We start from the raw sequence: 57,671 nt of genomic DNA, 5'->3' as shown, positions 1-57,671 counted from the left end.
GCGCTCCAAGCATTAGCGGCCTTCGTTCGCGCACTCAGCATAACGTCCGTCTTGCCCGTTGTATCGTGCGTAAACTTCGTCTCAACTCCGTCATAAGCCGCGAGCATTTGCGCAACGTAATTCGCAACGACCGAATTAAACTCCCACTCGCGCATGGAACCGTCGGGACACCGTTTGCCGAGCGTATAGTAACCGTGGCCTGCGTCAATTACGATCTTCATCGCGTCCCCTCCCTTCCGTTTACTACCGATTTGATATCGTGAACATCGAGCGCCAAAGTTTCGTACTGACTTGCGAGTGTTTCAAAGCGTGCCGTTAAGTCTTCCGCGAGCGTCATTAAGCGGTCCTCGCGATCTTTTGCTTCGTCTTGGATGCGGACCTCACGATCGCGTGCTTCTGTTTGAATGCGTTCTTCGCGCGCTTTCGCCTCGTCTGACAAGCGCCGAGCTTCGCGTAGTTGATACAAAAAGAGCGCAACAAAAAGGACGGCAAATATACCGTCCTTAAGAGCAGCGTTTATGAGTGCGGTATCCACAGCGCACCTCCTCGTATTATTTTTTTAATAATCAATCTTACCTTTTTACCGAAATGGTGATACAATTCGTATCAGCGATAACAGAACTAGGTAGGAGGACTCACTACTAATGACCGGAGTAGATAATAAGTTGAACACAATTTCAAAAATCGATCTAATAGTATTGACGGCAATACTTGTTAACGTCTTTTTTCTCCGCTACATCAACGTATTCTTTCAAGCATTTTATTTTTTTGATTGCATTCTCTTCTTGTATATTTTTGCAAATATGATACGAACCAAGTTTAGAATAGGAGTGACCTTTTACCTATCTATTGTATTATTTACAATGATAGTTGGGCAAAATTTATTGAAATTTGGTATAGGACAAGTTGCTGCATTCATGAAAGAAAAGAAAAAGAAAGCACAAATACAGCACATACCTCTCAACTACCATGAACGCGCGGCACTTCGAAAAGCTGTAGAATTCAGACAATCGCTCAAAGGTTGATGATGGGAGGAGCAGGACCTTAAATGGTACAGCTCCTTTTTTCTTGTGTTTTAAATTGGAATCAAGTTAGTTTTGTACCAGCTACCATCGACATTTACAAGTAACTGCTTATTTGTTGTGTGGATCTTAATCTCTCCAGCTGTCGTGCCGTCCGGCTGTCCCGAAAATACCTCATCAATGTAAAGATGACCTTTGGATGTTCTGAAATCTATAGCGCCGGTTACTCGGGCATCACTTAATGCACGATCGTTACCGTTTGGCATCCAAAACTGATTCGGAGAGACAAAACCGAAAGATGAAATGCCTCCATTGTTGTGGTATGAAAAGTTGCCTGAAATGATATTGTACCGCGTTCCCTCATCAAGTGAACCTGCACCAAATCTGCCCACATCCGTCATTAAGTTCATACTAATAATATTTTCTCTTGAAGACTTATCAAAGACGAGTCCACCGTACAAAGATTTATTCTCTGTTCCAGTCCGATTCAAGATAATACTTTCAAAAATGCAATGTTCAGCTGTATCAAGGTATATTCCGTGCTTGGTGCAGTTGTGTATAGTTATGTTTTTAAATGTTCCATAATCTATACCTACCGTTTCCGCTACTGCTCCGCTGCCGAGTACTTCCGGATAACCTCTTACGCCATGCCCAACACATTCCGCGATTGTGATGTCCTCTAAGTGGTAATATCTTGAGGATTTAACCAAAATAGCTCCATCATTTTTACAGCCGCGGATGTTAAAATCTTTAAACTTACAATCGTACGTATGGCGAGATAATTGCGCAGCATACGAGTAGTTATCGACAAATGTGCAACTTTCCGCCACGAAATCAGTTACCCGATCATTGGCATTACCGTAAACCGCCAGAGCAGCAGAAAAGACTCCAGGAAGCCCCGTATTTCCGCATTCCTCGAAGTAATGTCCGACAAGCCTGGCTCCATTTGTCCTACTTATGTCAACGCCCGAATACAGGCATCTTACGGATCGGCAGTCTGTAAGTTTAAAACCCTTTCCTGTCGTACAGTCGGTCACAAAACCAAAACGACAGTCTGTTGCTTCGCAGTCTTTCATTGTATTGAAATACGAGCTTCGGCCATAATAATCATCCTCATTAAATCCATTACGACAATTTTTAGCGTATGAGCTGTAAATCTTTACATTGCTACAACCGTATGTGAGCCATACGCCTGATACTCCGTTTTTGTGGGAAGTAAAACCATCGCCCCCACAGTTTTCAATCAGCACATTTTCAATAACCCCTTTATTAACTCCGGCATAGATAATCCCGCAACCAGATCCGTCAAGTATCGGGTCTTCCAAAGTATTAACAGGCTGCAGTCCATAACCACTTCCACTTATTTTTAGATCATACAGTTTTGGGTTGTTCGTCATCTTACTTTCTATGACATTGATAAAAGGCAGCAACGTTTTAATTTCAGAGGTATCCCCGTTGCCAATTACAGTGATAGCTCCCTGCTGCAGTGGCTGTGAGATCCTCATCAATCCGTCAGGTATAGCCACCTGTTTTGAGCGCGATGCTGCAAAGTCAAACGCAACTTGCAAAGGAATAGTGTCATCGTGATATACAGTTACGTTGTCCATACTGACTTCCACAGGTCTATCTAGCGTTAAATTCTTTGTTCCACCGCCTGACTCAATTTGTGCCACAAGTAAATTCCGTGTCGGGAGTGGTGGCGGAACTTCACTCAATGTTGTCGGCAAATCAACCAGAGCAGGCTTGCCTGTGTCTACCCATGTTGTGTAGGCCGTAACTGCAAGCAATTTCATACTTCCATTAGCCCTGCCGTATACAGCATACCCTCTTGCATTCTCAACAGCTGGCCAACTGAGCTGGACAAAATTAGAGCTAGATAGCATGCTGCTACCTTGTGTGGTACTAACTACTGGTGAGGCTGCGCTCATTGACCCTTTGAAATCTATAACCGCAACACAGTGACAATGCCGCCATCAATTCGGTGAGCGTCGTCGCGTTCGATAGGGCAGCCGACTTCATACGGACACGGTCGAGCGCTGCGGTTAGGCCGGCGGATGTGAGCGGATAGTAGGCGGCGTCGTCCCAGCGTTCTTTTAATTCCGGAGTCGATGCGTTTTCCTCCGGTTTGTAGCCGGGCGCTTTCGTGGGATCGACGAGTTTGCGTTGCTTGACGATGAATTGCGCGCTGTCTGCGGTTAAGCGGAAATTTTCGTTTAGTTGAATAGCGTTCATATTGCGTCCTCCTTCGCGTCAATAGTGATCGTAAGGCTGCCGTCATCATTTAGAACTACGCGCTGATAATCGTTTATATAGTCGTAGTCGCCGCCCCACGGTACGTAAATATACTCGGAACTGCCGTCGCGATAACGGATACTTAACGCTGTGATATCGCTGTGCTCTGTTAAACGTCCGAATGGGGAAGCAGTATCTCCGCTCCAAAACGTATACGCCGTTCCTACGTTTGCCTGCGGTTCAATTGTTGCGAAAAAATGTTCGCAAACGACCGTTTCACTAACGCTATTACATGCGATTCTACGGATTGAGCGTGTAATATCGGAAATACGGACCTCACGCATATGCTCCGCTACAATTTCAATTGATTCGCAATTTTCGAGGACTAACTCGATAAAAACTACGTCTTTCATATAAACACCTCCGAATATTCTATTTGCTTTGTTTATAAGCTCGTGATTCGCTTCGCTCATTCTCGCCGTCACTATCGTTCCGTTGTATCTATTTATACGCGTTAATAGATATTTAGATATTGATACGCGCACTAGGAATGAGGTACGAATGACGACGTGCAATGTTTTATCTAGTTATTAATGGCTCTTGTTAAAGATGGTTATAGTTAGTGTGCATATAACCATGTTGGCATCTACCATGTTGAAGGTTGCAGACATGGTTACTATCCGCTATCTAACGTATCTGGCTCCGCATCAAATATCGCAAGTTGACTGATCGGAAGTACCGTGTACCGCGTATTCTGCCACGTACCTTTGGGCGCCCTATCTTTTATTGCGTGTATCACCGGACGCCCGTTCCAGCGATATTCCGTTAACCGCCTTACGTACTTGTTCGCAGTCGTGCGGTTGACTCCGAGGTACTTCGCGATCTGATCTTGCGTAGGATAGCAATTACCTTGCGCGTCCATAAACGAAGCGATAACGCAAAGTGTCGCCCAGTTCTGCGCTCCCATATCCGCTATAAGTCCGGCCTTAGCGGCATCGACGTACATTTTAACGAAGATGCGCGTTTCGGTAGCGCCTGACGTTACGGAATATTCCGTTTGGGACTCTACGCTGACGAGACGTTGATGATCGGTCATGCTGCGTCCTCCTTCGCTGGGTTATCATGACACCAGTAAACGTATTCGCGATACTCTTCGGTGATGTCGTTTTGTTCCGCTAATTTGGCGATTAGCGAGTCAAACCGAGATTGATCAAGTTCAAAGCGTTGCCTATTCGCTTCGAACCATTCGAAGATGTTTTTATCGTTCTTGGAGGAGTTTAGGTCTTTCCTCAATGGTATCAAGTTACCGTAGTAAGTTCCTCCGTGACCCGATACAACTGGGATGACGTGGTCTAAAGCGTACTTTAACGATCCGGTGAATACACATCTTCCTCCGAAATCGCTACGAAGCTTAAGTGCATCCTCCGGAGAGAAGTCATCTCGCAAGAAATTAATTCGAGTCCTACGTCTCTGAGCGGCTGCGATTGTGATGTGTCTACTGCATTCTGTACATTTAGCTCGAATACCGAGTCGACTATCGATATTTCCGTGGAAATCACTTAAAGGGAGATCACGCCGGCACACCGAACATTGACTATAAACATGCTCGTAGGCAAACGTTGCCTTTTTAAATCTAAGATATCTTTTGAGAGTTTTATACTTATCTCGGACATACGCCGAGAGTCGATGAACTTCGTCGTATTCGTTCAGGTGCACTTTTTCAAAAAGAAAAGATCTGCGTACGATATCATCTAAAGCGTCCTCGCAATCCCACTCGTCGTACGGCACTAGTCGTATGTCACACGATTCTACTTTGTCGAGTAGTTCATCAAAAGGCACATAAATCTCTAATTTGCACCTTTTAATAGCCCTATCAACATACATATGGTGAATACCCATTTTCGAAGCTACCTTGCTCGGGGAGTATCCTGCATCAAGTAATTCCTGCATTTCCTCTAACCTACTTGCTGGCTTCTTCATTCCGTTACCTCCTTCCGTCTTTGTCTTTTGCGCAAATATTTTTCGGCGCCTATACCGATATATTTACCGTTACTTTTCCGTTCGTACAATTTTACGCAAAAAAAAATAACGCCCACCTCCGTAGAGATGAGCGTTTGTATTCCGTTAATCTATATCGTCTAACCGTTCAAGCGGCGAAAACTTGCGGTGTTGCTTAGCGATATCCGTTCCGAATATGGATACGTAAGTCTGCGCCATTTCTAGCGTAGTATGGCCGAGTATCTTCTGCAGCGTAAACGCGTCCCCACCGTTCATAATGTAAAACTTCGCGAACGTATGACGCATTGTGTGCGGTGAAACGCGAACTCCTCGTATCTGAGCCGCGATCCCGTAACGTTGCATATTCTGCTGCATCGTGCGTTTCTTCATCGGACTATTATCGATATTAACGAACAGCGCGTCATGATCGAGTAAGCCGCGATATTGAACGTACTTTTTAAGTTCTTTTTCCAACGTAGACTGAAACGGAACATAACGCTCTTTCCGCCCTTTACCCATAACTTTTATGACGCGCTCTTTCCACTTAATATCCGATACATTTACGTTTTCAATCTCGGAAATCCGTATGCCCGTTTCCAATAACGTCAGCAAAAATACGTAATCGCGGAATCCCGTAAACGTAGATAAATCCGGCTGCGATAGCAATAACTTGATCTGCTCACGCGTAAACGTCGGAATGATGTGACGCTCCGTTTTAAGCAAGCGGACATTCTCGGCTGGATTCGTCGGCAAGTATCCCTCTTCGTTTAAATGGCGCAGAAACGTACGCCACCCTTTGAGATTCGTATTCACCGTCGAGTCTAAAACTCCGCTATCTTGCTTCGCCAGTATGCACGCTTTAAAATTATCCTCCGTTATATCTATCGGACGTTGTACGCCAACTATGCGTAGGAACTTAACGAGTTCCTTAAGCGAATTAGAGTAATACGTTATCGACGCGCGACTCAAATTCTTCACGCGGCAATCGCGCAGAAACGTCTCAATCGCGACGTCGTAATCTAACGCCTCTAACGGATATTTACTTTCGCCGTCCAACGCAACTTCCGCGCGGATAATATTCGGACGTCTTGTCCGCTTGCCATTCGCCACGACAAAAAAGCCCCCCTCTTGCGTTTATTACGCGTAGAGAAGGCGCTGTATCATTCGTTATATGTACGCACAGGACAAGCTTTTGCGCATCGTACGGAACCGTAAATAAACCCGTATTGTGTGCGTTCGTTATCGATCGTCAGATTCCGCAAACCCGCGTCAGGCTTACGTTTAGGCTTCCGCTTAGGCTTGCGCGCTTCTCGCGTTCACCTGAACCGTGCGCGTCTGCCAATTCCGCCACGACCGCATATTTAATGACTACTCTCATATTATAGCGATTAAAAGCATAATATGCAAGTTATTTAGCATAATTTAATAGATACTTGTGACCGCCGGAATATCTAACATTATGGAAGGAGCAGCGCAGCTATGGTCTGCTCCTTCCTTTCCTATTTTGTACGTATCAGCGATATATCTATTACTTACAGTTCTCGTCTGTCCGTATCGAGCATTCTATAAAATCGCTTCATGCAGCGCATCTACGTAGGCAGCCGCCAGCTTGGACATCATTGCATTCTTATGAGCGATCCAACCCACGTTAATCGTTTCCTTGCAATCCAGCGGAACGGGAATAATATCATTTCCATTTAAGTCTGCACTTAGTACACCCGTTGAGATCGTATACCCATTCAGGCCAATCAGCAGATTAAACAGTGTTGCTCTGTCATTGACACGTATACTCTTCTTGTGTGACAGCGTGCTTAAGATCTCCTCGGAGAAATGAAAGGAATTGTATTCCCCCTGATCAAAGGACAAATAAGGATACTCCTCCAGCTCCTCAATGGTCACTATGGACTGCTTCGCCAGCGGGTTATGGATACTAATGAAGATATGCGGCTTCGCTACAAACAAGCTGTGAAACTGCAAATTGGCGGAATCCAGGAGTCGATTGATAACTTTGGCATTAAACTCATTTAAATACAAGATCCCAATCTCGCTGCGCAGTGTTTTGACATCTTCAATAATCTCATAAGTCTTCGTTTCCCGTAGCGCCAGCTCATATTCATCTAATCCGTGCTCCTTCACCAGCTTCACAAAAGCGTTGACGGCAAAGGCATAGTGCTGGGTAGAGACTGAAAAATGCTGTGGAGACGGCTTGGCGTTCCGATATCTGCTCTCCAGCAGCTCTGCCTGCTCGGTCACCTGTCTGGCGTACCCCATGAATTCGGCACCCTCCATTGACAGCGTAATCCCCTTATTTGTCCGTTCAAATATAGTAATGCCGATCTCTTCCTCCAGCTCTTTGATCGCCTTGGACAAGCTCGGCTGAGATATAAACAGCCGCTTGGCGGCCTCATTCATGGAGCCGCGGTTCGCAACCTCAATCACGTATTTTAACTGCTGCAGTGTCGTCATAACTCTCCTACTTTCGTAAATTAAACTAATCCTCATCGGGAAGACAGAAGAACATAATTCATCGTAAATCGCCATACACATCATTAAATACACAATTGAATCGGAATTTATTTAAGGAGGGCCGGTATATGGCTATTGCTCCCCCTATTTTACAAGCAGGAGACACTGTGGGTCTAGTCACATTAGGCAGCCCGTTAAGCGCTGAAACCATCGATTCACGAATCGAGGTCCTTCAGGGCTCTGGTTTTAATGTAATTATTGGCAACCATGTATATGATCAGGACGGGTTCCTGGCAGGAACAAACGAGGAGCGGGCATCCGACCTTATGAGCATGTTTGAGAACGAAGAGGTCAGATTAATTCTTGCAACACGCGGCGGCACTGGAGTTGCCGGCATTCTTCCTTATCTTGACTATGATGTAATCCGCAATAATCCCAAAATCGTATCCGGCTATAGTGATATTACAATACTGCTGAATGTGCTCTATCAATACGCGGACCTCATTACACTGCAGAGCCTCATGCTTATTGACTTCGCACCACAAACGCCTGCTTATAACTTCGATCAATTTTATAATGCAACCTCTACTTTACAGCTCCAAAGACAGATTACGAACCCTCCCAGCATTCCTCAAATCAGCAGGATTCAAGGCAATGTAACGGGACCTATCGTTGGAGGGAATTTAGCCTCCTTCATGGATACCATTGGAACTCCCTATGAAATTGATGTACGAGACAAAATATTGTTGCTTGAAGAAACGCATGAGCCGACCAATACGATCTATCGTTATCTAAATCATCTCTTGCTGGCGAATAAACTACAGGAGTGTGCGGGCATTGTGATGGGGGAATGCACCGGATGTATTGAGGCCTATGGGGTCTCCTACCAGCAGTTAATAGAAGAAGTTATCGTACCGCTAGGCAAGCCCCTCATGACCAATGTGACAACTGCTCACGGGATATATAAAGCCGCAATTCCCATTGGAGCGACGGTAAATTTAAACACCTATGAGAACACTCTGACAGTCATTGAACCGACGGTCAGTGCTGAACAATAATAATCAGCACAATGCAGAATTTTATTTAACATTTGCCTTATATACAGCGTCAATCATAGTTTCTGTCCAAAAAAAGAGGAGCGAACCATTCGGTTCCCTCCTCTTCGTTATTATATGAGTTCTAGTACCAGTACATTGACAGAGTTTGCCGGCAGGGAAATAACCACAGAGGCTTGCTCTACTTCAACCTCTGTTTGATAAGGCTGTACCTTCTCATCGTCTCTCTTGTTCACGTTAGGAACATGGACGAGAGACGCATCTCCTGTCAGAACCGTTAACTGACCTTTGGATGCTGTATTCAAGCTGTCCAGATCAATCTTGATCGATTTACCCGAAGTGTCCGGGTTAACGAGCTTCACATAGACATGCTTCTCGTCTTTCGTCACCGAATGATAGACCTCTCGGTTATAAGCTTCCAGCTTGTAATCCAGCACTTTGCTCACCTTATGCCCGTCTGTGTAGAAGCAGATGAGGTGTTTGCCATCATTGCCCCCATAATTCACCGTAATGGTATATTCTGTGTCATTTGCAAGCTCTTCGTAGCTTGCCGCACGCAAATTACCTGCTGCAGTACTGGAGGAATAGTCACCAAGCGTGTAGGCTTCAACCCCGTTCTTAAACACTTTGACGCCGGTTGCATTTCCGTTATAGCCAATCGCGTATTCAATGACATTCTTATGCTCTGCTGTAATATCCGTGAGTCCTGCTCCAATGTAAAAACCATCATCCCCAGGCGCCTTCTTCGCCGTAAATTCCACTGTATAATTCGTCCAAGCCTCATTCATGAGGTAGATACCGTTGCGACCGATTGGCTGAGCTTGGAGGACTAGCCCCTCCTCGGAATCAAGCTCATAACCGGCAGAGCCAGGAATGACCTGCCATTCTGGGCTCAGCGGCTTCGTAAAATCTTGATCCAGCAGAACGCTGCCGTCTGTGTTTGAAGTAACGACGACCCGTTTCACGTGAACCTCTGCTTTTCCAGCTGAGATTTCAATTCCACCGTGCGGAATCAGCTTGGTCTCCTCCCCGTTTCGATAGGTAGTGAATGATGTGGCCAGCCCTTTGTTACCGATATATTTGGCGAAGAGCTGCTGCACGTAATAGTTCGGCGTATACCAGACCGTCTCATCATCAAACCAAATGCAGTCCGGTGTCCAGCGATACAGATTGTCTGTCCGTATTTTATTGAACAATGGAGCGGTCGCCGCAAGTCGGACAACATCTGCATTATTCTCGAAGCTGGTCATAATCGCCGCTTCTGCTACCGCACCCGCCAGTGTATTCTTATCTGTGGAGGCATACTCTCCGACAAACACTTTGGACGTCTCAGTCTCGTTCAAGCTGCCATCTTCGTTATAAGCACGGTAGTAGTAATTGTAACGGTCGGCATTTTCCAGCAAATACTCATTGGAACGGTAATAATGCTCATCCGCGATGGTATCCATATAATTCGGCTGCTTGCCATACCAAGTGATGGTCTCTTCAATACTTGTCTTGCCATCGGTAAAGCTTACTTGAGCTGAGCCTTCGAGTCCTCCGCTTAGGAATTTCCACCCCTGCTGGTAAGCATCATCGTCCGCCTGTGCCCCAACGGTAGAGATGATGTGAAGCTCATGATCCGGATAGTACTGCTGCATATGCTCATCAATCGCCGCTTTGAAAATTTCAAAGTTAGCGAAGAATTCTGTTCCCCAGTTCTCGTTCCCTACACCCAGATATCGAAGATCGAACGGCGCTTCATGGCCCATATTCTTACGTAGAGCAGCCCATTCATTCTTCTCATAATCCGTGCTGATCGCAAAATCAATCAAATCTGTAAAATTGCTGATATAGTAGTCTCTCAGCGCTCCTCCGGCTGGATTTGCATAATCTGAACGTGCTTGACACAGTACACCACAGGCCATAACTGGAAGCGGAGTCGAATTCAAATCCTCGGCCAGCTGGAAGTATTCCATATAGCCAAGACCCATCGTCATCATATAGCCCCAAACGTTATAGTTCTCCTTGCGCAACTCTACATCACGCACGGATTCTTTCCAATCATAGACATTCTCCCAAATGTGTGAACCTTCAGAGATACAACCACCTGGGAAACGCAGAAATTTAGGGTGCAGATTAACCAGTGCCTCAACCAGATCCTTACGCAGACGATAGTTCGGGTTCCCTACATAGTTGGAATGTGCAGTAGAAGAGCTTTCTTCCTCTGCAGCACCCCATACATTTGCTGGGAATAACGAGACCATATCGATCGAAATCTCTCCGCTGAAAGTGAGAGATAACTGTCCCAGTGCATTCTTCGTACCTCGAAGTACGATGGGTGATTCCGCTCCGTATTTCTTCCATTCCCCTGCCTCGACGTGAACAACGACTTTGTCACTGAGCTCGTCTCCATCCTGATCCAGCAGCTGAAGCGTAATGCTCCCGGTTTGACCCGCTTTCGTCCAGATGGAGAACAAATATTCCTCGTCTTTTTTAATAGACATGGCGCAGTTATGGTTGAAATCGTTAAACCCTTTATTATAAATTACAGCGCCATCCGCTGCAGTCACATAATAGCTGTTAACATCCTTGTCCTGAATATCAAAATGCTCGTTAAGTCCGCCGCTGTTATGAACCGTGAGCTTATCTGTGTCACCATACCATGCAAAGAGAGCATCACGGTTACGTCCGGTAGAGACACCGCATTCGCCGCATACATGAGAGTAGCTGTCGTATTCAAACGCTTCAAAGGAGCGGTTCTGCACCAGCTCTGCATAGATCCCTCCATCAGCCGCATTGTTGATGTCCTCATAGAACAATCCATACATAACCTCACTAATATCAACGACCTCGTTATTTCCTTCAATCGTCAGCGTATGATTCGGGACAGCTTCAGGCAGCACAGAAACGACATAGCTCTGGGAAGCATCATGCTCGCCAGCGCTAAGTTTAGCGGTAAGTGTAACACCAGCAGGCTGTTGGATGTTCTTGTTTACTTTTCCCTGATTCGTAATCGCTTCCGAATTGCTGGAGCTCCACTCTACTTGGACTTTGCCCCCCATAAGTGAAGATGGAAGCTCTATATCGGCTTTGATAATAGAGTTCGGTGCGCTTAAATATTTGCTCTTGGCCAGCTTGACAATCTGTTCATCGGACAGGGATTCGCACATGACCTCGATGACTTCATCCTTAGTAAGCGCAGCTTGATAAATACGCACATCGGATATAGATCCCTGGAAATCGGCATCCGCACTAAACTGAGATTTGCCAATGAAGTTTCGATTATAGTTCGTACCGTTTGTAAAAGTATCAAACCATGCTCTCAGCTTCGCATAGGTTCCACTGGAGGTCTGGCTGATCGTTCCGTCACCAATCGGTTCTCCGTTAGCATATACGACAGGACCGGCACTGCTGAGTGTACCGCCCTCGGTACCGCGGATTGAAATCGCAACATGCAACCATTTTCCCGCCGGGAAAATCTTCCCTGGATCTGCAACGATCTCGTCTCCCGCATAGCATACGCCTCTTAAGTTACGGGTCAAGAACAGATACGGGTTTCCTTCCCCTCCACCAAAGTCGATGATACGCTCCCACACACTGTTAACTTTGCCGGGATGAATCCAGGCAGCTACCGTAATTCCCGTATGATCACTAACTCCCTTCAGCAGATTGGATGGCAGCTCCATATAAGATGTTCCATTGCTCCCGCCTGCCAAAGTTAGTGAAGACCTGCCGTCTACATTATGTATTTCAGGAAGCTTGCTCCCTTTAAGCACACCGTCGTTACCGTTATTTGTTGCATCCTTGCCTGCATTGCTCTCATCCTCAAACTTGTAATGCGCGATTAGTTGCTCGTTCTTTATCATGCTGCAGCTCTCCTGTCTTGTCATAATAGAAATTAAAAAGCAGTCGTTTAATGCATAAGCAATCAATAAAGTAATGTAAATGCTAACTTATTAATATAATAACTAATCTTTGTATAAAACGAAAGCGTTTTTTTCTCATATGCAAAAAAAGAAGCCCCAAACTAGGGACTTCTTCTGACAATTGGATTTAATCTTGCATTCATCATTCTACTACTTGATTTGAAGCTGCGGATGGTGATTCTTTCTTGATAAACAGCTTGCACAGCTTCCACAGTACATATCCAATAAACGCCCCCGAGGTGTTAAGCAGCAGGTCATCCACATCAAAGGTCCCCATACTAAAAACAATCTGAGCGCATTCGAGCAGCAAGCTAAAGCTGAAGGATAGAAGCATGACGAGGACAAAGCTCAGCTGTTTGATGATCGTTCCAGCCAAAAATCCAAAGGGGATAAAAATCGCGACATTGCCAAACAAATTGATTAAATTATGCGTTGTTGGATGCTCCAAGCTGTCTTTTATCGTATGCAGCCATATCATATTGGATCTATAGCTCATCGATTCACTCAGAGAAGCAGGATTCTCTATGACTCTGGATATCATCTGACCCAATATACTGACATCAACAGCTCCGAACTTAAACAAAATGACCTTGATCACTACATAAGAGTAGAACAGCAGCAAACCTAGTATGAGTACTGGATACAAATGCATTTTTTGTTTCATCATCATTACTCCCTTATTGTACACGTGAATTCCTGATGAATACACAATATACGAATCTTTTTAAGATCAAGGGAATTAATTCTTAAATTTTTCTTAAGAGAATCCATTAGTTCTTCTTCTAGTATGACCATCATATAGTGAAAATAATAGAGTGGTTGATAGAGTTACTATTTTCAAGTGGGAGGTCATTATGTACCGTCTATCACGTATTTCATATGCAGGAATCAGTGGAATCCTTCTGCTCGGTTTCTCATTATTGCTAGTTCTTGTTGTTTCCATGTGGCAAGGAGCACTTCATATTCCATCAAGTCTTCTTCAGCTGAACACCATTTTCATGAGCATACTCATTGAGGCATTACCGTTCGTACTCATTGGGGTGCTGATCGCTGGGGTTATTCAAATCTTTGTGACTGAAGATCATATTCGAAGATGGCTCCCCCGCAGCAAGCCTGCCACGATCCTCATGAGCTGTGTTATCGGAGCCCTCTTTCCCGCCTGTGAATGCGGCATTGTACCGATAGCAAGACGACTTGTTCAAAAAGGGGTCCCGCTCTATGCGGGTGTCGGTTTTATGCTGACGGGTCCACTCATTAATCCGATCGTCATCGCTTCTACGTACATGGCTTTTGGCAACGATCTGCAAATGGCTGGGCTGCGTATGGGCATCGGATTCTTGATTGCATTACTGATTACTTTTGCCGTGAGCATGTCTTTTCAAGGAACTCAATTGAGAAATGCTTCCTCATCCACATCCACAGCTCATCAGCATGCTCACAAGCAGCATACCTCCAATTCCTTCACTGCTCGCTTTAAACATATGCTTCATCATTCCATTGACGAATTTTTTGACATGGGGAAGTTTCTCATTATTGGAGCGTTCATCGCGGCAGCGGTTCAGACCTTCGTCTCTGCCAAATCCCTTGTTGATATAGGTACAGGTATGGCTTCATCTACTCTTGTTATGATGGGACTAGCCTATGTTCTGTCGCTATGCTCTGAAGCAGATGCCTTCATCGGTTCGTCCTTCCGTCATTTATTCGGCACAACACCTATTCTCGGATTTCTGATCTTCGGACCGATGCTGGACCTGAAGAACACCATAATGATGCTTAGCGTATTTCGGACCCGATTTGTTGTCTGCCTTCTTGCTCTTGTCGTGCTGACCATATTTACTACACTCATGCTGCTGCAACCCTATATATAAGGAGGCTTCGTCCCGCTTATGATCATCAAATGGAACGGACAACAGCTCTTTCGAGCTGGCATCCTGCTGCTATTTTCCATCATGCTGTTTCGGCTGCATTTCACCGGAGAAATATTGAAATTCGTTAATCCAAAATATGAGCTGCTCAGTCTTAGCGCTGCTGTCCTATTTGCATGCCTGTTTCTGATTCAGCTCGGAAGAGGCTGGGATAAGGTAAGTCATGAGCATAACCATCATGAGCACGTTCATCACGAGCACGTTCATCATGAGCGCGTTCATCACGAGCATGACCACCATGAGCACGTGCCTTCTATAAAAGAGCAAGGTAATTCAATGCAGCCGCATGCACCTCACCATTGCGCCGATGACCACTGTCATCACGATCATGGAGATGGCAAGCTCAATTATAAGAAACTCATCAGTTATGCCATCATTATCTTCCCGCTGACTGCAGGATTTCTTGTGCCTCCCCAGGTTCTGAATGCTTCCATCGCAGATAAGAAAGGCGGCTTGATGCTGTTAACCGGCTCACAGCAGAATTCGGCAATAACAGATACAACGGAATCGACAGCATCAAATGAAGATTTCGCTCTGCATAACCATCATACAGGGCTTATTGAGCTCCCGGGATATGAAGAGGCTGTCACAGATGAACATGCAGAGGATGAAGCCGTAATGGAGAACACGGTATCAAGGGATGAGTTTAATCAGATCATGGTGGAATTGGAGGACAAACAATCCATCGTGATGGAGGAGCATATTTTTGCTTCTTATTATGAACGTATTGCTAACACGCCGGATAAATATGCAGGCAGACCCATTCAGCTGTCCGGTTTTGTATTTCGGGATGAGGAGCTTTCAGACAACCAGCTCGTAATTTCGAGATTTTTAATTACCCATTGTATCGCAGATGCAGCCCTGATCGGATTTCTGGCTGAATTTCCGCAAGCAGCCCGGCTTGACGAGGATACATGGATTGAAGCGACCGGCGTCATCGATACGACGGTGCATAACGGAACTAGGCTGCCCATGATACGCATCACAGAATGGAAGGAATCCGCAGCCCCCGATCAGCCGTATGTCTATCCGCTGAGTGTAAGGATTTTGTGATTGATTTGGCTGAGTTCAGTTAGCTCGATATGTTTATTTTTATCTTGTTCAGATAGGTGACAAGCTGTTCCACATTTTGCACCGCTTGTGCAAAGCCAATATATCCGTCCGGCCGGACGAGAAATAGGGAACCCAGAGGAATGCCTGCTTTTTTAAAGGCTGAAGGGTCGTTGAACTCATATAATGGAATGGAACGGTCGTCAGCAGACAGGACCAATTCTGGATCTGCTTGACCATACACATGAAGCTGCCACTTCATGGATTGCAAAGGCTTATAATTATCTTCTGACATCTCTACCCATGGCAAACGGTCACCTGCCTGCAGATGGCCGGCTTTGCCTTCACTCAGCAGACTGTCCGGATAATGAATCCGCGTTTGGGACAGGATTTCAAATGCTTTTCTCCGGGCCGGCGGAAGATGGAACAGAACAGGTACAAAATACGGAACAATCACCTCCATCGCTAATTTGGAGTTTATCCCCTTGCCCACCATAATCTGAAAAGCGCGGTCTGTCGTTGCTACAAGGGTCTTTGCAAATCCGATTCTTTCTGTTTCATAGGAATCCAGAATTTGCTCGTCTGCTTCTCCTTGAAGAACAGCGGCGAGCTTCCAGGCCAGGTTCATCGCATCCCCAATCCCTGTATTCATTCCTTGTCCCCCTGCCGGGCTATGGACATGTCCTGCATCACCTGCAATAAAAATACGTCCTTTTCGGAAATGCTCGCTGACTCTGTGATGTACCTTGAAGGTAGAGAACCAGTTCACCTCTTGAATCTCTGCTTCCGTATTTGATGACGCATAGGGAGCAATGACATTAAAATCATCCGGGAGACCCTGCTCCAGTACCGCTTTCGGTATAATACCGATTAACCTGACATATCCGGTTGTGCGCACCGGTGCCGTAAGGCAGAATCCGTCATGGTTAAAGCTTATATGCAGACCCTGGATCGGGACAGCGCTCTTCACATCCGCCACATAAAACATTTGTTCATAGGTTCCGCCGGCAAAGGAAAGCTCCAGTCCTTTACGGACTGCACTATGAGCACCGTCACAGCCACATATGTATTGAAAGATGGCCTCCTCGCACTCCCCTTGCTTCTCAAGAACCGCATGGACCACATCTCCCTCTTCTCTGAAAGATATTAGTTCCGTATTCCACTCCACACGGTCTCCTCGCTCCTTCAGCGCGCTTTCCAGAATGGCCTCATGCTCATCCTGAGGAAGGCTGAGTACATAAGGATAGGGACTGATCCCAAGGCCAATATCCCCCATTTTCATGCTCGCTTTAAGCTCCCCGTCTTTACGAATCTGTAGTTCCTGGATGGGAATACCCCGCTGAGCCAATTCCTCCGCTAAACCAAGCTGCTGGTAATATTCCAGTGTTCGCGCATGAACGACAATCGCTCTAGAGGCTTCTCCCGTTCCACTGTTTTTGTCAACAATTCGAAACGGGATTCCCTGCTTCTGCAAGGCCAAGGCCATCACTAAACCTGTTGGACCGGCGCCGACGATCAACACTTGAGGATTCATATGTCTTATTCCTCCTGCACTTTATCCTGAATTGAGGGGAAAATGATTAATTGACAATGTCACACACATTATAATGATGAGTTTGCTTTATTTTAACCCTATGCCATCACTGCTAAGCAATATATATGTCCTTAATATTCCATTATGTACTGTCTGCGGCCAGGACTGATAGATTCGCGAATTTGCATAAGAGCAAAATAAAAACGCGCGCGTAGAAAACTAAAGGTACTCATTAGAGTGTCGAGTATTAAAACATAAAAAAACCCTTACTCCACGTAAGGGTTTAGTCAGATATATGGACTCTCAGGGACTCGAACCCTGGACCAATTGATTAAGAGTCAACTGCTCTACCAACTGAGCTAAGAGTCCGTAAGCTCATGCCGCTAAGGCAGTTGTTACATTCATGAATGTTAACAACTCAGTAAAATCTATTATAACAGATAATAAATAATAATCAAGCATTTTTTATAAAATTCATTCCGAAGTTTGCGGGAATCCTAATTTTTCTTAAAAACCAATTCTCCACGATTTGAAAATGCTTCTAGTGTATCCGCGTTTAAGTATGGCTCTTCTAGCATTTGGTACCATAAAGTGATCCCATCGCCAAATCGTATTATTTTTGCAGGCTCACCATTAACCAGAATTCGGGTTATTTCTTCTTGATTTATTGAGCCAAAAACAATTCTGAATGGCTTATCGTTGGTATATTCCCAAACATAAGATATCGGCAAATCTGGTTCCATTAATGTCGCGCTGCCGGAACTCCCTATAAGCTGCCATTCCCCAGAATTATACTCCACATAACTCGAATCTATACCGTTATCATTTACATAAAAAGCGACCACTCCATCCCCTTTTACTTCATAATGTAACAGCCCTTCAACATTAATGTCTGCATCCCTAAGCACTGTATCAAGTTCTTCTTGGAGACTGATATGATCTGTATCGTCAGAACAACCAGAAAGAATCACCAGCATTAAACTAATAAGCAATAGAAATTGCGTTTTCATTGTGATGTCATTCTCCTCTTTGGAAGGTACCATCAGATATAATGAAAAAAACCGCTAAATATAGCGGCTTTCTACGAGTATGGAGCCTAGGGGGATCGAACCCCTGACCTCATCGCTGCCAGTGTGGCGAGCACGGCTCCCCATGTATCCTGCGATGTCCGAGAATCCTTAATTCACAAGGGTTTTCGGGCATCGCGTTATTTAATGATATCGCATGTTTCCCAATGTAAATTGCTGTTTCGTGACCACAGATGTGACCAACCCTCTATTTTTTCCAGAGGCGGTAGCAATCGTTGTAATCTTCACCCTTGCTTGGTTTAATACGTTTTACTTTTGCAACACCTGAATCATAACCACGTTGATAAGCAAGTTCAGCCATGTCTTTTTCGGACAAATCATCATCAGGCATATCTAAAACATCACGAGCGTCATTCTCAGCACGCTCATTATACTCATAAGCAAATGTATCAGCTTTATCCTCATTCTTGTAGGCTTTCAGTATCTCACCACCTACTTTTACAGCGAAGAACTCATAGGGAATTCTGGAGTATTCCTTATCGTCTGTCTTTCGATCTTTTTCTGCCTCAATTTCTTTTATTGAATATTGAGGATCATTATCATACTCAAGACACATACACTTATCTGCATTTTCATGCTTCTTGAATATCTCTTGTTCTTTGCCCTGATCGTCACAGATAGCATATAGCATTGGCATTGAATCATCCCCTAACGTTTAGTACTACCTACCAATCTTGTTCTTGAAATCAGTGTAGCTGTTCGCCCAGTGAAAGTCCACATCGTTAGAGACTGCTTTGAAGTGCAGCTCTCCACATGTTATTTTCCGCTTCTCCACTGTTGTCAGGTCTTTATCTTCTTTGTCGATCTTCGTTTCAATGATGAAGTACAGCTTGGCGGTGTTGTTAACTCCACGATACAGTACGGCCCAGTCAGGTGAATATTCACCATATGGAGTATCGATCACGAACCCACCCTTCTTGATCTTCGTAAACAGTAAGACATTCGGATCAGCATCCAACTGCTCGGCAAACGTCTTCTCGCCCTTGCTATCCAGTTTGTAATACTTATACATGGCTCTACGGTTACTTGGATTCGTCTTGTAGATGTAGTTGGCCGCGTCATCAAGCATCGTTTGATCAATCGAGTCGGCTTCAAAGATCGTCTTATCGCTAAATACATAACCATCAATAGTCTGATATTCCGTTATTCCGAGCGCCTTATATTCTTTGAGCTTTGATTTAATCCGTTGGGTTGCAATGTCCAAAATATCCTGGTTGCTCAGAAGAATCTTCCTGTCTAGCTTAGATAGTATTTTATAGATAGCCAGACGGGGCAGGAGAGTATGATACATAATGTAATTGATAATCTCGAAGTCACTCTTCTTCTGCCATTGTATACTCAAATCCTGATGCTCATACTGTTGAATGGCTTCTGCAAGCATAAACTTCTGCTGATCATTAAAGGTCGCTTTGCCTGTTTCAACTTCATATTCATTTCGTATCTTCTTATACCGTAACAGATCATTCAGTTCGCTAACACACGAATCAATGAAAGCCTGATGATCGATCTTAACTTGATACATGGTACGCTTGCTCATACGCGCACTCAACTCTTTGAGCAGCTGTACAAAGGAATCCTCAGACATGAAGCTATGCTGACCATTATCTACAGGCGCTTCGTCACCATTCTTTACGGGTATCTTTTTCGTCCCTTTTGCGATCATCTGTTCAACGAACTTCTCTTTGATCATTTCGCTATGCTCTCTTAAGGTTTCATCCTTAAAATCAATGGTTCGAATGTCTTTAGCGTTCTTCGTGAGTTGGTTCTTCTCATTGATGAACTTATTCTGTAGAAGTTCGTTCTTGAATGTTTCCACCAATTCAGCAGTAACTTTCTCAGCTGGAATCCCCGCTTGCTTCAAAGCCTTATGGATAATGTCTGCAGTCACTTCATCCTTGTTGAAGCCCGCCTGATCGTTGAAATCGTTCTGTAGGGCTGCGGCAAAGTGATCATAGTGGTCATTGGCAATAATGGTTAGTTCGTTGATTTCTGCGTTCGTGCAGCGGTTCCCGTTGGTGTCTACAGGCAGTCTGAGCCCTCGGCCAATCTCCTGCTTTTTTGCAATCTCGGAACCGCCACGTTTAAGCGTACAAAGTGTGAATACATTGGGGTTATCCCAGCCCTCACGCAGAGCGGAATGTGAAAAGATGAATGCCAACGGTTCATCAAACGAAATGAGCTCGTCCTTCTTCTCCAGGATTAGCTCAATACCGCGATCCACATCTTCTTGCGACTTCTGCTTTAGCTTTTGTTCATCCAATATGGTTTCCCAGTTCTCTACTTCAACAGCCTGCTTGTTCTTATCTACAGCAAAGTATCCTTCACGCACCTTCAAGATATCTCTATAATGCTTAAATAGAGCAGGAAACTCAGCAAACAACTGATTCCAGGTGGAGTCCTCTATAATTGCAGCATATTCTTCATCAAATATACGCAGGTATTCCCCGCGTCCGTCCGAGGCTGTGCTATCTCTGAACTTATGAACAGCATCAATAAAGAACAGAGTCAGTATCTTAATGTTATAGCCCTGTCTTAGAATCTTAAGCTGCTTATCAAGGTGTGAGCGGATGGCAAGACGAATCTGAATTCGAATAATGTCGCTCTCACTAATGCCAGAATTGTTATCACCGATGCCAATCTCAATAATGTTATCGCCTGTACCGATCTTAAGTTTCTTCAACTGATGCGGGTCTTCTTGAACAATCATGTTCCGATACTGCTCCAGAGAACCAGAAAGCTCATGTAGGTTCGCGCCGCGGCGTACATTGAAAGTCTTCGTGCGTATCGGTCCGCCTTGCTCAACATGGAATATCTCGATCTTGGCATGAAGGTCCTTTGTGAACTCTACGTACCGCACGTATGGATAATCCTTGGAAATCGTGCCGTGTACCGTCTTTACTTCAATCTTCTTAACCAGATTGTTCTGATAGGCATCATAAGAATCGAGCTTATAAACCTGATTGTATAGCCGCTTATGTGTTGCCGAATACCGTAAAATAAACAAAGGACTCAACATCTCGATAGCTTCCAAAGAAGCACTCTTCTTTTTTGCCGCCCCTTCGATTTTTTGCGGTTCATCAATGATAACGATGGGGTTAATATGCTTGATATCATCCCATAATACTTGACCGTATTCATCCTTATCACGCAACTTATTGGTTTCCTTATTGAAAGCTTGAATATTCATGACAACAATGCTTAATTCTCTGGTTTCAACAAATTTTGTACTAATTTCTTTGGGATTGGAACTATACACAAATGCATGGTTCTTCAAGTCCAGTCCGTCGTACAGTGCCATGAAATGCTCTCGTAGCATTTCGATGCTTTTCTCAACGCCTTTACGAATTGCGATTGTCGGAACAACAATCATGAACTTAGTGAATCCATAGCACTTATTAAGCTCAAGAATCGTTCTCAGATAGACATATGTTTTTCCTGTACCAGTCTCCATCTCAATTGTGAAGTTGTTATTCTCCAGCTGGTTGTCGGGAAACAACATGTTCCGAAGCTGAACTTCACGTAGATTATTAAGCAATCTCGTACCAGTAACGATCTGGGGGTTCCTAACAGGATCGCCCTCCGTGAGTTGTCTGACACGAGTAATATTTCGATAGATTGCACTTTCTTCTTGTCGATTAACGCCATTGAAAAGGCTCACGACTGATTCTATAGCTTCCTTCTGATAGCCAAGTCCGTCTTCAAATTGAAAGGCAATACGCTTAGTCACTTTTGATTCACCTCCACTTAAATGAATTCGACTCGATACGCTCGTTTTTCAAGTCCGCTATTCTTCCGCATTTGCGCTTCCAAGCGGCTCATTGTGTTCTCCTTAAGAGAGATGTCATCTCCAAAAGCACTGTCTCTGAAGATTATTTTGGTCGGCATCGGTTCTATGGCCGCAATCATATTGATCATTTCCTCGGAGATCGTCTCTTCCAGACATACAACTACTGTATCGGCAAAGATGTATGTTCTACTTCCGATATCTGAAAGATGCTCAACATTTGTGGAGAGCTGGATGTCTCGATGACGCAGCAGGATTTCGTAAACAACATCAAGGTCTGTGAAACCAGGGTTAAAATCCAGCTTGTCCTTATCTGTCATTGTCATATCATAATCGAGAATGTCCGACTTGATCGCTTCACTGAACCAACGAATGTTTGTATTGGATAATTTGAATACTCGAAAGCCAGTATCCAATTCAGCATTTTGGAACTCATCTCTGAGAGCGGTTCCTGCTCTTCTAATCCTTTCTTTTCCAACGTCACAGATCGTCCTATATCCATTAACAAAGGCTTCAGAACTGACATCAAACTTTTCATCTAATTGGACCATAATGTATTTGCGATTTCCACCGTCTTCAGCATTTACCCTCATTACAGCTTCTGCCGTGGTAGCTGAGCCAGAAAAGAAATCTAACACAATACTATCTTTATCCGTACCAATTTGGACAATTTGTTTAATTAGAGCCGTTGGTTTCGGGAAATCAAAAAACTTAGATAGTCCCAACTTACCTAATTCTACTGTACCCTTTTCAGTAATAAAATCTGTCTCTTGCCAGATGGACTTCGGTTTATATGTGCTCTTTCTATATTTTTCATAAATGTTATAACCACCATCATTCTTCCGTTTTGCCACTACGTTACTGGATAGGGTGTCGCTGTTAATATTACTTTCTAACAACGCCTTACCCCAACGCCAACAACTGTCTCCCCCCGTTGAGTTAATAGGGAGCACCTCTATACTATAGTCATTGTCTCGAACTAATGAGATGGGAGAGAAGCCATCTTTATCAACAACTCTACCATTCACGTATATCGGGTAGTGAAGATTCGGCCTATTAAATTTACCAAACTTAGGGTTTCGATTTCTTAACTCCCTTGTATTAAATCTTCCGATGTTATCCTCTTGGTTCAAGTCATCAGTCTCACCAGATTTCTCAAGTTCATTAATCTCTACATCTGGATTCTTAGTGTATATCAGCAAGTACTCATGTGTTTTTGATATTTGTTTGTATGTTTGCCCACGCTTGTTTGATTGCACAATAACTTGAGCAAAGAAGTTTTCCTCACCAAATACACTGTCACAAACTTTCCTAAGGTTTACCACTTCGTTGTCATCAATGCTAATAAAAATAACTCCATCTTCCGACAATAAATCCTTAGCAATTCTAAGTCGCGGGTATATCATACTTAACCAGTTAGAGTGATATTTACCATTACTCCGTTGATTTGCAATTAGCCTGTTATAATCCTCATCAACATCACCTTCAGCCTTCTCATTCTCTTTAGAACTAATTGAGAAGTCATCTTTGTAAACAAAGTCATTTCCCGTATTGTATGGGGGGTCAATGTAAATCATTTTGATCTTGTTATAGTAGCTATTTCGCAATAACTTTAATACTTCAAGGTTGTCGCCTTCTATATAGGTATTTTCAGTTAATTCAGGGTCCTTACTGTCTTCAAGTATATACTTAAGGGTTTTACCAACAATATCACTATTGGCGATGCGCATTGAATCAGCTTTACCAGCCCAGTTGATCTCGTAGCGTTCTTCCGAATCAATGTACTGCCCTAAATGCGACAGCAAAGAGGCGAAATCTACAACTCCGTCTTTCACAGAAGAAGGGAATAGCTCCGCTAATTGCTCACTGAACATCTCTTCGAACTTTGCTTTGTTCATCTTGATCGGATCGAATATCTCTTTGGATACTTTAGTATATTCCACTTTTGATTCCTCCTATTATTGGGTTATGAATTTGGATAACTGATTAAATATGTTCTTTAACTCGCTATTGTATTTTGATTGGTCGGAGATTGTCGTGGCTGCCTTCTTATCCTTTTGGAGCTGAATGATGCGCTTATAGCAATCGAAGATAAGATGAGCATCGGAAACATTATACCAAGCTTTCGAAGCAAGCATTTCCTTACTCCTAGACCACACCAGTAAATGCGATATAATGTATGCCTTCGTCATTAGTCCAATATAAAGGGTCATCTTGTTTGCTTTGTTCCTTATCTTCTCGAAGGCTGCATAATCATTCATAAGTGTTACCATATCATCTGTTAGCTGCGATGAGCTAATCGCTGTTAAATATGAATCCTCAATAACAACCTGAGAACGGTCCTGGAGGTTGAGTCTCTTATGTGCAATGGAATACGTCTGCATACCTTTTACGTCGTAACATCTAATCACACATAGCGGCTTTACCAGCTTCTGTATGATATCGCATATGAATGAGGCATCCTTCAGTTTGTTCAATTGAACCTCAAAAAATAGTAATGCTTGGCAATCATATTGATCGTTGATCAGAGATGGGATTGACTCACCAGCAATCTGATATGCCAGCTTAATACTCTCCACGCTTTCCTTGAATCGCTTCTTTTCCTTAGGCAACAAGTCTGAAGTCATAAAGGTGCTGACTTGAATACTCTTGTCTATCGCATACTCGCTGGGTAAGCCTAGCATTATATCACCTCTATTCAACAACCAGGAACGAAATTAATTCGAAATCATCAATGCTTGAATTCGCAAACTCGTTGTTATAACCGCTGAAGTCGAATATGGATATCTGTGCGTTTTTATCCTCTTGGCCCTGGATCGCTTTAATTGCCTTATTCAGCAGGGAGGAGTACTTCGACATATTCTCAGCATTGCGAGTCTCTTTGTTGAATTTGTTAAATAACTCTGCGTTAGGAATGCTCTTGTCGTAGGCAAGTCTTCTGAATTCTTTCAGTGCCTCCCTGGCATTGGCATTACCAAAGTGGACTTCGCCCGCTTCTGTCATATACATGATGTAATAGGGATACAGTGAGCTTTCGTTATTGGGCTTGGACGTATCCGATTGATGCTTAAAGCAAAAGAGCGTACCCTTCGTACCGCCATCCCCCAAGGAATAGATCCCTTTCGGTACTTGTTTGATCTCAGGATGCTCTTTGATATATCCTGCTAACTCATACAAGTAATCATTCATGTTCAAGTCGGTCAAGGAGATATTGTCATTCAGATCATCCATATCGACTACTTCTTCTTGCAGCCGTTCGAGCTGTTTCTTTCTGAACATGAAATCATTCATCTCAGGAGATAACAGGTCCTCATCTCCAGTAGATGTAAGATTGACCCCCAGCATCTTGCCCTTAACCCGCTGTTCAAGTTGCAAGTAATCATTCAACTCTACAGCAGGGAAGAAATTGATCATTGCGATCTGCTGATTCTTACTGCCGATCCGATCCACCCGTCCGAAACGTTGAATAAGAACGACAGGATTCCACTGGATATCAAAGTTAATTACACAATCGCAATCCTGCAAGTTTTGGCCTTCGGAAATGCAGTCCGTACCAATAAGTACATCGATTTGTTGTTCTTGCGGCAACTCTTGCCCCATTTTTGAACGAGGCGAGAAATGGCTAAGGACTTGGTTGAATTCCGCCAACCCTTTGACCGTCGATCTTGGATTGCCTGAACCCGTGACGCAAGCTACATTGACGCCATGTTTAGAACATTCCTTCGCGATAGAGTCATATAAGTAGTTGGCTGTATCAGCAAAGGCTGAGAAGATTAGTATCTTGCGATTACCTGGATTAAACGGCGTCGTTATGATCTTATTGGATATGATCGTCTCAAGCTCTTTCAACTTCGCATCCCTGCGGTTATTCAAGACGGTCATTACATCATCATATAGCCGATCCAAGATGCTTTTGTCGTAAAACAAATCCTCCAAGAAATCGGTAGTGAGGAGATGTTCCACTTTAATTTCGTACTTGTAATCAAGCGTGGTGCCATCGTCCAGAACTTCCTCTCCTTCAAGTGAAACGTCTCCAGACTCATGACGAGAGATCACATCGATATAGCCATCAATTCGGGCAATCAATCGTCTGATCGTTTCGCCGAATGAAAAGACCGAGCTCTCAAGTCGCTTAAACAAGTTGAACCGATGAAGCTTGGCCGTAATAAGCTCACGGCTTTCATGATAAAAGAGCACTCGATCACCGCGTACCGTCTGATACTTTTCACGATAATATGCCTTATGCTCCGAACGAATATAGCTCATTGGTGAATATACCGCAAGCTTAAGAGACTCCAACACTTCATTCGTTTGACCGAAGTTCAGTAATTCTTTACATTCATCAATCGGCGGTGTATGCGTATCAGGCTTCCGCTTCTGCGGGAACTTTCCAACCTTATCGCTGCCGTAGTATCCCGTAATGTGTTTTCTGCTGCGGGATATCGTCAGCATTTCAAGCAGCTTGAAGAAATCAGCAGGGAGTCTGTCGATAAGTGCATTCTTGGAACGGTTGTCAGATTCGAGCCAATCATTTAGTTCCTTTTGCGTCCTTCTGAGCAAGGACGAAACACTCGCGATACCTTGCTCCTCAAATGCATGATCCTTATCTGTTGTAATAATGCTCAACTGGTTCTTGAGATCGGTTAGTGAATTGTTAACTGGCGTCGCGGACAGGAGCAATACCTTTGTATTTGAACCCTTCTTGATGACCTCGTTCATCAAACGCTGATACCGTGTCTCATGCTCTTCATTTTCAACACGATTGCGGAAGTTATGAGATTCATCAATGACAACCAGATCAAATTTGCTCCAATCAACGCGAGACAAGTCCATCCCGCTTCTGGACATACCCTTCGTTCTTGATAAATCGGTATGGAAGAGAATCTTATAGTTGAACCTATCATCAATGAATTGATTGTCGCGGTAAGGACTCTTGAACGAATTCCAGTTATCATAAAGCTTTGCTGGTGTAAGGACCAGGACATTGTCTTGTCGGAGTTCGAAGTACTTGATCACCGCTAATGCTTCGAATGTCTTACCAAGACCGACACTATCCGCAATGATGCAGCCATTATACTTGTTTATCTTTTGAATTGCAGAGACAACGGCATCCTTCTGAAAGTCGAACAAGCTATCCCATATCTTGGTCTTCTTGAAGCTGATGCTGTCTCGTTCGAAGCGGTCAATACCATTATCGAGTTGCTCTCCAAACAGCTCGTTCAGCGTGAAGTAGTAAAGAAACTCAGGCGAATACTCTTTATATACATAGCTGAGACTCTGCAGGATTTGATCCTTAAAGTCTTCCGTATACTGATTGTTGTTCCAAAGTGCCTCGAACTTTGCCTTATTGTTTAATATTTGAGCATTATCCATTGAATTCGTAATGAATGTATCGAAATTCACTCTTGGCAATGCGCCGCGCACAGCTTTCCTCGATAATTCAAGGGAGGAAGAGCCCTGTATCTGAAACTCTTCATCAATAATAATCAGGTTGCCCGTTACCAGTTGAGGAGTTCTAGTCTTCCGAACATTGACATGTTTCTTGATGAAGTCATACATGGACTTTGCTTTTACGAAATGCTTTAGCTTATTCTTCTCCGTGATCTCATAGGAATTAAAGAATAAGTCCGAGCTGTTGAATGCTATCTCGAATTCTCTAGCTATCTCTCTGGCCGATGGAATGTAGGCTGTATCACGAATGATGAAGTTAATCTGCTTCACGTTATGAAGGTTTTTCGAAAGCTCTGAAAAGACAGAAAGGGTTATCTTATCGTTAATGATATTAACAATACTGTCTTTCCTGTCCTTTAGTACTTCATTGATCCTTGTGATTAGATGTTCATTGGAATTGATGACTTCATTCAATTTTGTTCCACCTCGCAAACCTCTTCTGGTTAAGATTCAATGATTGACTTAAGTTTTTCTACACCTATGTTAATGAGCTTATACTTCTGCTTTCCCGTTCGATTCAATGCGGTATAATTACCGTCATGCTCAACAATATTGAACTTCCAGTGTACACCGATACTAGGCGTATATACCTTGCTTTCTTCTGAAATGGAATTGTCGATAAATTGGTTGAGTTCGGCCCAAAGCAGTATATTTTGATACCGCACCAGTAAATGCCCTGTCTCCTTCGTCCTATCGTACCGATCAAGGTTCACCTTTCTCAGATCGAACCAGCTATAGGAGTTCTGCGAGGAGGGAGATATTACAAAGACTCGGCTTTTTGTATAGATGGTCGTATTTTTATACTGTCTTAATCCTAATTGTCCGACAAGGACATCCCTGTTTACATTACTTGCCGCTGTATTACTTGCCATTTAACTACCCGCTCCTCCGTTAAGCATACTCTAACACATCTGTTATTCTGGACTCTGAAAATAACCAATCTGCAGGAATCTGGTCGATGGTTCCCGCGCCAAAAGCTCTGTCCGTCCATTGCTTGAACTCATACAGGATGGTTTCTCCCCGTCCATTCGCACTCTTCTTTAGGTGATTTGCAATGTCCAAAGGCGTAGCAAGATATACCCTCGGCATTTCGTTTATCGTCACATCTTTAAATTGTACAAGGCAAATGACCGTATGCGGCTTGTGTTTTCTGTACCAGGCATCCGCAGCAGCATGATAGTTCGCATCGGACATATGCGACTGAGTAAGCCCCCAACCTCCATCTTGACTGCCTTTAACAGATATCTTGAGCATCTTGTTACCTTTAGCTACCATTAGGTCATATTCGGGCTGGTTTGCCCCATATTGCACTGAAACGTCATAACCCGCTCTTGCAAACAATGCTGCGGTTATGGCTTCAGCAGCTACGCTTACTTGCCATTGGTTCATACCGAGTACAGTTTCGACCTTACCTATATATAGCGGTATATCATTCGGTATAAAATCATTTCCTGGTACAAATATCGGCCCTATCAATTGACCTGAGGATAAGGGAGTACCCGCCAGCGATTCTACGAATTCCTGCAAAGCCTCTTCATTTTGCTTTGCTTTCTTAGACGCTTTTCCAAATGGAACAAATTCTTGAACAATAAACACAGCTTGATCGGCACCTTGGTTCTTCGCTTCAATCAGTGTTCCAGCAATTGCATGTATGAGTTGATATCGAAGAGCTCCTATATCCTTCAAACCGAATAGAGCAGTTGAAAGATTGTTGATCCTCTCAGGCACCTGAGAACGCGGATTCTTCTTTCTACTCTTGATTACATAGTCAGATACAATCTCACCGAATGATTCATCGACTTTTGCTTCTACTGCACACAGTGTTTTCTTCCCGTTCGCATTTCCTACGACTATCATATCGTGATTGCGGCAGTTACCTTTTAGATTATCAAGCTTTGTTTCATGCTCAGGGGTAGCCCATTCTGGTTGGAAACCGACCGTGCAAGCTTGGGATAATAAGCAATCAGAAATATCAGATGGCATTCTGGCTCCATTGCTGGACATCCATGCTTTAGCAAACTCTTTTGCGCTACGGCCATCTTTCCAGTGCTTCTCTCCTTTTGCTGGTGGAGCATATTTGAGCCATTCATCAAGGGAATGGATGGTTTGTCCAGCTTGATTTTTAATGATCATGAGCAGCACCTCTTATCATACCATCATAGCTATCTATTCTGTCAGCATATTGTCACCGAACAAACATTCTTGCTTGAAGATCACAACAAAGATTGGTCTATTTCAATAGGCATCCCCTTTGATCGCAACTCCGCTACTCTTTCCATATATTTCGGTAACAGCACTGAAAACATAAGCCCCGCAGTTATTAACGAATACATCGGGTATGTTTTGCGAGCCTGTTCAAGCTCTGACTCAAATCCATGTGATGTTTTGTATATAGTAGCTTGATAACCACCAATATTCTCTAGCTTATATATGATCCCTGATTCACCGTAAATGATGTTCTTGCCTGGATGATCGATGATAAGACCAAAATACTTAACAATCACATGTTTCACCGCCAAAACTTCATACTTTCGTCCTATAATTCGACTAATTCGACGCAGGGAGGTTATTACCCTTCTTCCAGTAACAAGAAAAGCGCCGCATGGGCGCTTCTTTCACTTTTCTCCCTTTGCCTTGTAATGCTGGCAGTAATGAAGTAATAGCTTCGAAAAGGGATCATTTTCAAACTGTAATCTACTTATTGCCTTATCAAACGTCTTGTACTGTCCTTCCGCTCTTCTGTATGGAGATTCCACGATAGCTTGAATCCCACCATACTGAAACTTGCTGATTACCCCATTATCTAAGAAATAGTTTGCAAACTTGATAGCAGTCTGTACTTCTCCAGCTTCACCGCACGTACTCATGAATAAAGTAACAAGATCAGAATCAAAGACCTCCAATGGAATGTTCTGAAATAGCTCAAGACGTTGACGCGGTGGAACATGTCCGAAACTGACTTGATATATGCCTGGTATCCCTTTATTTTCGATGATGAAGTTCTCAATTGCTTTTACAATTTGGTCTTGGCTCATTTGTGGCATAGGTTCCCCTCCCAAGGAAAATACGAATCTATCAATTAACTCTATTGGATTTCCAGCTTGAATACTCCCCAAATCATGGTCTGCAGACTTACTGCAAGTCGATCGTATAACCCTGATCCTCCATATAAATCGAAATCGCGAATCTCAAGCCCTTTTCCTTCTGGAAGGAGCTTGATGAATAGCCTTGAATTTAACTTGTTCGAACTAACGACATATTCGGATTGAAGGTGTACGCATCTAGCTAAATGTGCTGCCAAATACTCTCTGTCTAATATAGGCTCCATCTCTGATAAGGCTGACCTGTCAAATCCCTGAAGTACGATGTCGTCAATATCATTAAAGACAAAGTGAGTAACGTAGTCGAAAAATGAGGCGAAAGAGTCTTCGTCAAAACTATCCCATTTTTCCTTGTCCTGTACTGTTATCATTCAACCCAACCACCCTCCAGCTGATAATTAGCCTTAATCTATTTGCGTTCTGTTCGTTCTTCATCGAAAAACATCTTATTGCGTATTGTCCATTCTGTTCCGTTATGTTGCAGCTCATATTGAAAGCTCTTGGTGTAGTCCCACGTCTTCTTCATGCCTTCATGTTTCCAGGTGAATTCCGTACTTCCATCGAGAAACATTCTGCCGTCTGTCACTCCTTCTTTAACAGAAGAAAAATGCACTTTAACCGTCTTAGCGACTTCTGGACCGTACTGATCACCGATGCTTTCCTTAACCAATTGCGTTACCTTGGCTTTAGCCCCGCCATCACTATTGTCTGTTGCATCAGCGCCGCATCCAACGAGCATTAGAAGTGCGAGTATCATCGTCGCGGTCAATCCGATCTTTCTCATGTACGCTCTCCTTTGCGAAGAAATTTCCTTAAGCAGATCGTGAAGTTACAAAAAATTGGCAAGGTAATTATTTATTGTGGAATGTTGTCGAACTTTTGGAATCGGCCACCCCCTCCCTACAGACTGGTAGTCTTTCTTCACTAGAACAGAATACCTACTTTTCCCAATCAGATTATAACATGCATTATATTGGTTAGTTAAGTCGATATAGTGCATTATAATATTTCGACGACGATTCATCATTCCTCTACTGTTTTTGGTAGAGGTGAGAGAATGGCTAGGAAATCTCGGAATGTTCAGAAGATCAAGACCGCTGTGGGGCAGCGGCTACAAGGATTCAGGAATCATCAGGGCAGAACCCAAGAGGACGTTGCACACGAGGCCGATGTCCATCCTTCATACATAACTAAGCTTGAATCGGGCAGGTCTAATTGGACGATTGAAAGCTTGGATAACATTCTGAATGCATTAGATGTTTCGTACGGCGATCTGTTCCATAATATTGATGAAACCAAGAGCAGGATCGATAATACGGTACTAGTTCAGATTGTTAAGTTATTGGAAGGCAGAAGCATCGAAGAACAGCGGAAGGCACTGCAATTATTAAAAGCGTTGTACAGCTAATCGTACAGCGCTATCACAGGGCTCTGTGGCTAATCCCTAATGGGATAAGGCTACAGGGCCTTTTTGCGTTCATCGGTATGACAGAGATAACCAGGGCTGTGAGAGGACGCCCATATTGGAGGAGGTGAAAAGAATGGCAAGTAGCCTGAATGAATTGACCGATCAGCAGTTGTTGAACGTGCGTAAAGCAGCAAGAGAACTAAAGTTGGATGCGGCATTCATCACATTGATCGAAAGCGAGTTGAAGCGCCGCGGCACCAACATTAATCAATGAAGGGAACGATGCAATTGAGCAAACAGCTACTGGTTACAAAGACCGCTGGCAATACGCAGTATCAGCTATACCGTGTCGATATTCTCCATCCTGCTACCTACAATGACTACAGAGGCACAATCATCGAGCAGAACGTAATGATCGGTGCATACGGCATCGTTGCGATCCTATTCATCGGACAAGAGGAAATCTATTATGACAGCGGTCCCCTCTCCGCACAGGGAAATCAGGTGAATTGGTTATTCCACCATCTACACAGACAAGGATTCAATGACCTGGGTCAGATACGGGAGATGATATGGAAAGAACATGAAAGCTGGTGTTGGAATCAGTACGGAAATCCTTTTGGTAAAGTTGCTAATCAAAAGCTTCGGAAACAAATAAGGAAACTGCTTCACTAAGGGCTTCTGCTTGATACCTGGGAACGGGTATTGGTGGGAGCCCTTTTTCGTTTGACAGAGAACCAAATGTAGGCTTAGTGAGATCAGGCCAGAGGGGAGGTAATGCATATGGACGAGTTTAGTAAGAGACTGAGTGAGGCATCGGCTGCATTGATTCTGTTAAGCAAAGAGTTTGAACGATTGGAAACTGATCATTCCGATCTTCTCTGCTTGAACTACCCATTCAGCGTGTGTCTGCTGGAAATCGTACATGGAATGTTGGAATGGCAAGAAACGATCAACGAACTTAAGGAGGCGATCAAGCTTGGAAAAACGGCAAATAGCTGACGAGATGACTACTCTTCTCCGTCAGTTGGTAATGCAAAATCAGTTGGTAATGGCGGCTCGCGTCTTGGGAGTGTACTTCCAGCGTGTATGGAAGGTCGATGAGGAACTAGCTAATCGTTTTGTTCGCGGCTACTTTACTAAGTACTATCCAAAGCAGCTAGAGAAGCATTTGAAGCGTCAAAATCGAGCCAGTTAAGGAAGGTGAACTTCGGTGATAAAGCAGTTAAAGGAGCGCAAAAAGGCTTTACAGAGCGTCAGGAAGCGCCTGAATGACAATGCATCACTCAGGTCCGATGAAGGAAGACAGTATTTCCGTTGCCTGGCTATGCTCGTCACTACGGAAATGCAGATTGAAGAACATCAAAGCATGAAAAAGGACGCCTGCCAGCGCCCTCAGTAAAACCCATTTCGATTCAATCATAACTCAATATCTATACCCATTCAAGGGGAGGTCGCCGCGCCTCTCCTATTTCTATTTCTTGGAGGTAATTCACAGTGAACATGTACTCTATCAAAACAGCCTTAGCTGATGCGCTCTGCGTGAAGGAAGATAGTACCGTCATTCAAGAGCTGTTTACTCGCTTTGTAACGCCATATGAACTACTTGATGCTAATGAGTTGGAACTTACCCGTATCAAAGGTGTTGGCCCCTCGAAGGCTCGTCAAATCGTTTCTACGCTTAAGTTGGCAAGAGCGTTGAACACTCCACGTGAGAATCCACACATTATCCGTTCACCGAAGGATGTATTCGACATCATGCGCTTTACCGTAGGTCACCTAATGCATGAAGAATTCTGGATTCTACCGCTGAACACCAAGAATCATATTATTTGTAAAGAAAGGATCAGTGTCGGAACGCTGAATAGTGCCATTGTGCATTGCCGTGAAGTATATCGTTCTCTAATCCAAAGAGCAGCAGCAAGCTATATCGCAGTTCATAATCACCCCTCGCAAATTACGGACAGCTCCCCCGAAGATGTACAGCTAACGAAGCGTTTGGCTGAAGCTGGAGAATTGCTCGGTATCGAACTACTCGATCACGTTATTGTCTCAACTGACAGTTACTTTTCGATTAAAGAGCACGGGTTGATGTAGTTCATCTATTGGGAGTCGGCCTAATACGCTGGCTCCCTCTTATATATAAAGCCTTCGGCTGTGTTGTTGGGCTCGCTTCGCTCGCCTTTGTGTTCGCACGTTCTCATCATACGCAGTTCTATGCATACAAATCAAATTCAGTGGAGGAATGTTGCTATGACTAACGCAGCAGCAATTGGATACGCACACTCGCAGCAAAGAAGATGGGCATGAACCATGAGGAGCTAAAGCGCCTCGAATCTATTGTGTACAGCTATTTTGACCTCGTTACAGAGGAAGAAGCTGAGGAAGTGTATCATAGGAATTAATTGAGTAATCGCGGAGGAGCCATTCCATAAGTGATTGGCCCTTCTTAAGTTTCGAATTATACCAATGGTGCAATTGTATTTATGACACAAGTGAAAGGATCCAATTCTATGAGCAAAGCTGTATACATTGCGCAACTACCAAAGCATGAACAAGATGAAATTGCTGCAAAGCTGAAGGCACTACTGGTTGCAGAAGGTCTCTCTGAAATAGAGGAATTCCGAGCCGTTAAAGATGCAATGGATAGCAAGATTGCTGATGTTTTCCAGCTATTCGACAGTTATTGATTCAATTGGGAGGGAGCCAGCCACCTGGTTGCTCTTACCTGTTACTTCTCCTTCATGAGTGATCGAACGCTGAACGTGTAGGTAGGATCCGCCAAACGCCGCGCCATTAGGTCCGTTGATAACTCGTTAGTATAGGTAGGGGAATCACTGGTCCGCTTCTTCTTTAGATTCTCATACAGGTTAATCATATGAGCATTTGCGGCCTTTTGACTCTCCGAACAAGTACTCAATTCACTTTCCCTTTTTAGGGAATCTATTAGGTCGTCGTAATTATGCATTGTCATCTTCTCCTTCATTGTCTTCATCAGTTCCAAATCCAAATATAAACTCAGGCCAGTAGCTTGGCTCGTTTTGCTCAATCGAAACAATAGTGCTATTCATGCATCTTGTCCCCCTGTTTATCCAGTTTGTTTTCTCCGAGCCGACAGGTTATAGTATCGTACCCCAAAGATCGGGATCATTATCGGTTATCGCTTTCCAGTGCGCTCGTTGTTCTTCAATAGTCAAATCTAATGGTTCTTCTGGTGCATCCTGATCAATCTTATACTGTAAAACGCCATCAGAGTATAGTTCTTCATATAAGTACGATTCAAATTCCTTGAATCTCTTTTTGGGAATCAGCCGCTGGCCTGTTTCAATAAGGCTTATAGTAGAAGCTTGCAATCGGACAATCTTTCCGAGTTCCTCCTGAGAAAGTCCGTCGTGAATTCTCTTAAGTTTTATTTGTTTATGCAGAGGCAAACTGTCAGGTTCAATTAGAACGCTTTTTCGTGCATTAAAGATACTCATGATATCATTGGGGTCTTCCACATAAGCTTTTCGAAAGCCGAATTCCCCATACTTCGTTAGATCATCAAAATCCATAACATCATTCCTTTGTAGGTTTCGTGCCCCCCTCCTGGTGAAGAGGGGCTATATTAGGAAGGAGAACACGATACAGGAAACAGTTGAGAACCTGTATCGTTCTAACTCGAACGTAAGCTGTTCGCGAGCTTGTTGTCAACTGTTTTGTCAAACAAATTAATAATCCTCATTGCCTTTCTGCGACCTATACACCCGTGAAGCATGCAGAAGTGGGAAATCCCGCATAAACACTGGGGTTTCGGGCACTCATGGACGTATTCTCAAACAGAAGTATGAGGCATTCGCGATGGGGGACGTGCTATAATTAAACATGGGAGATGGTACCTAATGTCAACATTACTTGATCTATTAAATGAGGCTAATGTGCAATTATCACTGTTCTGCGAGAAGTTGGAGATAACCGAGGATCACGCTTTGGAGATCGCCACTACAGCAGACTACGATACTCAAATGGATACATACCTGCAATTTGTTACTGTCTTGAACGATGAATCCCTCCTACCTGAACTTCTGGACTTTTACGCTCCATTCGTTAAAGACAAAGGGGAACTCGTGGCATTCATTACTTCTGTTCTGCGTCTGCGGAGTAACAACGTCCCTCGAAGAATGCTCAACAGCGTCCATAGGCTTTTGACTCTTGCCGATGCTATGGATGAAGTACGTCCAGGTAAGGACTCTCTTAAAGTTTTTCACTTTGTTGTTTGTATCGAATCCCTGTACCATCTTCGAGATGGAGACGTTGATAATAAGACATTAGCCGTAATTGATTTCTTTACCAACTACATTGAGGAGGATGATCGGCTGCTCATATTAGATTGCTTTCACCGCAATCTTGCGGACGAAAAGTTCAATATCCATAAGCGCCCTGGAGAAAATTATGAAGAATACCAAGAACGATTAGACACTTCTGTTGATCGCACATTTAATACGCGAGTAACCATAGATATCTTTGCAAGGGTAGTCAATGAAATAAGGAATTGTTTTGCCCATGAAGGAGACTATTGGAACTTTCATTTTGCAAACGGTGACCATACCATGATGAACTCATTAACAGTAGCCGAGAGCCAGACAGAAGCTAGCTTAAAGAGAAAACGAATTTTCTCTGGATTAAGAAGAATCTATTCAGTCGATCTTACTTATGAGCAGTTTAAGGCAGCTTGTGTACGTGGGTACCTTCAATTCATTAGATCATACATCGAAACATTAAATACATAGATCGCTCGCCGCAAGCACGCCTCCAAACAAGTTGGAGGGCATTGGACAGCTTGTAATGAGCATAAAACCGTCAAGGGTTCAGCTTCGCTCCTTCGGCCCTTGACTGCCAAAGAGTCTGTTAATACATTAACATAAGAAAGGAAAGCTCTTATATGGAGATGAAGCCCGTTGAATGGATTACTACCATATTAGCTTTTGTAGCTATAATCGTTAGTGTATTCTCATGGTGGATTGCCCGCCGCAATACACAGGCTGCTGAAAGGAATGCTCTCGCGGCAGAAAGAAGCGCAGTGGCGGCAATCCAGTCTAATGAACATACCAAAAGGCAGTATGAAGCATTTCAAGTGAAGGAACGACAGCGCAGAGATTCATTCAGACGCTTATACATCAAACGTCTGGTTAAGTCCGCCAGGCAGATTCATTCTGCTGTGTTGGGAAAATACCAGGTGGACTCACCGTTTGCCCGTAATCCCGTTGTTATCGATTGGGAATCCATAAGGAATGTCCCGCAGGAAGTCATATTTACCGACGATATCCTGATCGATATCTTTACTCATAAAGAACGGGAGCAGATTGAACGCGCCTGGTCCAGTCTTAACCACTTGATAGACGAATACGGGATAGAGGACGCAGAACGAACAGGGATTGGTTACGCGGGGCAGGTAATCGGTGACTTCCATCGTCTTATCCAGATGTTTGAAAATGGATGACTAAAAGACTAAAATGCTGCTTACCTTGTCCCGCAAGGGATGCGGAGGAATTGAGCCACGAATATGCAATATCCCTACAATTCCTAAATAACATTGGAGTAATTGCCGCCGCAAGCACTTTAGGAATACTGGAAAACAGGGGCCGAACCCCTCTCAGGCCCGTCGTAGCGCGGCTTTCCCATTATAGTCTTTCAGTATTCCATTGACGTACCATGTGCTATTGCTTATGCTAGCCTCAGGAAGAAAGCTGCTGTGGTGGCTGCTTCTTCGTATCGTAAATAAAACTGCAAATATCGGTGTTCTCCAAAGCAGAGAGTATGTGATCGAACATGTTCAGACCGTGTTCGCATCCGTACTCTCTTATCTTTTCTTGCGTGGTGCGAGTCAGGTCTCGCCACTGAACAAGCCCTTGATTCAACTGCGTTATTTGATCCTTAAGCTTTGACGACATCGCGCACACCTCAGGAATGATGGAGTAGTGAGCGGCCGCGGCGAAATCATCGATGCATAGAGAAGATATCCGTTTCATCGGCTCAAACCGAAACCTCAGCTCTACACGAGCCCATGTATCTGTCCTTATCCCCCATTTGCGATACATCTGCTCCTGCTTATCATACATGTGAAGCTGAACGGGAGAAGAATGAGAGCCAATATAAACTGAGGTCCGATAATGCGTGGTGCCCGCCCTTTTCGCTGGATGAATGGCATGTAGCTGCTGATAAGGGAGGTTAGTATCCAGTGCAATATCGATCCTGCGGGCTTTCCATCGTCTTAACGGAATGAGATCGAAGATATCCTTCAGAAGCTGGCTTTCATTTGAATAACCCTGGAAGATAAGGGATGTCGTGTAGTTCGCAAAAGGCGCTCTCGGGAAGTGGAAGAGGTAAACTCCATTTCGCTTATCCCGCACAACATAATGATACTGCTTGCTTGGAGTGTAACCGTATCGCTGGCAGATAAGCTTGAAGACTAGCTGTCGTTCGAAATCCGTTAGATCAATCTTAAGATGCTTAGAATCGGTATTCATGTGCATGTGTTCATCCGTCCTGTTCCTGTGAGTGCTGAGTAGAAATGACAAGAAACGGGGTCATATTATACTCGCAGTCATAGAACAACCATTTCACGAAAATATTTCAAGTGGCAATTTAACTGGATGAACAAAGAAACCTGATCCCTTTATGGAACCAGGTCATGGCATTGCCGAGCTCAGTTGTCGAGCAGTTGGTTCAACTCCCTCATGATTCGTTCATTAGGATCAATGCCCTCATATTGGTCTATGCGACGTTCCGCTGCCGATAGCATTTGATAGAGCTCTTGTATGTGTTCGCGCATTCCAATGTACTCTTTGTGCTTAATGGAGATCATTTCGATATCCTTTTGGAGAATGTCGTGTAATCGTGGCAAATCGTCCGACAACAACTTGAACCGAGCAAAGCTATTCCGCTTCGAGATGAACTCCCCAGTTTCAGGCTCTCTTACCCGTATTAATATTTCAACATCAACTTCTTTAAGTCGCTTTACATCCGTCTCCCATTGGTACTTAGACAAGTCGCTGTCATCCAGGATGTGCTTCTTACCGTTTTGACAAAAGTATCTGTAAAAATATTCATCTTCATCCTCTTCCTTTCCTATGAACAGCCCCTTAACCCCGCATTCATCAGCGGTTTCCATAGTGATAATCGCTTCGGGAACACCATACGCCTTCGCAAGTATGCTGATGTTTCCTTTGCGGACACTCCCCTTCAGACACTCTTCAATGTTCTTCAAACCTTGATAAGACAGATCATTGTTTATCTTCTTGATCACAGCTGACCGTGAATATTCATCCCCATACATCTCTTCTAGCCAAATGCGAATACGATGTAATTTCTTTCGCGGATCGAGTGTCATAAACCTTTCAAAGTGAACACCGACCAAGCACCCTCCAGGAACTTCATCTAATTCGTCATGAATTCTCTCGAGGATTATCGGTCGCGGAGATTGTTTTGTCCTGACCTTTGAATTAGCATCCGTACTCATTTAAATAACACCACCTTCACTGTAAGTTTAATCCTGATATTAATAATGACACTATTTCTACCCTATTTCAATGATGAAAGCGGTTGATAGTATAAATAAACCTAACATCACAACAACATTATTAAACCAGTTGAAAACTCGAAAATCACAATGTATCATCATCCATGCAAGCCAACAAATGACAGGACGGTGACTAAGATGACAAGCAAAATAAAAGTCAAAGCCACGCTGATTTCAACTGTGTTTTGGTAGCCAGCTCCAACTCGCTTTATTCACTTTAGACAATCAATCCATTCTGAGGAGGAATGAACAATGTCAAATGCAAGCAAAGATGACGATCACAATTCCAGCGACGCCGTGAAGATCCTTGAACAAGCTGCGAAAGCATTGAAATGGGAAGAGGCACCCGTGGAATTCGAGGCACACAAGCAAATAGCCTTTCCAGTTCAAAGCCTGCCAGAAGTTCTGGCTCAAATTGTAGAGCAAGTTTCGGAAGTAACCCAGACAGCAACTGATGCGACAGGCACCGCTGTACTGTCCATGTTGTCTGCGGCTGCTGCGAGAAAATTCATCGTCCGATTGGCAGAGGGCGAAGGATGGAAAGAGAAAAACAACCTTTACGTCATTATTGCCATGCCATCAGGCGAGAGAAAAAGCGCTGTTTTCAGTCATCTAGTCAAGCCGTTGATTAAATTTGAAAAGAAGCTGGATGATCCCGCATTTCGTACGACTCATGGAATCAAGGCACAACAGTTCGTCACTGATGACGTGACCCCGCAAGCTCTCATTCAACGTCTCGATGAAAATGGAGAGAAAATGGCTGTGCTTTCTACAGAAGGGGGATTCTTCGACAATCTCACCCACAAGCACTATGGCAATCAGGCGAAACTGGACGTCTTCCTGAAGGCATTTACAGGAGATCGGATGATCATTGACCGAAAGCATGCTCCTAAAATCGTGCTGAACGATCCTACTTTAACCATCTGCTTGTTTGTACAGCCCACAGTCCTTCAGAACTTGCCTGAAAAGTTTGTTGGATTGGGACTTCTCGGAAGGTTCTTATATGCGGTGCCGCCTTCCAAACGAGGTTACCGTGATATAGCGATCAAGTCCATACCTGATGACTTGTATGAGTCGTATAGCGACCTGATTCATCATCTCATGATGTTTGAGCCAGAGACGCCAATAGTACTCTCTCTCTCGGAGGAAGCAATGAATGTATTTCAGGAATTCCGAAATCACTATGAGCCGAATTTAAGAGAAGGTGAAGAACTCTCCTATGACTTCCTAGGAACCTGGAGTGAGCGATTTCCTGGTCAGATCGTTAGAATCGCTTCCCTACTTCATGTTGCCGAGCAAGCCATGTATGGTGTCTCGTTTGATGAGTCGTTGGATAGACAAATCACGAAGGAAACGATGGAGAGAGCTCTTTCACTTGGAGAGTACTTTCTTGAGCACGCCAAGGCTGCATTTACTTCACTGAAATCAAGCCAGGATCAAGAGGGGGCTAAGTATCTTCTGGATGTTCTGAAGAAGAAGCAAATCAAAGTATACAAACGTCAGCAGCTCTGGTCGATGGTGAAGGGCAAATTCCATACAGCTGAAAGGTTTGACAGTGCCTTGGTGATCCTTGCTGAACGTGGGTATGTCCGCGCCGATATTACGAAGTCGCTGAGAGGAAGAAACGGTATGAATATCGAATGTCACCCTGCCTTGATTGGCTCAGTGAATGAAGTGAAGCCCCCATCTCCAAAGAAAGATAAAGGTTAAAGGAGTGATTTGTCATGGAACAATCTTATCCAACCGTATTGTTAGTTTCTGATATCCAGAAAATGCTTGGTATTGGCCGTCGCCAAGCATACGAGCTGGTGAACTCAGGACAGTTCCCTGTGATCCGCATCGGTAAGTCAATCCGAGTCGCACATGATGTGTTCTTAAAGTGGATGAATAGCCAAAGGTAATTGAACTTTGAAAGGAAGTGACCGAAATGGGTATTGTCCGAATTCGCGATCCGACCAATACATGGTTGTCGAGACAAATTCATTAACGAGTCTAAGGAGGGGCACAATGAGTGTCAAAAAAGACGACAAACGCGGTACCTGGTACTTCGTTGTAGATGCTGGAAAGGACGATAAGGGCAAACGGCAACAAATCAAAAGGCGGGGATTCCGCACCGAATTCGAGGCAAAGCGTGAAATGCGGAAAGTTCAGTCGCAAGTCGATGAGAAGACTTTTGTTAAGCCAACAAAGCTAACCTATTCTGAATTCTTAACAGAGTGGTTGCAAAGCAAATCGCTTAAGCTGCGCCGTATCACTCTTGAAATGTACACGGGGCATGTTCAGAGGCATATCGTACCCCAATTAGGGTTTCATGAAATTGCCAAAATCACGACTGCTCAGGTTGAGAAGTTCTATGTTACGTTATCTGAGGAAAAGGGATTAGGCAGCAGAACGGTACTTGATATTCACAAGATCCTCAAGAGCTCTTTTGAGGCAGCTATGAAAAGAAAGTACGTTACATCTAATCCTGTAAGGGATGCTGAAACACCAAAAGTCATATCTAAGGAGATGAGCGTCTGGTCTATCGAAGAAGTAAGCAAGTTTCTGGAATGTGCTCGTGACGACCGCTATTACTTAGCATTCCATCTTGCTCTGGCAACAGGGATGAGACAAAGTGAAATACTCGGTCTTCGGTGGAAGGATATTGATTTCGACAATGAAGTGTTGCATGTAAGACAAACATTGAGTCACGATGGAAAGGAACTGCTTACACAGACCAAAACCAAAAGTAGTTCCAGAACAATCTCAATCGATACCAGGACGGTGAATGCGCTACTCAAACAGGAGCGACTCGTGGCAAGGGAGAAAAAAGCCGCAAGCATCGCGTATCAAGATAACGATCTCGTCATATGTACAGCTAAGGGAACGCCTGTGTCGCCAAGGAATATGTTACGTACTTTCTACAACATAATTAAGAAGGCCGAAGTTCCAAAGATTCGATTCCACGATCTAAGGCACACCGTAGCCACGCTTATGTTGATGGATGGAGTCAACCCAAGAGTTGTCCAAGAAATCCTCGGACATTCGGATGTGAAGATTACTCTTGGCACTTATCACCATGTCCTTCCAACTGTTCATAAAGATACAGCTAAGCGACATGGAGACAAAATATTCGGCAATTCAACTGCTTCACAATAAAGGTTTTGCTCGTATGATGGAATTCATACGGACAAAGCCTTTTTGATTTCACATAATCGTGCGACCATCTGTGACCAGATTATAGGTATTAACTCTTTTGTGACCACAGTTGTGACCACGGCTGCTCTGACTATAATGACGGATCGATTGGTAATACCCAACTATTGCCTACACTCCGTACCTATGAATGGTGTAAAGCTCCGTATATAACAGAAAAAACCCTTATGTATCAAGGGTTTGAAGGCGATTTGGTGGAGCCTAGGGGGATCGAACCCCTGACCTCATCGCTGCCAGCGATGCGCTCTCCCAGCTGAGCTAAGGCCCCATGATTTGAAGTTATAATTAATCACTCATCTTGTACACAAAAAGTAGTGTAACATAACTCGGTATATTTAGGCAATATGTCACCCTACTTTTTATTTTCATCGTTATCAATTTTCTCTTACATCCCAAGTAGGATTCCACACTACTTCCCACAAGTGACCATCCGGATCCATGAAGTGCCCGGAATAGCCTCCCCAGAACGTTTCATGTGCAGGATCACAGATCGTGGCCCCGGCCTGACGTGCCTGCTCCATTATGGAATCCACCTCTTCGTTGCTTCCCACATTATGTCCAATCGTCATTTCAGTCGAACGAACTAGGAGGAGATAGCGGAACTTTAGCTTCAAAGGAAAGGTCCCTTCGGTCCCAAATCGCCAGCTTCATCCCACCTTGCAAATTCAAAAAAGGCAACCGCCCTGCTCCCCCCTACTTCTTCATAAAGGACAATAAATCCTATCTGATAAAAATACCGATGTGTTCAGACACACACGACATATTTTCAACTGAAACTCTAGGCACCAACCTATGCTAAGCTGAATAACCTAACTCGTGGATTATAATATCGAAGCGGAGGAATGAATAGCAATGGCAGTGTCTTACATGGATTTTACTTCCCCGGATGTACAATTTTTTGATGATGTCAATAAAAACCGGTTCTTTACCAAAGACAGTGGTAACTACATTAATGTTCTGGGCAGAACACAACTGAATACACTGGGAAATGCTTCCTTACTGGATATCACGCTCACCAGAGGAAATGTCGTTGAGCCTCATGTTCATCAAAATGCTTCTGAACTCGTCTACGTTGTTTCGGGAGAAGCGATTGTATCTTTTGTTAATCCTTTTACCAAAGAGGTTCTTAATTTTACGGCTGGACCTGGACAATCGGTATTAGTACCTCAAGGATGGATTCACTGGGAAGTCGCATCACAGGACAATACAAAAATCATTGCCATTTTTGATGCCCCGGAACCGCTATTTATTGGAATATCTGATTTCCTGCGCCTGGCTCCAACGAACACGATTGCCCATACTTATTGTCTGGATGAGGCCATGCTGAAACAAACTTTGGCTCCCATCAAGGATACGACCGTCATTGGCCCTCCTGCAGACTGCAACAAGTACCATCAGCCGCAAACGGGAGTTCAGGGTACTTCCTACAACAACCACATGATGGCTCCGCAAGGATATCAAGGTCATATGATACAAGGTGCTCAAAGTATGCAAGGTGCTCACGGTCATCAAGGCCAAATGAAAAAGGAAGGCTATTCCCGGCAAGTGATCGGGAATGGACAACATCAAAATTATTAAGAGGTAATTTAAAATAGAAGCCTTCGGAGCTCACAATCATGAGTCTGAAGGCTTTTACTTTTATCATGCTCGATTTTCACTTTACATTTTGACTGATTCATTAAAGCTTTACATCTAGTCTTCGTTTACGCCCTTAGACAACAGCGTCTTCAATTCCTTCATAAACATGTTGATGTCTTTAAATTGTCTATAGACCGATGCAAAACGGACGTAAGCAACCTCATCCACAGGATATAGCTGTTCCATGACGAGTTCTCCAATCTCCCGACTCTCCACTTCAGCAACCGCAGTATTACGAAGAGACTTCTCTACTTCTGATACGATGGAATCGAGCTGCTCCACGGAAACAGGTCTCTTCTCACAGGCACGAATCAATCCTCGCAGCAATTTCTCTCTGCTGAATTCCTCTCTGCTTCCATCCTTCTTAATTACGATCAAAGGTGTCTCTTCAATCGTTTCAAAGGTTGTAAATCTTCGATTACACTTCTCGCATTCTCTGCGTCGGCGTATGGATTTGTTCTCATTGGCTGGGCGAGAATCAAGTACCTTGGTACCGCTATATGTACAGTACGGACACTTCAAGCTCACTCACCTCCTTAATTGTATATAGTTACCAATCATTTTTTTAAATAAAATGTTATGAAAATTCGAGTTGCGAGACATAATACTTTTACCAACCCGCAAGGAGGTGAAAGCAATGGCACAAGGTAATAACTCCAACAACCTGGTAGTATCTAAAGCACACGGAGCTCTCGAACAAATGAAGTACGAGGTTGCTCAAGAGCTTGGAATCAGCATCCCACAAGATGGTTACCAAGGTAACATGACATCTTATGAGAACGGTTCTATCGGTGGTTACATCACTAAACGTCTTGTAACAATCGGTGAACAACAACTGGCTGGACAATTTCACTAATTAGATTTCATTAGAAGTATTGGGCTCGGCTTAATCAGATTAAGCCTGTCCAATGCTTCTTTTGCTATTCACACTGAATTCTAAAATTCCTTATAAATATCCTTGTATTGATTATAATAGTAAACGACCCGCTGAACATAGTGTCTCGTCTCACCGATCGGAATTTCCCCAATAGTGTCCAGATGACCGTCCCATTTGCCTTCCTTGATCCAGCTTCCTACATTCCCTTGGCCTGCATTGTAGGCAGCAATTGCTGCTATGGGATTGCCTTCAAAATGGTCTGACAGATAATCCAGATACCAGGTTCCCATTTGAATGTTGGCATCAGGCTCATGCTTCAGTTCATCGAGTGTGACATTGTCCAGCCTTGCTGTTTCCAGGATCCAATTGGCCGTATCGGGCATGAGCTGCATTAAGCCGATTGCGCCTTTTTTGGACTCCCTGCTCAGCTTGTAGTTGGATTCTACTCGAATAATGGAGGCGACTAAAAACGGATCTACCTCATAATTCTCTGAATGGGTGCGAATTTGTTCTTTATAATGGATAGGATAAAACCATGACATCCAGTTCGTATTTAAAAATAACAAGAGTACAAAGGCAATGAAAAGAACGAGCAGGCTTCTTTTTTTGCGTAATAGCTTCATGATAAGCCCTTGTCATGCCAAAACTTTAAGATTTGCGCCTTCGTTTCTTCCATCGTTCCGCTGTTGTCGATCACAATATCGGCCCTTCGCTTCTTCTCCTCGATATCCATTTGTGCATTTAATCGGCTAATAGCATCCGATTCGCTGATTCCATCCCGTTCCATCAGGCGCTTCAGCTGAATTTCGGCAGGGACATAGACCACCATCACCTGTTCAAATTGCTCTGACAATCCAGACTCATAGAGTAAGGGGATATCGGATACAACTAGCTTATCAGGCTGTTCCTGCTCAAACATCCGCATACGCTCCCGCATCTCTTGACGAATGGCAGGATGCGTGATGTCATTGAGCGCCTTCAATTCAGCAGAATTTCCAAATACGATTTCGCCCAGCTTCTTTCGATGCAGCGTTCCGTCTTCATTCAGAACAGCTTGTCCAAATCTTTCAATCACAGCAGCGAGCACGGGGTGCCCGGGAAGCATCACTTCCCGGGCAATTTGATCGGCATCAATAAGAATGGCTCCGAGGCTCACAAGATACCTGGAGACGCTGCTCTTCCCCGTAGCAATCCCGCCTGTAAGTCCTATATTCATGTGTTCACCTCAAATCAGCTTCAATAGACCCATAATAATCAACATCACGGCTGGGAGAGCAGTGAATGAACGAATCCAGCTTGCACTTGCAAACCGAAATCCTGCTCTTAACCCTAACACAAGAAATGTACCGCTGAAAAGTGCGATCATCACAGATGTGAGCAGCGGAGGCAGTCCAAGCAAGGCTGCACCAAGTCCTGCTCCAAATGCATCAAGTGACAGGGCAATACCTAACCACATCGCTTCATATCCCGAAATACTGCCAGAGTCGTCCATATCTGCAGCGGAAGGTTTCTTCAATATTTGAATGACGATGCCCCACTTCTGAATTTCCAGTAAAAACACCGTCTTCTTCGATTCCTTCATTATATGCTGCTCGTCTTCATCCCATTCTTGCTCCTCTGTGACAGAAGCGCCATTCACAGTCTCATCCTGCCCTGGCTGAGCAGATGCTCTCAGGGATTGAATAAGCGACCACGCACCCATGCCTATAAGAATGATTGCTCCTATATATGAAGCAACATCAGGAGATACGAGGTGCGACAGCAGCACACCGAGCTGCATCGACAGTCCAATTACAAGGCCCGAGCATACCGATATAATGACGATGGACAGCCAAGGTATTTTCATTTTTCGAAGACCATATGTAATACCTATACCAAATCCATCCAGGCTTAATGCAAAGGCGAGCATTAGCAGAGTTAATAAATGAGGCACCCTCCATTCCTCCCCGTCCGGCTCAAGTTACATCTACCCATTTTTCTAATTTAAAGGTAGCGAATGTTTGCCTTAACTGCGTTGCCCTAGCAGTATATGGGAACCTGGTCTAAAGGGTGCCTATTCATGCATTTGCTCTCTATGACATACTAAACAAGAACCTGACACTTAGGACAGGTATGGGTACCGCGACCTCCGACGACACTCTTGACAATCATCGTACCGCACTCCGTACAAGGCTCGTCTTTTCTTCCATAGATCTTAAGCTGATGCTGAAACATCCCCATCTCACCCTGTCCGTTAACATAGGACTTGATGGATGAGCCTCCGGCTTGCACCGCTTCAAGAAGTGTATCAATAATGGACTGATGCAATAGAGCAAGCTGCTCTTCACGAAGTGTATTCGCTGGCTGCTCAGGATGTATTCCTGCTCTGAACAATGCTTCATCTACATAGATATTTCCGATTCCCACCACATACTCCTGGTTAAGCAGCGCAATCTTGATCTTCGTTGTTCTTGCTCCGATAACCTTAACGAAGGATTCAAGCGTAAAAGCCTCATCAAGCGGCTCAAGACCCAGCTTCATTAGTGGTTTATTCGCCAGATCCTCACCGTTCTTGAACAGATGCATGGTGCCAAATTGTCTTACATCCTTGTAACGCAGCTCTGTTCCATCCGAGAAGTGGAACACAACATGGGTATGCTTCTCAAGTGGATCGCCCTCTTGATACATCCCATAGCGGCCCTCCATTCGCAAATGAGAAACAAGCACGAGGCCGTCAAGCATAATACGCAGGAATTTGCCTCTGCGCTCTACCCCTTGAATCGTGTGGCCTGCAAGCTCCATTGCAAAAGCTTCGATGTCATCCGGCCGCTGAATAATACGCGGCAGGTGTACGGTAACGCGATCTATATACTTTCCGACAATAAGTGTATTTAATGTTCTTCTGACTGTTTCTACTTCCGGAAGTTCCGGCATGATGTCTTCACCTCACGTACCATTATACCGGAAGTTTGTTCGGACTTGTAACCCAAAATTAGATTACTTCGCCTCGTACCAGTTTCTTCCGTAGCTAACCTCTGCCTTGAGCGGAACCGACAGCTGGAGCGCTTGTTCCATCACTTCCGGAACGAGCTTCTTCATCGTTTCCAGTTCCTCTTCAGGGACTTCAAATACAAGTTCGTCATGCACCTGAAGCAGCATCCGGCTCTGCAGTCCCTGCTTGGCAAGAGCAGCATCCATCTGAACCATGGCAAGCTTGATGATGTCTGCAGCTGTGCCCTGAATTGGTGTATTCATTGCAGTCCGTTCTGCAAAAGAGCGCAGGTTAAAGTTACTTGCATTGATCTCAGGCAGATACCGGCGCCGACCCATCAGAGTCGTTACGTAGCCGTCTTTTCTTGCTTCTTTTACAATATCATCCATGAACTTGCGAACGCCCTGGAATACAGCAAAATATTGCTCAATAAACTGTGCTGCTTCTTTACGTGTAATATTCAAATTTTGTGACAAGCCGTAATCACTGATTCCATACACGATACCAAAATTGACGGCTTTGGCTGAACGTCTCATATTACTGTCTACGGCATCCTTGTCCACTCCGAATACATCCATAGCTGTCTTCGTATGAATATCCATGTCATGCACAAAAGCTTCCTTGAGCCGCTCATCGTCCGAGATATGAGCCAGAACCCGCAGTTCAATCTGCGAGTAATCGGCAGCAAGAATGTACCAGTTCTCCTCCGAAGGTGCAAATACTTTACGAATCTTCCGTCCTTCTTCAAGACGAATCGGAATGTTCTGCAGATTCGGATACTGACTGCTCAGCCTTCCTGTAGCCGCGATGGTCTGACGATAATAGGTATGGACCTTGCTGGTCTCCGGAGAAATTTCTTTAAGAAGTCCCTCAATATATGTGGATTGCAGCTTGGCAATCGTACGATATTCCAATATATACTGCACAATATCGTGATAAGGAGCCAGCTTCTCCAGCACGTCAGCCCCCGTCGAGTAGCCTGTCTTCGTCTTCTTGATCACAGGCAGCCCAAGCTTATCAAATAGAATCTCGCCCAATTGCTTCGGAGAGTTCAGATTAAATTCCGTACCTGCGATTTCATAGATCTTCTCCACCAAGCCGCGGATCGTCTTCTCAAACTCTGCGCCCAGCTCCTTCAGATCGTTGATATTTGCCTTGATTCCCTGCTTCTCCATATCAGCCAGTATTCTGGATAGCGGCATTTCCAAATCGTAGAACAGCTCATGCATCCCTGTCTCCTCCAGGTCCTTCTGTTGAAGCGGGATGATCCCTTGCAGTGAAGCTGTCTTGCGGGACAAGTGATTGGCCAGAACCTCAATATCTGGCACCTTATACTTTGCTCCCTTGCCCAGCACTTCCTCATCGGAAGCAAGTCGAGGCAGGGCGTATTTGGCAGCAAGCCCTGTCAGGGTCTGATCGCTGTCGGTGGGATCAAGCAGATATCCTGCCAAGTGAGCATCAAAGGCAGCTCCGGCGAATTCGATGCCGCTCGCATGTAGAGCAAGATCTACCCGGTGCAGATCATATCCATGCTTCGGCTGATTCGTATCAGCAAACCATTCTCTGATTTGGATACAAGCATCCGATCTCAGTATTTCTGGTGTCAGGAAGTAATAACGCTCCTGTGTGTAGATTACGATTCCAATGATTTCTGCATGATGGGGGTTGTCCCCATGAGCTTCTACGTGAACAACCTTCACTTCTTCCAGCGCCGAAGCGAGCTCCTTCGCGTTATCTTCAGTTACAATGACCACGTCCAGTTGAACAGCCTCCGGAGCGTCTTCTGAATCCTCATTCACCCGGTTCACAGTAAAGGATAAGCGTTCCAGCAGAGACTTGAATTCAAGCTTACCGAGTGCCGGGGCTGCTGATTCTTCCTTCAGTCCATCGAATACCATGTCTTCCCAGGATTGATCCAGCGGAACCTCGCGATAGATTGTAGCCAGCTTCTTACTGAGCCTGGCATCGTCCGCATGGGTTTCAATCTTCTCCTTCATTTTCCCTTTCAGCTCACTGGTATGTTCAAGAACAGCCTCTACCGAACCGAATTGATGCAGGAGCTTCAGCGCAGTCTTCTCTCCGACGCCCGGAATCCCAGGAATATTATCTGATGCATCGCCCATCAGACCTTTCAGATCAATAATTTGCAGCGGAGTTAGTCCATATTTCTCTTCAATCTCTTTCGGACCATAGGCTTCGATCTCGGAAACGCCTTTTCGAGTGAGAGCAATATTGACATGCTCGGAAGCAAGCTGCAGCATATCCTTGTCTCCAGTAACGACAAGCACTTCCCGTCCTGCCTCATCTGCGCGTTTGGTCAAGGTACCGATAATATCATCCGCCTCGTAGCCTTCGAGTTCAAATTGAGCAATGCCAAAAGCTCTCAGCAAGTCCTTCAGCACAGGGAATTGTTCGGACAGCTCAGGGGGAGTCTTCTGTCGACCGCCTTTATACTCCTCGTACCCTTCATGACGGAACGTCACCTTGCCTGCATCAAAAGCAACCATCATATGAGTCGGCTTATGCTCCTCCAGCAGTCTTAGCAGCATCGTTGTGAATCCATACACTGCATTCGTATGTAGACCGCTCGAATTCGTCAGCGGCGGCATTGCAAAAAACGCCCGATAAATAATGCTGTTACCATCTATTAAAATAAACTTTTCCATTAGACACCTCACACTGTGTTTTTGCTGTTTATATGATAACACAAGGGAACGGCTGTTCCAAAAAAAACAAGCAACCAGACGAGTGTGATAACGTCTCTGATTACTTGTTTTTTGTGAAAACCTGTTTATTCAATGGATACAGGTGTCAGAATTCCTTTTCCAGCGCTGCTAATCATGGCGGCCTCCGTCACTTTTGCAATGTAAAGCCCACTCTCAGCTGGTGCAGAAGCACTCTCTATTCTTCCAAGCAGCAGTTCAACAAAATCATGATTCGGATTACTGGACTCCGGCCATCGTTCTGGTGGTACCTCCCGAACTTCCGGTTCACCGTCTACAGCTTCATACAGCCTGCCATTTCGGAAGAGCAATGTACCTTGATCTCCATGGATCGATAAGTCCTCCTGCCACTTAATGCTTGCGCTGCCTACAACATGGAACGAGCCAATGGCTCCTCCCTCGAACTGAATCGTAACTGCTGAATCGATATCGACTTCGGTCTGCCTTGTGTCAATCACCGCTGAGACCTGCAGCGGCCGCAATCCGGTAATCCATAATACGGCATCAAGCAAATGACTGCCGGAATCGTTCAGCTGACCACCGCAGGATAAAGCCAGGCTCTGCCGCCAGGTGCCTTTCTGATCTACCATCCAGCTCTGGGCCTGATATGCGCTCACAAATTGAATGCTGCCCAACCTTCCGTGCGATACGGATTGCTTCATATACATATAAGGACCTAATAAATGACGTTGATATGCTACGGCAAGATGCTTGCCGCTGGCAGCCGCATGCGAAATAATTGCCTCTGCATTTGCTGCGCCATCTACAAAAGGCTTTTCCATGAGTACATGCAGTCCTGCCGTAAGGCAATCCATTCCTTGCTCATAATGCATTCGATGGGGAGATACGATGACAGCCGCATCCAGCTTCTCCTTTGCTAGTGCATCTTTATAGTCCGTATAAATGGCGGTCTTCTCTAATTCGGGAAAATCAGCCTTAGCACCATCTAGTGCAGCCGTACTGGGATCTGCGAGCGCTGCAATTTCTGCTTCCGGGAGCTGAAGAATTCGGCGTATATGCTCTCTTCCCATCCCTCCGACTCCGATCATTAAAAAACGAATTTTGTGCATTTGCTATAATCCCCCTATCCTTTGATTCCACTGAAGGTAATCCCTTGAATAAATGTTTTCTGCAGGAAGAAAAACAAAATAATAATGGGCGCGGTCATAATCGTCGATACCGCCATCATAAGTCCCCACTCCGTCCCTTTCTGGCTTTGGAACTGCTGCAATCCAAGCGATAAAGTATACGACTCGGGATTGGTCAGATACAGCAGTGGTCCCATGAAATCCGTCCAGCTCGCCATGAACTGAAACAAGCCGACTGCCAGCACAGCGGATTTGGCTAAAGGCAGCATAATCTGCCAGTAAATCCGAAACTCCCCGGCCCCATCGATTCTCGCAGCATCCTTCAGCTCGTTAGGTAATCCCATAAAAAATTGCCGCAGCAAAAAGATATAGAATGGAACTCCGAAAAAAGCAGGGATGATCAATGGCAGCAGCGTACCAATCCAGTTCAGCTTATCGAACAAGAGAAAGAGCGGAATCATCGTAACCTGGCCAGGAATCATCATGACGGCTATGGTGATCAGGAATAAAGTCTTGCTGCCTCTCCACTGCAGCTTGGCGAAGCTGTAAGCGACCAGCGGCGAAGTTAAGACAACGCCCAGCGTGCTGAAGCCAGTTATGATTAATGTGTTTTTTAAATAAGTAAAGAAGGGAATGTAGGTCATGGCATCCACATAATTGCTCCACATGAAGGGCTTCGGAATCCATTCCGGCGGGAAAGTGAACACCTGTTCCAGCGGCTTCAGTGAAGTAGACACCATCCAGATAAACGGGGCCAGAAAGAATACAGCTGCAATAAGCAGAAAGAGATGGGCACTGATTCGTTTTACATTACGTACTGTTTTGGCTGTCATATCCATCCCCCCTATTCGCCTTGATAGTGAACCCATTTTTTGGACGAACCAAAGATTACGGCTGTAAGCACCATCACAATAATAAATAAGATCCAGGCCATCGCTGATGCATATCCCATCTTAAAGAACTTGAATCCATTATCGTACAGATACATCACATAAAATTTCATGGAATCAGCTGGCGTTCCCTGACCATTCGTTAGTGTGTAGGGCAGCGTAAACTGCTGAAACGCATTGATTACACCCATGACCAGATTATAGAAAATAACGGGGGTGAGCAGTGGCAGCGTCACACTCTTCACCTTGCTGAACCAGCCTGCCCCATCAATCTCAGCTGCTTCATAATAGTCACTTGAAATATCATTCAGGCCTGCCAGATAGATCACAATAGATTGACCGATCCCCCACAGAGACATCAGGATCAGTGACGGTTTGGACCAGGTCTCCGATCCGAGCCATGCCGGGCCTTGTATCCCCATTCCGTCCAGAATACCGTTGACAAGACCAAATCCAGGATTTAGCAGCCACATCCAGAGTACAGCCATCGCGACAGCCGGAACCAGCGTTGGCAGGAAGAAGATCGTGCGGTAAACTGCCATTCCTCTAATCTTCATATTGAGCAGCATGGCTAAGGCCACACCAAAGAATATACTGAGCGGAACAAAAAACACGACAAAGTAAATGGTATTGTTGATGGATGTCCAGAACACAGAGTCCTTCATGAGAGATGCATAATTTTGGAAGCCTACAAATTCACCAGGCTGCAGGATGCTGTATGTGGTTAGGCTGAAATATAGAGATGAGACCAGTGGTGCCCCAAAGAACACGAGAAGTCCGATAACCCAAGGGGAAGCGAACAGCCAGCCGTACATATTGTCTCTATGCAGTCTGCGGCCCTTTTGTCTCATATTCACATGCTCTGTGCGGATCGGTTCCGATTTAATCAAGATTTACGCCTCCTGTTCAACTAGAGTGAAGTGAGGAATGATAGGTGTGCAGCAGCGTACGAACCTAAATTATTCATTCAATGCCTTGGATACATTATCGGTAACCTTCTTCAACACTTCTTCTGGCGTTCCTTTGCCGCGTGTTGCCAGATCGACTGCGGATGCCAGCTCGTTCCAGTACAGAGAGCCTTGTGTCATAACCGGACGCGCATGGGAGACGGGAAGTACATCAATGAATTCCTTAAAGATCGGATCCTCTTTGTACCCAAGCTGCTCATTCACTTTATCCTTGATTGAAAAATCCCCACTGATTCTGCTGAAGATTTCTTGACCCTTCTCACCGGATAAAAATTTCATGAATTCCCACGCTGCATCCTGATTTTTCGAACCCTTCGGCATGACGGTCGCCCATCCTCCGGACCAGGTCGTGTGATTCTCACCTGTAGGGGTTGGCATCGGAAACACACCATACTTCAAATCAGGGTTAAATTTCTTGGCCTGTGACACAGTCCATGGCCCTGAGACTTGCATGCTCAATTGCCCGGTGAAGAAAGGGTCCATCGTAGAGGTTCCCTGAGAGCTTGTAAAAGAAGCAATATCTTCAATGTTATATTCTTTAGCGTAATCCACCATCCAGGTAAGGGCTTCAATATTCTTCGGATGGTCTGCGGTTACATTCCCGTTCTCATCAAGGAATTCGCCCCCAAATGCCCATCCCCAGCCATAGAACCATCCCTGCCCATACCAAGGGATAAAGCCAATCTGCTTAAACCGGTTGCCTTCTTTGATTGTAAGCTTCTCAGCTACCGCCTCCAGCTCCTCGATGGTCTTCGGCGTCACTTCAGGATCTAGCCCTGCCTGTTCAAAATGCTCCTTGTTATAGAACACAAGACGTGCATCTGTCGACGTCGGCATCGCATAGAGCTTGCCATCATAGCTTGCTTCTTCCCACGCAAAAGGGTAGAAGCCATCCTCGGTAATCTGATCCCTTGCCGCAAATTCGGTTAAATCCGTCAATGAGCCTTGATTCGCCCAAGTAGCGACTTCGAATCGGTCAAAGTAGGCCACATCCGGTGCATTTCCACCCGCGACCGCAGCAAGCAGCTTCTCGTTCTTCCCTTCACCCTGCTGGGCGATATAGACCGAATTCACCTTGATGTCCGTATGCTCTGCTTCGAACGCCTTGATCACTTCTGCTATGGCGTCCCCCGTCAACTCTGTCATCGAATGCCAAAAAGTAATTGTTGTCTTTCCTTCTTGATCTGCTGAGCCGCCTCCGTCAGCATCCCCACCTGCACAACCTGACAATACTGTGCTGAATAACAGAACAAGCAAGCTCAAGCTCCAGAACCCTTTCTTTATAGCCATTCTTCTGACACCGCCTTTACCATTTTTGGTTCAGATAACTGTAAGCGCTTACGACCATTCATAAAAAAATAAGACCGGTAAGTTAGTATGTAATGTATATATCAACTTAAGTCATCTGTAAACAGTACAATATCAGACCTTGCTTCATTTTGCAATATTAAGAATAAATATATTTTTATTCCAAACAGAGCCCAGCAAAAAAAGAAAGAGCAGCTCTTATGTAGAGCGCCCTTCCTTAAATTCAAATCCGAGCAAGGTCAGCTTCGGAACTTCCTTGTTCTCAATTTGTGCAAACAAAAGCTCGACTGCCGTCCTTCCCATCTTCTCTTCATATTGCCGGATATGCGTAAATCTTGGCCTGTTCAAGTGATCATACGGATCATCCGGGCAATCGAAGCAGACGATGGAGCAATCCTCCGGAACACGTAAGCCCATGGATTCGAGCAGCTTATATAGAATAATCGCAATCTCATACTCAGCACATACATAGGCCGTAATTTGAGGATGCTCCTCAAGCAGCTTTTTCATCAGCCTGTACTCTCCAGAATGAGTATCACTTGATTTACACGAGTAACCACTCGGAATGTCTGTTATCAAATAATCGGAACACAGTCTCGTCCCGCTGGCCAAGAAGGCTTGCTGAAAACCGGCCAGCCGATCTTCAAGTGTTGACGTCCGGTTAGGATCCGGTGATATAAAAGCGATATGCTTATGTCCTGACTCCAGCAAATGAGCAGCGAGCTTGTAGGCTGCGGTTTTATTGTCTGTATGTACTGTACAGGCCTGGATCCCTTTCAAATTTCGATCTACCACTACGACAGGGAATTCATCCAGAATCATCTTGAGCAGCCGCTGATTATACTCTCTGCTGTCAGCAGGGAATACAATAATGCCGTCCACCTGAAGATCCAATAGAGCGTCAATCGCCGCTTCTTCCTCTTCTACAGAGTGATTGCTCCGCTTGATAACGAGGGAACCGCCGAGCTCAGCAATGGTCTTCTCAACCGCATACTGCAGCAATAATCCATAACCATCCGTATAGCTTGGAAAGATCGCTCCAATCAAACGGTCACCTCTTCTTAACTCCTTCCCCTCTCTGCCTGTAACGTCTTCGTCAGCTAGAGCATCAGAAACGTTGACATACGATCCTTTGCCGCGAATTCTTACAATAACTCCTTCTTCTGCAAGCTGGTCCAGTGCTTTTTTTGCTGTAATTCGACTGACCTGGTATTGATCTGTTAATTCTTTCTCTGAGGGAACCTGATCGCCAGGCTGCAGTCGGCCAGTGTCGATTTCATTTAGAAGAGATGTAATAATTTGTTGATATAAAGGTTGGTTCATACACATTTCCTTCCAAAAATTTATAATATACCAACTATATCAACTTAGGTTTGCAGCGTCAATTTTGTTTATTACATGAAAAAGCCCGTCACATGCGTAGTGTGACGGACCTATAATGGGTCTAAGGTATATCCTAAGACTTAGCGATTTTAAAACGATTCGACAATCTTCCGAGAATGATATCCGCAAGAATGGCCAGCAATGCGGCGGGGATAGCCCCTGCCAGGATCTTAATATTGTGACGCTGGTTCAGACCTGCATAAATTTCACGGCCCAGTCCATCTCCGCCAATAAGCGGTGCAAGCGTTGCGACACCAATCGCAATGACGGCTGCTACACGTAAACCCGCCATCAGAAACGGCAGTGATAGCGGCATTTCTACCTTCCACAGCAGCTGAAGCGGACTCATCCCCATGCCTTTCCCCGCATCCTTAATGCCTGCATTGACTTCGGATAGGCCAACGTAGGTATTACGAACAACCGGGTTTAAGCTGTATAGGAACAACCCGACAACTACGGTTGCATTGCCTAATCCAACGAGCACCATTAGAAGAGCAAGGAGCGCCAAGCTAGGTAACACCTGGATAATATTCGTGATGAACATGATTACTCGTCCCGTTCTCTGATAACGGGCACTTATAATACCTAACGGAATCCCAACTACAAGGGCAAGCCCGAGTCCGCATAGCACCATAACAATGTGTATCCATGTCATATTCCATAGATAGGATGCATTCTCTGTTAAATAATATCCAAACTTCTGCAGTGGAGGCGCATCCGGGTTCATCACGGACGCAGGAAGCTTGGATTCATCAAGCAGCCCTTGGTCCACCAAATACATAAGAGCCACATTTTTCGGCTCCATTTTGTTAACATCCACCTGATAATTGAGATCCGTCATTGTGTCGGCATCAATCGTGCCAATCAATAAGGATAGTGTTTCATCGAGCTCAGGGTATTCGGCGAGCAGCTCTTTTTTTACAACAGTCGATGCATCAAAGGGCGGAAAGAATTGCTTGTCGTCCTCAAGTGTAACGAGATTAAACTCCTTCAGACCCGGGTCAGTGGTGTAAGCAAGAACGACATCTACAATCTTATCCGCTACCGCTT

58 protein-coding genes, 2 tRNA genes and 1 pseudogene (2 of these 61 only partly in view) are annotated in these 57,671 nt (G+C 44.5%); 19 read left to right on the top strand and 42 right to left on the bottom strand.

The features are described 5' to 3' along the window. A protein-coding gene (locus tag PUW25_RS08495; protein ID WP_274338583.1) for an N-acetylmuramoyl-L-alanine amidase family protein crosses the window boundary here: on the bottom strand, positions 1-221 show its start. 520 nt of this gene lie to the left of the window's left edge; 221 of the gene's 741 nt are visible here — the first part of the coding sequence; it begins with the start codon at positions 219-221; its stop codon lies beyond the left edge, outside the window. After that, a complete protein-coding gene (locus tag PUW25_RS08490) occupies positions 218-535 on the bottom strand; it encodes a BhlA/UviB family holin-like peptide (protein WP_205053462.1) in 318 nt (105 codons plus the stop codon). Before PUW25_RS08490 ends, PUW25_RS08495 begins: the two co-directional genes overlap by 4 nt. Positions 536-644: 109 nt before the next feature. On the opposite strand from PUW25_RS08490, the gene PUW25_RS08485 reads away from it, so the two are divergent. Continuing rightward, positions 645-1,025, top strand: coding sequence for a hypothetical protein (locus tag PUW25_RS08485; protein ID WP_274338582.1), 381 nt, complete (start codon positions 645-647; stop codon positions 1,023-1,025). A 50-nt stretch (positions 1,026-1,075) separates the two neighbouring features. Here the strand turns inward: PUW25_RS08485 and PUW25_RS08480 are convergent, their stop codons facing one another. From PUW25_RS08480 to PUW25_RS08450, 7 genes are all read right to left on the bottom strand, one after another. Further along, positions 1,076-2,815 carry a right-handed parallel beta-helix repeat-containing protein gene (locus PUW25_RS08480; protein WP_274338581.1) on the bottom strand — a complete coding sequence of 580 codons (1,740 nt, stop codon included), beginning with the start codon at positions 2,813-2,815 and terminating at the stop codon, positions 1,076-1,078. A 109-nt stretch (positions 2,816-2,924) separates the two neighbouring features. Beyond that, positions 2,925-3,254 carry a hypothetical protein gene (locus tag PUW25_RS08475; protein ID WP_274338580.1) on the bottom strand — a complete coding sequence of 110 codons (330 nt, stop codon included), beginning with the start codon at positions 3,252-3,254 and terminating at the stop codon, positions 2,925-2,927. Next, positions 3,251-3,667: a hypothetical protein gene (locus tag PUW25_RS08470; protein WP_090723249.1), complete on the bottom strand. Its 417-nt coding sequence runs from the start codon at positions 3,665-3,667 to the stop codon at positions 3,251-3,253. Before PUW25_RS08470 ends, PUW25_RS08475 begins: the two co-directional genes overlap by 4 nt. Positions 3,668-3,930: 263 nt before the next feature. Beyond that, positions 3,931-4,350: a helix-turn-helix domain-containing protein gene (locus tag PUW25_RS08465; protein ID WP_090723251.1), complete on the bottom strand. Its 420-nt coding sequence runs from the start codon at positions 4,348-4,350 to the stop codon at positions 3,931-3,933. Continuing rightward, positions 4,347-5,234 (bottom strand): hypothetical protein, encoded by an 888-nt coding sequence (locus PUW25_RS08460; protein WP_274338579.1) that lies wholly within the window; start codon positions 5,232-5,234, stop codon positions 4,347-4,349. Before PUW25_RS08460 ends, PUW25_RS08465 begins: the two co-directional genes overlap by 4 nt. A 144-nt stretch (positions 5,235-5,378) precedes the next feature. After that, a complete protein-coding gene (locus PUW25_RS08455) occupies positions 5,379-6,065 on the bottom strand; it encodes a tyrosine-type recombinase/integrase (protein WP_274338578.1) in 687 nt (228 codons plus the stop codon). A gap of 750 nt (positions 6,066-6,815) precedes the next feature. Beyond that, entirely contained in the window at positions 6,816-7,718 is a 903-nt protein-coding gene (locus PUW25_RS08450; protein ID WP_047909894.1) for a LysR family transcriptional regulator, read from the bottom strand. A gap of 128 nt (positions 7,719-7,846) precedes the next feature. Between PUW25_RS08450 and PUW25_RS08445 the strand changes: the two genes are divergently transcribed. Next, entirely contained in the window at positions 7,847-8,776 is a 930-nt protein-coding gene (locus PUW25_RS08445) for a S66 peptidase family protein (RefSeq protein ID WP_047909895.1), read from the top strand. A 110-nt stretch (positions 8,777-8,886) separates the two neighbouring features. On the opposite strand, the gene PUW25_RS08440 is transcribed toward PUW25_RS08445, so the two are convergent. Further along, complete coding sequence (locus PUW25_RS08440; protein WP_274338577.1) at positions 8,887-12,621, bottom strand: alpha-L-arabinofuranosidase C-terminal domain-containing protein; 3,735 nt, start codon at positions 12,619-12,621, stop codon at positions 8,887-8,889. Between the two features lie 202 nt (positions 12,622-12,823). Next, positions 12,824-13,345, bottom strand: a complete 522-nt coding sequence (locus tag PUW25_RS08435; protein WP_274338576.1) for a VanZ family protein — start codon at positions 13,343-13,345, stop codon at positions 12,824-12,826. Positions 13,346-13,535: 190 nt separating this feature from the next. Between PUW25_RS08435 and PUW25_RS08430 the strand changes: the two genes are divergently transcribed. Together PUW25_RS08430 and PUW25_RS08425 are read left to right on the top strand one after the other, a co-directional pair. Continuing rightward, positions 13,536-14,549 carry a permease gene (locus tag PUW25_RS08430; RefSeq protein WP_047909898.1) on the top strand — a complete coding sequence of 338 codons (1,014 nt, stop codon included), beginning with the start codon at positions 13,536-13,538 and terminating at the stop codon, positions 14,547-14,549. A gap of 18 nt (positions 14,550-14,567) precedes the next feature. Further along, positions 14,568-15,659, top strand: a complete 1,092-nt coding sequence (locus PUW25_RS08425; protein ID WP_052511680.1) for a TIGR03943 family putative permease subunit — start codon at positions 14,568-14,570, stop codon at positions 15,657-15,659. Between the two features lie 19 nt (positions 15,660-15,678). On the opposite strand, the gene PUW25_RS08420 is transcribed toward PUW25_RS08425, so the two are convergent. From PUW25_RS08420 to PUW25_RS08355, 14 genes are all read right to left on the bottom strand, one after another. Continuing rightward, the gene (locus PUW25_RS08420; protein WP_047909899.1) at positions 15,679-17,190 is read right to left on the bottom strand and encodes an FAD-dependent monooxygenase; all 1,512 of its coding nucleotides are present in this window, start codon (positions 17,188-17,190) and stop codon (positions 15,679-15,681) included. Between the two features lie 296 nt (positions 17,191-17,486). Continuing rightward, positions 17,487-17,559 (bottom strand) — tRNA-Lys (locus PUW25_RS08415). A gap of 128 nt (positions 17,560-17,687) precedes the next feature. Beyond that, positions 17,688-18,200, bottom strand: coding sequence for a hypothetical protein (locus PUW25_RS08410; RefSeq protein ID WP_047909900.1), 513 nt, complete (start codon positions 18,198-18,200; stop codon positions 17,688-17,690). 265 nt (positions 18,201-18,465) lie between these two features. Continuing rightward, positions 18,466-18,915: a hypothetical protein gene (locus PUW25_RS08405; RefSeq protein WP_274336910.1), complete on the bottom strand. Its 450-nt coding sequence runs from the start codon at positions 18,913-18,915 to the stop codon at positions 18,466-18,468. A 24-nt stretch (positions 18,916-18,939) separates the two neighbouring features. Next, complete coding sequence (locus PUW25_RS08400) at positions 18,940-22,005, bottom strand: restriction endonuclease (protein WP_274336909.1); 3,066 nt, start codon at positions 22,003-22,005, stop codon at positions 18,940-18,942. Between the two features lie 17 nt (positions 22,006-22,022). After that, the gene (locus tag PUW25_RS08395; RefSeq protein WP_274336908.1) at positions 22,023-24,005 is read right to left on the bottom strand and encodes a site-specific DNA-methyltransferase; all 1,983 of its coding nucleotides are present in this window, start codon (positions 24,003-24,005) and stop codon (positions 22,023-22,025) included. Between the two features lie 15 nt (positions 24,006-24,020). Continuing rightward, entirely contained in the window at positions 24,021-24,746 is a 726-nt protein-coding gene (locus PUW25_RS08390) for a DUF4391 domain-containing protein (RefSeq protein ID WP_274338575.1), read from the bottom strand. Positions 24,747-24,756: 10 nt separating this feature from the next. Beyond that, on the bottom strand, positions 24,757-27,927 hold the full coding sequence (locus tag PUW25_RS08385; RefSeq protein ID WP_274336906.1) for a helicase-related protein: 3,171 nt from the start codon (positions 27,925-27,927) through the stop codon (positions 24,757-24,759). A gap of 29 nt (positions 27,928-27,956) precedes the next feature. Beyond that, complete coding sequence (locus PUW25_RS08380) at positions 27,957-28,385, bottom strand: hypothetical protein (protein ID WP_274336905.1); 429 nt, start codon at positions 28,383-28,385, stop codon at positions 27,957-27,959. 19 nt (positions 28,386-28,404) lie between these two features. Then, on the bottom strand, positions 28,405-29,646 hold the full coding sequence (locus PUW25_RS08375) for a DUF6946 family protein (protein WP_274336904.1): 1,242 nt from the start codon (positions 29,644-29,646) through the stop codon (positions 28,405-28,407). Between the two features lie 80 nt (positions 29,647-29,726). Next, positions 29,727-30,032 (bottom strand): hypothetical protein, encoded by a 306-nt coding sequence (locus tag PUW25_RS08370; RefSeq protein ID WP_274336903.1) that lies wholly within the window; start codon positions 30,030-30,032, stop codon positions 29,727-29,729. Positions 30,033-30,128: 96 nt separating this feature from the next. Further along, positions 30,129-30,557 carry a hypothetical protein gene (locus PUW25_RS08365; protein ID WP_274336902.1) on the bottom strand — a complete coding sequence of 143 codons (429 nt, stop codon included), beginning with the start codon at positions 30,555-30,557 and terminating at the stop codon, positions 30,129-30,131. A gap of 41 nt (positions 30,558-30,598) precedes the next feature. After that, the gene (locus PUW25_RS08360; protein WP_274336901.1) at positions 30,599-30,985 is read right to left on the bottom strand and encodes a hypothetical protein; all 387 of its coding nucleotides are present in this window, start codon (positions 30,983-30,985) and stop codon (positions 30,599-30,601) included. Positions 30,986-31,023: 38 nt separating this feature from the next. Further along, positions 31,024-31,398, bottom strand: coding sequence for a hypothetical protein (locus PUW25_RS08355; RefSeq protein WP_274336900.1), 375 nt, complete (start codon positions 31,396-31,398; stop codon positions 31,024-31,026). 273 nt (positions 31,399-31,671) lie between these two features. On the opposite strand from PUW25_RS08355, the gene PUW25_RS08350 reads away from it, so the two are divergent. The 8 genes from PUW25_RS08350 (at position 31,672) to PUW25_RS08315 (ending at position 34,712) form a co-directional block, all read left to right on the top strand. Then, complete coding sequence (locus tag PUW25_RS08350) at positions 31,672-32,022, top strand: helix-turn-helix domain-containing protein (RefSeq protein WP_274336899.1); 351 nt, start codon at positions 31,672-31,674, stop codon at positions 32,020-32,022. 133 nt (positions 32,023-32,155) lie between these two features. After that, on the top strand, positions 32,156-32,296 hold the full coding sequence (gene sda, locus PUW25_RS08345) for a sporulation histidine kinase inhibitor Sda (protein ID WP_274336898.1): 141 nt from the start codon (positions 32,156-32,158) through the stop codon (positions 32,294-32,296). A gap of 14 nt (positions 32,297-32,310) precedes the next feature. After that, complete coding sequence (locus PUW25_RS08340; RefSeq protein ID WP_274336897.1) at positions 32,311-32,697, top strand: hypothetical protein; 387 nt, start codon at positions 32,311-32,313, stop codon at positions 32,695-32,697. Between the two features lie 108 nt (positions 32,698-32,805). Then, positions 32,806-33,024, top strand: coding sequence for a hypothetical protein (locus tag PUW25_RS08335; RefSeq protein WP_274336896.1), 219 nt, complete (start codon positions 32,806-32,808; stop codon positions 33,022-33,024). Further along, positions 33,002-33,220, top strand: coding sequence for a hypothetical protein (locus PUW25_RS08330; RefSeq protein ID WP_274336895.1), 219 nt, complete (start codon positions 33,002-33,004; stop codon positions 33,218-33,220). The genes PUW25_RS08335 and PUW25_RS08330 overlap by 23 nt, the downstream gene beginning before the upstream one ends. Positions 33,221-33,235: 15 nt before the next feature. Beyond that, positions 33,236-33,424, top strand: coding sequence for a hypothetical protein (locus tag PUW25_RS08325; protein ID WP_274336894.1), 189 nt, complete (start codon positions 33,236-33,238; stop codon positions 33,422-33,424). A 101-nt stretch (positions 33,425-33,525) separates the two neighbouring features. Continuing rightward, positions 33,526-34,119 carry a JAB domain-containing protein gene (locus PUW25_RS08320; protein WP_274338281.1) on the top strand — a complete coding sequence of 198 codons (594 nt, stop codon included), beginning with the start codon at positions 33,526-33,528 and terminating at the stop codon, positions 34,117-34,119. A 416-nt stretch (positions 34,120-34,535) separates the two neighbouring features. Beyond that, positions 34,536-34,712: a hypothetical protein gene (locus tag PUW25_RS08315; RefSeq protein ID WP_274336893.1), complete on the top strand. Its 177-nt coding sequence runs from the start codon at positions 34,536-34,538 to the stop codon at positions 34,710-34,712. A gap of 429 nt (positions 34,713-35,141) precedes the next feature. Here the strand turns inward: PUW25_RS08315 and PUW25_RS08310 are convergent, their stop codons facing one another. Beyond that, a complete protein-coding gene (locus tag PUW25_RS08310) occupies positions 35,142-35,576 on the bottom strand; it encodes a helix-turn-helix domain-containing protein (RefSeq protein ID WP_274336892.1) in 435 nt (144 codons plus the stop codon). Positions 35,577-35,903: 327 nt separating this feature from the next. Here PUW25_RS08310 and PUW25_RS08305 point away from each other — a divergent pair, with 327 nt between their 5' ends. Then, a complete protein-coding gene (locus tag PUW25_RS08305; RefSeq protein WP_274336891.1) occupies positions 35,904-36,791 on the top strand; it encodes a hypothetical protein in 888 nt (295 codons plus the stop codon). Positions 36,792-36,943: 152 nt separating this feature from the next. Beyond that, positions 36,944-37,501 carry a hypothetical protein gene (locus PUW25_RS08300; protein ID WP_274336890.1) on the top strand — a complete coding sequence of 186 codons (558 nt, stop codon included), beginning with the start codon at positions 36,944-36,946 and terminating at the stop codon, positions 37,499-37,501. A gap of 235 nt (positions 37,502-37,736) precedes the next feature. On the opposite strand, the gene PUW25_RS08295 is transcribed toward PUW25_RS08300, so the two are convergent. Both PUW25_RS08295 and PUW25_RS08290 read right to left on the bottom strand, forming a co-directional pair. Continuing rightward, positions 37,737-38,528, bottom strand: coding sequence for a replication initiation factor domain-containing protein (locus tag PUW25_RS08295; RefSeq protein ID WP_274336889.1), 792 nt, complete (start codon positions 38,526-38,528; stop codon positions 37,737-37,739). Positions 38,529-38,707: 179 nt separating this feature from the next. Continuing rightward, the gene (locus tag PUW25_RS08290; protein WP_274336888.1) at positions 38,708-39,520 is read right to left on the bottom strand and encodes a hypothetical protein; all 813 of its coding nucleotides are present in this window, start codon (positions 39,518-39,520) and stop codon (positions 38,708-38,710) included. Between the two features lie 312 nt (positions 39,521-39,832). On the opposite strand from PUW25_RS08290, the gene PUW25_RS08285 reads away from it, so the two are divergent. The 3 genes from PUW25_RS08285 (at position 39,833) to PUW25_RS08275 (ending at position 42,718) form a co-directional block, all read left to right on the top strand. Continuing rightward, positions 39,833-41,290 carry a YfjI family protein gene (locus PUW25_RS08285; RefSeq protein WP_274338574.1) on the top strand — a complete coding sequence of 486 codons (1,458 nt, stop codon included), beginning with the start codon at positions 39,833-39,835 and terminating at the stop codon, positions 41,288-41,290. A gap of 14 nt (positions 41,291-41,304) precedes the next feature. Continuing rightward, on the top strand, positions 41,305-41,481 hold the full coding sequence (locus tag PUW25_RS08280; protein WP_274336885.1) for a helix-turn-helix domain-containing protein: 177 nt from the start codon (positions 41,305-41,307) through the stop codon (positions 41,479-41,481). A gap of 106 nt (positions 41,482-41,587) precedes the next feature. Beyond that, a complete protein-coding gene (locus PUW25_RS08275; protein ID WP_274336884.1) occupies positions 41,588-42,718 on the top strand; it encodes a site-specific integrase in 1,131 nt (376 codons plus the stop codon). Positions 42,719-42,967: 249 nt separating this feature from the next. Here PUW25_RS08275 and PUW25_RS08270 read toward each other — a convergent pair. Both PUW25_RS08270 and PUW25_RS08265 read right to left on the bottom strand, forming a co-directional pair. Continuing rightward, positions 42,968-43,043, bottom strand: a tRNA-Ala gene (locus PUW25_RS08270). Positions 43,044-43,149: 106 nt separating this feature from the next. Next, positions 43,150-43,447: pseudogene (locus PUW25_RS08265) on the bottom strand (VOC family protein); the annotation flags it as partial. 180 nt (positions 43,448-43,627) lie between these two features. Between PUW25_RS08265 and PUW25_RS08260 the strand changes: the two are divergent. Continuing rightward, positions 43,628-44,353 carry a cupin domain-containing protein gene (locus tag PUW25_RS08260; protein ID WP_081872157.1) on the top strand — a complete coding sequence of 242 codons (726 nt, stop codon included), beginning with the start codon at positions 43,628-43,630 and terminating at the stop codon, positions 44,351-44,353. A gap of 114 nt (positions 44,354-44,467) precedes the next feature. Here PUW25_RS08260 and nrdR read toward each other — a convergent pair whose 3' ends face one another. Beyond that, on the bottom strand, positions 44,468-44,935 hold the full coding sequence (nrdR, locus tag PUW25_RS08255) for a transcriptional regulator NrdR (protein WP_047909901.1): 468 nt from the start codon (positions 44,933-44,935) through the stop codon (positions 44,468-44,470). Positions 44,936-45,050: 115 nt separating this feature from the next. On the opposite strand from nrdR, the gene PUW25_RS08250 reads away from it, so the two are divergent. Next, positions 45,051-45,269: an alpha/beta-type small acid-soluble spore protein gene (locus PUW25_RS08250; protein ID WP_047909902.1), complete on the top strand. Its 219-nt coding sequence runs from the start codon at positions 45,051-45,053 to the stop codon at positions 45,267-45,269. A gap of 80 nt (positions 45,270-45,349) precedes the next feature. Here PUW25_RS08250 and PUW25_RS08245 read toward each other — a convergent pair whose 3' ends face one another. From PUW25_RS08245 to PUW25_RS27490, 11 genes are all read right to left on the bottom strand, one after another. Beyond that, on the bottom strand, positions 45,350-45,913 hold the full coding sequence (locus tag PUW25_RS08245; protein WP_047909903.1) for a lytic transglycosylase domain-containing protein: 564 nt from the start codon (positions 45,911-45,913) through the stop codon (positions 45,350-45,352). Further along, positions 45,910-46,506, bottom strand: a complete 597-nt coding sequence (gene coaE, locus PUW25_RS08240; protein WP_047909904.1) for a dephospho-CoA kinase — start codon at positions 46,504-46,506, stop codon at positions 45,910-45,912. The genes PUW25_RS08245 and coaE overlap by 4 nt, the downstream gene beginning before the upstream one ends. A 9-nt stretch (positions 46,507-46,515) precedes the next feature. After that, positions 46,516-47,223, bottom strand: coding sequence for an MntP/YtaF family protein (locus tag PUW25_RS08235; protein ID WP_337999926.1), 708 nt, complete (start codon positions 47,221-47,223; stop codon positions 46,516-46,518). Positions 47,224-47,372: 149 nt separating this feature from the next. Beyond that, positions 47,373-48,203 carry a DNA-formamidopyrimidine glycosylase gene (mutM, locus tag PUW25_RS08230; protein ID WP_047909905.1) on the bottom strand — a complete coding sequence of 277 codons (831 nt, stop codon included), beginning with the start codon at positions 48,201-48,203 and terminating at the stop codon, positions 47,373-47,375. Between the two features lie 63 nt (positions 48,204-48,266). Beyond that, positions 48,267-50,927 (bottom strand): DNA polymerase I, encoded by a 2,661-nt coding sequence (polA, locus tag PUW25_RS08225; protein WP_047909906.1) that lies wholly within the window; start codon positions 50,925-50,927, stop codon positions 48,267-48,269. A gap of 125 nt (positions 50,928-51,052) precedes the next feature. Continuing rightward, positions 51,053-52,054, bottom strand: coding sequence for a Gfo/Idh/MocA family protein (locus tag PUW25_RS08220; RefSeq protein ID WP_047909907.1), 1,002 nt, complete (start codon positions 52,052-52,054; stop codon positions 51,053-51,055). A 14-nt stretch (positions 52,055-52,068) separates the two neighbouring features. Beyond that, positions 52,069-52,905 (bottom strand): carbohydrate ABC transporter permease, encoded by an 837-nt coding sequence (locus PUW25_RS08215; protein ID WP_047909908.1) that lies wholly within the window; start codon positions 52,903-52,905, stop codon positions 52,069-52,071. An 11-nt stretch (positions 52,906-52,916) separates the two neighbouring features. After that, positions 52,917-53,852, bottom strand: coding sequence for a carbohydrate ABC transporter permease (locus PUW25_RS08210; RefSeq protein ID WP_238546261.1), 936 nt, complete (start codon positions 53,850-53,852; stop codon positions 52,917-52,919). Between the two features lie 69 nt (positions 53,853-53,921). Continuing rightward, positions 53,922-55,220, bottom strand: coding sequence for an ABC transporter substrate-binding protein (locus tag PUW25_RS08205; RefSeq protein ID WP_047909909.1), 1,299 nt, complete (start codon positions 55,218-55,220; stop codon positions 53,922-53,924). A 216-nt stretch (positions 55,221-55,436) separates the two neighbouring features. Continuing rightward, on the bottom strand, positions 55,437-56,561 hold the full coding sequence (locus tag PUW25_RS08200) for a GntR family transcriptional regulator (protein WP_052511682.1): 1,125 nt from the start codon (positions 56,559-56,561) through the stop codon (positions 55,437-55,439). Between the two features lie 133 nt (positions 56,562-56,694). Continuing rightward, a protein-coding gene (locus PUW25_RS27490) for a glycine betaine ABC transporter substrate-binding protein (protein WP_081872159.1) crosses the window boundary here: on the bottom strand, positions 56,695-57,671 show its 3' portion. It continues 619 nt past the right edge of the window; 977 of the gene's 1,596 nt are visible here — the last part of the coding sequence; the start codon falls outside the window, past its right edge — the gene reads right to left on this strand; it ends in the stop codon at positions 56,695-56,697.

It is taken from the genome of Paenibacillus urinalis, assembly GCF_028747985.1.
Classification (GTDB): Bacteria; Bacillota; Bacilli; order Paenibacillales; family Paenibacillaceae; genus Paenibacillus; species Paenibacillus urinalis.
This window is presented reverse-complemented; position numbering and strand designations above follow the sequence as displayed.

What these genes read in the sequence shown, in the direction of transcription:
- PUW25_RS08485 (WP_274338582.1), top strand. Translation starts at nt 645, where the DNA reads ATGACCGGAGTAGATAATAAGTTGAACACAATTTCAAAAATCGATCTA.
- PUW25_RS08480 (WP_274338581.1), bottom strand. Translation starts at nt 2,815, where the DNA reads ATGAAATTGCTTGCAGTTACGGCCTACACAACATGGGTAGACACAGGC.
- PUW25_RS08475 (WP_274338580.1), bottom strand. Translation starts at nt 3,254, where the DNA reads ATGAACGCTATTCAACTAAACGAAAATTTCCGCTTAACCGCAGACAGC.
- PUW25_RS08470 (WP_090723249.1), bottom strand. Translation starts at nt 3,667, where the DNA reads ATGAAAGACGTAGTTTTTATCGAGTTAGTCCTCGAAAATTGCGAATCA.
- PUW25_RS08465 (WP_090723251.1), bottom strand. Translation starts at nt 4,350, where the DNA reads ATGACCGATCATCAACGTCTCGTCAGCGTAGAGTCCCAAACGGAATAT.
- PUW25_RS08460 (WP_274338579.1), bottom strand. Translation starts at nt 5,234, where the DNA reads ATGAAGAAGCCAGCAAGTAGGTTAGAGGAAATGCAGGAATTACTTGAT.
- PUW25_RS08450 (WP_047909894.1), bottom strand. Translation starts at nt 7,718, where the DNA reads ATGACGACACTGCAGCAGTTAAAATACGTGATTGAGGTTGCGAACCGC.
- PUW25_RS08445 (WP_047909895.1), top strand. Translation starts at nt 7,847, where the DNA reads ATGGCTATTGCTCCCCCTATTTTACAAGCAGGAGACACTGTGGGTCTA.
- PUW25_RS08440 (WP_274338577.1), bottom strand. Translation starts at nt 12,621, where the DNA reads ATGATAAAGAACGAGCAACTAATCGCGCATTACAAGTTTGAGGATGAG.
- PUW25_RS08435 (WP_274338576.1), bottom strand. Translation starts at nt 13,345, where the DNA reads ATGAAACAAAAAATGCATTTGTATCCAGTACTCATACTAGGTTTGCTG.
- PUW25_RS08430 (WP_047909898.1), top strand. Translation starts at nt 13,536, where the DNA reads ATGTACCGTCTATCACGTATTTCATATGCAGGAATCAGTGGAATCCTT.
- PUW25_RS08425 (WP_052511680.1), top strand. Translation starts at nt 14,568, where the DNA reads ATGATCATCAAATGGAACGGACAACAGCTCTTTCGAGCTGGCATCCTG.
- PUW25_RS08420 (WP_047909899.1), bottom strand. Translation starts at nt 17,190, where the DNA reads ATGAATCCTCAAGTGTTGATCGTCGGCGCCGGTCCAACAGGTTTAGTG.
- PUW25_RS08410 (WP_047909900.1), bottom strand. Translation starts at nt 18,200, where the DNA reads ATGAAAACGCAATTTCTATTGCTTATTAGTTTAATGCTGGTGATTCTT.
- PUW25_RS08405 (WP_274336910.1), bottom strand. Translation starts at nt 18,915, where the DNA reads ATGCCAATGCTATATGCTATCTGTGACGATCAGGGCAAAGAACAAGAG.
- PUW25_RS08390 (WP_274338575.1), bottom strand. Translation starts at nt 24,746, where the DNA reads ATGCTAGGCTTACCCAGCGAGTATGCGATAGACAAGAGTATTCAAGTC.
- PUW25_RS08380 (WP_274336905.1), bottom strand. Translation starts at nt 28,385, where the DNA reads ATGGCAAGTAATACAGCGGCAAGTAATGTAAACAGGGATGTCCTTGTC.
- PUW25_RS08375 (WP_274336904.1), bottom strand. Translation starts at nt 29,646, where the DNA reads ATGATCATTAAAAATCAAGCTGGACAAACCATCCATTCCCTTGATGAA.
- PUW25_RS08365 (WP_274336902.1), bottom strand. Translation starts at nt 30,557, where the DNA reads ATGCCACAAATGAGCCAAGACCAAATTGTAAAAGCAATTGAGAACTTC.
- PUW25_RS08360 (WP_274336901.1), bottom strand. Translation starts at nt 30,985, where the DNA reads ATGATAACAGTACAGGACAAGGAAAAATGGGATAGTTTTGACGAAGAC.
- PUW25_RS08355 (WP_274336900.1), bottom strand. Translation starts at nt 31,398, where the DNA reads ATGAGAAAGATCGGATTGACCGCGACGATGATACTCGCACTTCTAATG.
- PUW25_RS08350 (WP_274336899.1), top strand. Translation starts at nt 31,672, where the DNA reads ATGGCTAGGAAATCTCGGAATGTTCAGAAGATCAAGACCGCTGTGGGG.
- sda (WP_274336898.1), top strand. Translation starts at nt 32,156, where the DNA reads ATGGCAAGTAGCCTGAATGAATTGACCGATCAGCAGTTGTTGAACGTG.
- PUW25_RS08335 (WP_274336896.1), top strand. Translation starts at nt 32,806, where the DNA reads ATGGACGAGTTTAGTAAGAGACTGAGTGAGGCATCGGCTGCATTGATT.
- PUW25_RS08320 (WP_274338281.1), top strand. Translation starts at nt 33,526, where the DNA reads ATGTACTCTATCAAAACAGCCTTAGCTGATGCGCTCTGCGTGAAGGAA.
- PUW25_RS08315 (WP_274336893.1), top strand. Translation starts at nt 34,536, where the DNA reads ATGAGCAAAGCTGTATACATTGCGCAACTACCAAAGCATGAACAAGAT.
- PUW25_RS08310 (WP_274336892.1), bottom strand. Translation starts at nt 35,576, where the DNA reads ATGGATTTTGATGATCTAACGAAGTATGGGGAATTCGGCTTTCGAAAA.
- PUW25_RS08305 (WP_274336891.1), top strand. Translation starts at nt 35,904, where the DNA reads ATGTCAACATTACTTGATCTATTAAATGAGGCTAATGTGCAATTATCA.
- PUW25_RS08300 (WP_274336890.1), top strand. Translation starts at nt 36,944, where the DNA reads ATGGAGATGAAGCCCGTTGAATGGATTACTACCATATTAGCTTTTGTA.
- PUW25_RS08295 (WP_274336889.1), bottom strand. Translation starts at nt 38,528, where the DNA reads ATGAATACCGATTCTAAGCATCTTAAGATTGATCTAACGGATTTCGAA.
- PUW25_RS08290 (WP_274336888.1), bottom strand. Translation starts at nt 39,520, where the DNA reads ATGAGTACGGATGCTAATTCAAAGGTCAGGACAAAACAATCTCCGCGA.
- PUW25_RS08285 (WP_274338574.1), top strand. Translation starts at nt 39,833, where the DNA reads ATGTCAAATGCAAGCAAAGATGACGATCACAATTCCAGCGACGCCGTG.
- PUW25_RS08280 (WP_274336885.1), top strand. Translation starts at nt 41,305, where the DNA reads ATGGAACAATCTTATCCAACCGTATTGTTAGTTTCTGATATCCAGAAA.
- PUW25_RS08275 (WP_274336884.1), top strand. Translation starts at nt 41,588, where the DNA reads ATGAGTGTCAAAAAAGACGACAAACGCGGTACCTGGTACTTCGTTGTA.
- PUW25_RS08260 (WP_081872157.1), top strand. Translation starts at nt 43,628, where the DNA reads ATGGCAGTGTCTTACATGGATTTTACTTCCCCGGATGTACAATTTTTT.
- PUW25_RS08250 (WP_047909902.1), top strand. Translation starts at nt 45,051, where the DNA reads ATGGCACAAGGTAATAACTCCAACAACCTGGTAGTATCTAAAGCACAC.
- PUW25_RS08245 (WP_047909903.1), bottom strand. Translation starts at nt 45,913, where the DNA reads ATGAAGCTATTACGCAAAAAAAGAAGCCTGCTCGTTCTTTTCATTGCC.
- coaE (WP_047909904.1), bottom strand. Translation starts at nt 46,506, where the DNA reads ATGAATATAGGACTTACAGGCGGGATTGCTACGGGGAAGAGCAGCGTC.
- mutM (WP_047909905.1), bottom strand. Translation starts at nt 48,203, where the DNA reads ATGCCGGAACTTCCGGAAGTAGAAACAGTCAGAAGAACATTAAATACA.
- polA (WP_047909906.1), bottom strand. Translation starts at nt 50,927, where the DNA reads ATGGAAAAGTTTATTTTAATAGATGGTAACAGCATTATTTATCGGGCG.
- PUW25_RS08220 (WP_047909907.1), bottom strand. Translation starts at nt 52,054, where the DNA reads ATGCACAAAATTCGTTTTTTAATGATCGGAGTCGGAGGGATGGGAAGA.
- PUW25_RS08215 (WP_047909908.1), bottom strand. Translation starts at nt 52,905, where the DNA reads ATGACAGCCAAAACAGTACGTAATGTAAAACGAATCAGTGCCCATCTC.
- PUW25_RS08205 (WP_047909909.1), bottom strand. Translation starts at nt 55,220, where the DNA reads ATGGCTATAAAGAAAGGGTTCTGGAGCTTGAGCTTGCTTGTTCTGTTA.
- PUW25_RS08200 (WP_052511682.1), bottom strand. Translation starts at nt 56,561, where the DNA reads ATGAACCAACCTTTATATCAACAAATTATTACATCTCTTCTAAATGAA.